We start from the raw sequence: 57671 nt of genomic DNA on the forward strand, positions 1-57671 counted from the left end.
CAGGTCACCCGCCCAATCAATGCCGTTGGCCTGTATATTCCGGGCGGGAGCGCGCCCCTACCCTCTACAGTTCTGATGCTGGGTGTACCGGCACAGATTGCAGGCTGCCGCCGCGTTGTTCTGTGCTCTCCGCCCCCGATTGCAGACGAGATTCTCTATGTCGCACAACTGTGTGGCATTACCGATGTGTATAACGTCGGGGGCGCGCAGGCCGTTGCAGCCATGGCTTTCGGCACAGAAAGTATTGCCAGAGTCGATAAGATTTTTGGCCCGGGCAATGCGTTTGTGACCGAAGCCAAACGACAGGTCAGCAACGACTTCAATGGCGCCGCCATTGACATGCCTGCCGGTCCGTCGGAAGTGATGGTGATTGCCGACAGTACGGCAGATCCGGATTTCATCGCGGCTGACCTGCTCAGTCAGGCTGAACACGGCCCGGATTCGCAGGTCGTGCTGGTCACACCGGATCCAAGCATGGCCGACCGCGTTGCAGATGCCATTGGCCGCCAGCTGCAAAGCCTGTCCCGGGCAGATATTGCACGGCAGGCACTGGGCGCCAGCCTGATGATCATTGCAGACAGCATCACACAGTGCATCTCGATTTCAAATCACTATGGTCCGGAGCACCTGATCGTTCAAACCCGTAACCCGCGTGAACTGGTCTCCCTACTGGACAATGCCGGATCGATTTTCCTGGGCCACTGGTCGCCGGAATCGGTCGGTGACTATGCGTCCGGTACCAACCATGTGCTGCCAACCTATGGCTACACCAAAACTTACTCCAGCCTGGGACTGGCCGATTTCACCAAGCGTATGACCGTTCAGGAGCTGAGTACAGACGGCTTGCTGGGTCTGGCTCCAACGGTTGAAACCATGGCAACCGCAGAAGGTCTGGATGCGCACCGCCGTGCGGTCAGCATCCGGGTCGAAAAAATCAAACAGTCTTCCACCAGCCCATCGACGATGAAAGAGGCTTAATATGAATCCTGAACTACTGGCTCGTAAAACCGTTCGCGACATGACGCCCTACCAGTCGGCACGCCGTCTGGGTGGCAGCGGTGATATCTGGCTGAATGCCAACGAGTCTCCTTTCGTCAATGAATATAACATTCAGTGCGATCGGCTGAACCGTTACAGTACCTGCCAGCCCGCAGCCCTGATTGAAGCTTATGCGAATTATGCCGGAGTGGATCCATCCCAGGTGCTGACCTCCCGGGGGGCCGATGAAGGCATTGAACTGCTGATTCGTACATTCTGCGAGACCAAACAAGACAGCATTCTTTACTGTCCGCCAACCTACGGCATGTACAGCATCAGCGCAGAAACCTTTGATGTCGGAGTCAAGCCAGTCCCGTTGACGCAGGACTGGCAGTTGGATCTGACCGCAATTGGCGACAATCTGGACGGCGTGAAGCTGGTTTTCGTCTGCAGCCCAAATAATCCGACCGGCAACCTGATCCGTCGTGAAGATATTATCGAGCTGCTGAATATTACGCAGGACAAAGCGCTCGTGGTGATGGATGAAGCCTATATTGACTTCTGTCCGGAAGCATCCACCGTCGATCTGCTGGCGGAATATTCCAATCTGGTGATTCTGCGTACCCTATCCAAAGCATTCGCGCTGGCCGGACTCCGCTGTGGCTTCACTCTGGCTAATCCGGCAGTTATTGAGCTGCTGCTCAAAGTGATTGCACCTTATCCGGTTCCCGTGCCTGTTGCAGATATTGCCATTCAGGCGCTGTCTCCCGCCGGACTGGCGAAAACCAAATTCCAGGTCCTGGATCTGAGCGCCAATCGCGCTTACCTTCAGGCTGGCTTGAGCATGCTGCCAGGCGTCACGGTTTATGATGGCTATGGCAACTACCTGCTGGTGCGTTTTCCGGACGGTGACGCTTTATTCCAGGCCCTGTGGGACAGCGGCATTATTCTGCGCCGTTCCCCGATTGAAAACTGCATTCGCATCAGTATCGGCAGCCGGGATGAGTGTGAAAAAACGCTGGCCTTCATTCGTGCCCAGATCGACAAGATTTCGTAATTTGGAAGGATCCTATTGTGAGCAAGGAAAAAATACTCTTTATCGACCGTGACGGCACGCTGATTGTCGAACCGCCAGTGGACTTTCAGGTCGATCGGCTGGATAAGCTGGCCCTTGAGCCTGCGGTCATTCCTGCCCTGCTGAAATTGCAGGAAGCCGGATACCGGCTGGTGATGGTCACCAATCAGGATGGTCTGGGAACAGACAGTTATCCGCAGGCTGACTTTGATGCGCCCCATCAGATGATGATGGATATTTTTGAATCGCAGGGTGTGCGGTTTGACGACGTCCTGATCTGCCCGCATTTTGACCACGACAATTGCAGCTGCCGCAAACCCAAGCTGGGGCTGGTGAAAGATTATCTGCAACAGGGCCGTGTCGACTTTGCAACCTCCGCCGTGATTGGCGATCGTCAGACAGACTTGCAGCTGGCCGACAACATGGCGATTCGTGGCATTCAGTACAATCGTGACACCATGGGCTGGGCACAGATTGTCACCGACCTCACCACACGGCCGCGTATTGCTGAAGTCGTCCGTAAAACCAAGGAAACCGATATCCGGGTTCGGGTCAATCTGGATCAGTCCGGTGGTAACGTCATCCAGACAGGTCTGGGCTTTTTTGACCACATGCTGGATCAGATTGCCACTCACGGCGGGTTCCAGCTCCAGTTGACTGTCGAAGGTGATTTACACATCGATGATCACCACAGCGTTGAAGATACCGCGCTGGCATTGGGACAGGCGCTGAAAGAAGCACTGGGCGATAAGCGCGGGATTGGCCGCTTTGGTTTCAGCTTGCCGATGGATGAATGTCTGGCACAGTGCGCGCTGGATCTGTCGGGCCGTCCTTACCTGAAGTTCGATGCAAGCTTCAGCCGTGAGAACGTCGGTGATCTGTCCACTGAAATGGTGCCACACTTCTTCCGTTCACTTACGGACACACTGGCCTGTACCCTGCATCTGTCTTCCGCCGGTAACAATGATCACCACATCGTGGAAAGTTTATTTAAAGCTTTTGGCCGCACCCTGCGTCAGGCCATTCGCGTCGATGGGAATGAACTGCCAAGCAGTAAAGGGGTCCTGTAATGACACAAACATCACAACAAGTCGTCATCATTGATACCGGCTGCGCGAATGTGTCCTCGGTCCGGTTTGCCATTGAACGACTGGGTTATGACGTGACCGTCAGCCGTGATCCTGAGATTGTGCTGGGGGCAGACAAACTTTTTCTGCCTGGTGTGGGCACCGCCAGCGAAGCCATGAAAAATCTGACTGAGCGCGATCTGATTCGCCTCGTCAGTCAGGTCGAACAACCCCTGCTTGGCATTTGCCTCGGCATGCAGTTGCTGGGCGAATACTCCGAAGAACAGGGCCTGAATGGGACAAAACAGGTTCCCTGCCTGAGTCTGTGTCCGGCACCCGTTGTAAAAATGGAGACCGGCGAATTGCCTCTTCCCCACATGGGCTGGAACACCATTACGCCGGAACCGGAACACCCGCTGTTCAAAGACATTCCTGAAGGCACTTACTTTTACTTTGTACACAGCTACGCCATGCCTGCCTTCAACACTGAACAAGGACGTACCATCGCCCATTGCGATTACGGCAAGCCCTTTACTGCCGCGGTTCAGAGCGGCAATTATTACGGCGTGCAATTTCACCCGGAACGTTCCGGTAAAGCGGGCGCACAGCTCATCAAAAACTTTCTCGAAATGTAGGATGACAAGGACTGTTTATGATTATTCCCGCACTCGATTTAATTGAAGGCCAGGTTGTCCGTCTCTTTCAAGGGGATTACGGTCAGGTCACTGAATATCAAGTGAACCCTGCAGAGCAGTTTGCACTGTACCATCAAGCTGGTGCCGACTGGCTCCACCTCGTGGATCTGACCGGTGCCAAAGACACTTCAGCAAGACAACTGGATTTGATTCGCACCCTGCTCGCCAGTACACCGGCAAAGATTCAGATTGGCGGCGGTGTGCGTACCGAGCAGGATGTCTCCGACCTGCTGAATGCCGGCGCACAACGTGTGGTCGTCGGCTCAACCGCCGTCAAGTCGCCGGACATGGTCAAAGGCTGGATGGAAAAATATGGCCCGGAGCACATCGTGCTGGCACTGGATGTCAATATTGATGCCGACGGCCAGCGAAAAGTTGCCGTTTCCGGCTGGCAGGAAGATTCCGGTGTCACCATTGAGGCACTGATCGACAATTTCCAAACCGTGGGCCTGAAACATGTACTGTGTACCGATATTTCCAGAGACGGCACGCTGGCGGGTTCCAACGTCGCCCTGTACCGGGATCTTTGCGCACAATACCCGGACATCCGGTTCCAGTCCTCTGGTGGCATTGGCTCATTAGATGATATTGCCGCCCTGAAAGAGACCGACGTTGCAGGCGTGATTGTTGGCCGCGCCCTGCTGGACGGGAAGTTTACTGCAGAACAGGCCTTTGCCTGCTGGAATGAATGACAAGGAGCCTGACATGTTAGCAAAACGTATTATTCCCTGCCTGGATGTTCGGGATGGCCAGGTGGTCAAAGGGGTTCAATTCAGGAACCATGAAATTATCGGAGACATTGTCCCACTGGCAAAACGCTATGCCGAAGAAGGGGCCGATGAATTAGTGTTTTATGATATTACCGCTTCCAGTGATGGCCGTGTGGTGGACAAAAGCTGGGTCGAACGTGTCGCAGAAGTAATCGACATACCTTTCTGTGTGGCAGGCGGGATTAAATCTGCAGAAGATGCCCAGCAAATTCTGCAATTTGGTGCCGATAAGATTTCCATTAACTCCCCTGCGCTGGCAGACCCGGATTTAATTACCCGGCTGGCAGATAAGTTTGGTGTGCAATGCATCGTGGTCGGCATCGATTCTTACTTTGATGCCGAGACCGGTCAATATCAGGTGTATCAGTTCACCGGCGATGAAACCCGAACTCAGGTCACGCAGTGGGAAACAGCCAACTGGATTCAGGAAGTCCAGCGCCTTGGCGCTGGTGAAATCGTGCTGAACATGATGAATCAGGATGGCGTGCGCCAGGGCTATGATCTCACTCAACTGAATCGGGTCCGCGATCTGTGCCATGTCCCGCTGATCGCATCTGGCGGTGCCGGTGAAATGGAGCACTTTGCAGATGCCTTCAAGATTGCACGCGTCGACGGCGCACTGGCGGCATCCGTCTTCCATAAGCAAGTCATCAATATCGGTGAACTCAAGCAGTACCTCAAACAACAACAGGTGGAGATCCGACTATGAACCTGAGCAGTGAAATTAATTGGGATAAGGTGAATGGTCTGGTGCCTGCCGTCGTCCAGGACAGCCGTAGCGGCCAGGTGCTGATGCTGGGCTATATGAATGATGAAGCGCTGAATCAAACACTGGAAACCCGTCAGGTAACGTTCTGGTCGCGCAGCAAACAACGCCTGTGGACCAAAGGTGAATCTTCAGGCAATGTGCTGCAGCTCAGACAAATCCAGCTCGACTGCGATCAGGACACCCTGCTGGTCAGTGCTGAACCTGTCGGGCCGACTTGCCATCTGGGAACGACCACCTGCTTCGATCAAGGCACCACCAGCGACGGTGAATCTGCCACGGTTCCTGATCTGGTGTTTCTTCACCGACTGGAGCAAGTGCTGGCAGCCCGTAAAGGCGCCGATCCCGAATCCTCCTATACCGCCAGCCTCTATGCCCGTGGCACCAAGCGGATTTCGCAGAAGGTGGGTGAAGAAGGCGTTGAAGTCGCGCTTGCGGCAACGTCGGGTGACAAAGCGGAGTTAATTTCGGAATCGGCCGATTTGATGTACCACCTGCTTGTCTTACTTCAGGACCAGGGGCTGAGTCTGTCGGATGTGATTGCAAAACTTCAGGAACGTCACACGGGGGCCTGAGCCGTCAGTGTGTTCTGAACTTCGGCAGATTTGAAACCCGCATCCGTGAAACAAGTTCATTAAAAAAGGAAGCCTTTCTCTGGCTTCCTTTAACGACAAATCAACACAACCGATCAGAGCGATGCGGCCGTCTCATTTGCTTCCTCAATCGCTTCTTTATAATGCTTGCGGCACACAGACACATATCTGTCATTGCCACCAATTTCAACCTGGGCGCCGTCCGCAATGGCTTTACCAGATGCATCATGCCGAATGACCATATTGGCTTTCCGGCCACAATGACACACGGTCTTCAGTTCCACCAATTTGTCTGACCAGGCCAGCAAATACTGACTTCCCTCAAACAACTCACCCCGGAAGTCTGTGCGTAAGCCATAGCAAAGCACGGGAATATCCAGTTTATCAACCACTTCGGTCAATTGATGGACCTGCGCTTTAGTCAGAAACTGGCACTCGTCGATCAGCACACAATCCACACGAGACACCTGATTCATCCGGGACAGTTTCTCCCACAAGTTATCCTCTGTGCCGTACAGCTCTGCATCCTCAGACAAGCCAATCCGGGAGCTGACTTTTCCTGTGCCAAAACGGTTATCAATTGCCGCGGTAAAAATCACAGGTGTCATCCCGCGTTCACGATAGTTAAACGACGACTGCAGCAGGGTCGTTGATTTCCCGGCATTCATGGCCGAGTAATAAAAATACATTTGTGCCATCAGGCTATCCGCTCAACTCTGAATACCGGCTGATGCTACCGAAGATGGATGTGCATTGGAAGCAGATCACAGCTGATCAGAGCATTCCGTAACAATTCGTGCAGGAAACAAACTTCCACCCCAAAAAAAAACCGGCTGAGCAGCGACTCAACCGGTTGAATTCTTCACGGTGCCGGACAATTACCGCACGGCTTCGCGAGTCCCTTTCAACGGCTGCTTCGCCAGCCAGCCAAGACCGACACACACCAGCAGGAAAGTGACAGTCGCTGCCATAAACGACACAGCCAGCGAGTCTGTCATTCCCAGAACCACGTAACCGACCGACGCGACCAGCGCGACAGCTAGCGCATAAGGGAGCTGGGTCGACACATGGTCCATATGATGACAACGAGCACCAGTCGAGGACAGAATCGTGGTATCCGAAATCGGGGAACAATGGTCGCCAAACACAGAACCGGCCAGAACCGCTGCCAGTACCGGCAACATTAAGCTAATTTCTGTCGCCGCGGCCAAATCACCTGCAATCGGCAACATGATGCCAAATGTGCCCCAGGAAGTTCCGGTTGAAAAAGCCATCAGGCCAGACAGCAAAAATAAAATCACAGGCAACCAAACCGGATCAATATTGCCCTGGACCAGGGTTGACAGGAATTGCCCGGTTGCCATATCACTGATCACACTGCCAATTGTCCAGGCAAAGAACAGAATCAAAATGGCACCGAACATAGATTTTGCACCAATCCACAGTGCATGCAGCACTTGTTTGGCCGGCATTTTCTGACGACCAACAGCAACCAGCGCAGACAACAATCCCAGCAGGCCACCATAACAAAGTGACGCACCCACATTGGTTGATTCAAATGCACCAAGAACAGAAAAAGGTTTTCCGTCAGCGGTTAAACTCTGGCTGCCGGTATAAATCATAAAGAATAAGGTGGCTGCAACCAGAACCAGAATCGGAATAATCAGATCGCCGACTTTCCCATTCTCACTTTCTTCGATTTCCAGCTCATCATTCAGATCTTTTGCTTCGGCATGTATTTCATCGCTGTCAAATCCGCGTGCATGGCTGGCATGCACTTCATGCTTTTTCATCAAGCCAACATCCAATTGGAACCAGGCCACAACAAAAACCATGAGCAGTGCGAATACCGCATAAAAGTTCATTGGTGCAAGCTGAATAAATGCACTCAGCGCAGAATATTCAGTCACACCATGTGAAACCAGAATACCGCCAACAACTGTAATGATATATGCCCCCCAACTGGAAGCAGGCATCAGAACACACATGGGGGCTGCAGTAGAATCGAGAATATAGGCCAGCTTCGAACGGGAAACATAAAAACGATCCGTCACCGGGCGTGAAATAGAGCCGACGGCAAGACTGTTAAAATAGTCGTCAACGAAAATAAAGACCCCAAGAAATGCGGCCAGTAGTTTGGCGCCGCGCTTGCTCTTGATTTTCGTTTGTGCCCACTGAGCAAACGCCCGGGTTCCGCCAGACAGCGTTAAGAGTGCTGTTGTCATCCCTAATAAGAGCAAGAAGGCAACAATGCTCATATTCCAGGTGTTCAGGCCGCCATCCTCAATAAAAAGGCCTTTCACCTTATGACTGAGATAGGTAATAGAATGACCAGCACTCAAGTCCGTGAGTAATAATGTTCCCATCAGGATACCAACACCTAATGAAAGCAGGACCCGCCGGGTCAAAATCGCCAGGCTTAATGCCACTAAAGGCGGCAATAATGAAATTGAAGATTGGGAAAAATCGATAAGGTTCATGATCTCTACTACAACCGATTCAGGTTGGAGATCTACTGCTGAACACAGTTTCCACCGTGTTGGGAAGCGACATAGGAAGGAAGCAAATTGCTTCTCCAGACCCCACAGTAGCGCTCCATAGTTAATTGTAAGTTACTATGGCAGTGTTGTCCCTGTTCGATGACAACCCCAGCAAGGCGAATTGACGGTTCAGCCTCACTTCGGCACTGGCTCCTTTCACTGACGCTCATTGGGATCACCTCCCGTCAGTTACTAATAGACAATGCACCTCTACCCTTAGTCAAGGAATCGCGTATTCTACGTTTTGTTATCTAATTTGCAACCATGAAAGCACAACTTTAACCAAGTGAGCTGAATCACGACTGACCACTCGTTTGAATTTACTTACATTTACATCTGATAATACAGGCAAAGAATATGAACTGATGAGCATTTAATTGGTTCAGAGAATTAGAGATGTCTCAAATTAATTACAAGCGAAAAAGTGAGCCCTTCCCTTTTTCTGAAGATTATTAAGCAGACACGTATAAAAAACACGCAATTTATTTTCCTGTTTTAGAGATTTCATTTGGCAGATGGCTTTAAAAAGTATTACTATTGCTGTTATAAAGTTTACCGCTAATTATTAGTATAACATCTACAGGAATCTTGAAATGTCTGATGCAATGAAAGCGCTATTAAATCTACGTAGTCTTCGTGCTCTTGCCCGCGAATATTCACTGGAGCAACTGAAAGAAGCACTGGAAAAACTTCAGACCGTTGTTGCTGAACGTGAAGAAGTAGAAGCTGAAGAAGTCGCAAAAGAAAAAGAGCGTGAAGAGAAACTGAAGCAATACCGTGACATGCTGATGGCTGATGGTATTGACCCGGAAGAGCTGATGGCAAACATTGGTAAAACAAAAACCAAGCGTGCTGCTCGTCCGCCAAAATACAAGTTCATCGACGAAAACGGTGAAGAGAAAACCTGGACTGGCCAAGGCCGTACGCCAAGTGCACTGAAAAAAGCACTGGACGAAGGTAAATCTCTGGACGATTTCAAAATTTAATCGTGCTGATTCAATAGAAAAGCCCGGCAAACATTGCCGGGCTTTTTCATTTCATCCTGAATGCACTTTGTGTATACCAGCCACGCTTCAGGATTTGCTTAACGAATACTGTCTGCAAGTGTGCTGACCGCCAGCGCAAAGTAATGTGAGCGGTTCCATTTCAGAAGTGTCTGGTAATTCCCATACACAAGATAAGCCCGCCCATGGTTATCATCAGGCTGAACCAGCCACGCCTGAATATCTACTTTCGGTAAAGCCGCACCATTCAGACGACGTACACCTAACGCCTGCCATTCAGATAAGGTTTTTCCTTTCTGCAACTCGACCCCTTTCAGACTGTCACTCAAGCTGTCTGGAATCGTGACTTGACGGCCCCAGGTATAAGTGTCATTCCAGCCTGACTTGCTCAGATAATTCGCGGCTGACGCAAAAACATCAGGCTCACTTTTCCAGATGTCCGCTTTCCCATCACCATTTCCATCGACGGCAAAAGTCAGATAGGACGTTGGCATAAACTGCGGTTGCCCCATCGCACCAGCCCAGGAACCTTTCATTTCTGCCGCATGGATGTGACCTTGCTGAAGAATCGTCAGCGCAGCCATGACCTGATCACGAAAAAAAGCTTCCCGCCGGCCTTCATAAGCCAGCGTACTGAGTGCTTCGATCACATTGTAAGAACCGGTCAGTTTACCGAAATTACTTTCAACCCCCCACAGTGCAACAATGAAGCGTGGCTGTACACCATACTGACGTCCGATACGCTCCAGCGCTTGTTTGTGTTGGCGGTAATATCGATTTGCCTGATCGATTTTCCATTGCGGCACAGCTTTGGGTAAATATTCATCCAGAGTCAGCTTTTTCTCTGGCTGATTTTTATCCGCTGTGACAGCACGCTCAATGAACTGAACACCGGCAAACGCCTCCTCCAGAATTGAGTCATCAATCCCTTTCGAGCGTGCTTCCTGTTTCAAACCAATAATATAGTCATCAAAACCTTCATCTGCCGACGCCATCGGCGATGAAATGCCAATTCCTAAGGCCACCAGACCTACGAGCCATTGCTTACGCATATCCATCCTTTCACCATCAGGTATTATTCCGTGATTTATTTGCTTTATATTCATCCAAAAGATTAGTCACTGGTGGCGGTAATTGCAGATAATAACCCTGCGATGTCAGTGATTCTCTGACCTTATTGATGTCCGCCAGCGCCAGTTTTCTCCCTTCAACCAGTTTCAGGACCATCACGAACTGAGGCTTGCCAAATGTGCTCAGTAAGGCTTCCGGAACCTCGGAGAAATCATCTTTTGTCTTGATATATAAGTAGGTATTTTCTTTTTTTGGGCTTTTATAAATTGAACACAACATAAACCAACCTGCAGGTTACCTTTCACCACTATCTGACCACGAGAAAAGGAAAACATTCCTTTGCAGAGGCCTTGGGGGCTTTTCTCTGCCCTCTCATGCTCATCATTTAATCTTTATGCAGAACTCTGACATGGAGAACTTGCTGAGACCTGCCGGGGAATATAACATGCTATAACCTATGTGATAACGTACCTGAGCGCGAAATTCTCCGCGCAGAAGAATTAAGCCATGACAAAAACGGCAGAACTGAAAGGGAGCAGCTATACGCTCTCATCATTACATTTGGCAGACGGCGGTTTGGATCAGGCAATCACCTTCCTGAAAGACAAAGTCGAGCAGGCACCCGCATTCTTTGCCCATGCTCCGCTGGTGATTGATGTGAGTCAGTCAAGTCATGAGGAGCTGGATTTTGAACAGCTTCGTCAAGGGATTCAGGATGCGGGCATGATCCCGGTTGGGATCAGTGGTTGTAAGCCGTCGCACCTGCAATCACAGGCAAAATCAGCTGGCTTTGCCATCATGAACGCGGCAAAGCAGGCCAAGGCGACCAGCCCTGTCATGCAACCGACAAAAGTCGTTCGTGCACCCGTTCGCTCAGGACAGCAGATTTATGCTAAAAATTGCGATCTCGTCGTATTGAATCATGTCAGTGCCGGTGCTGAAATCATTGCAGATGGATGCATTCATATTTATGGATGCCTGCGAGGCAGAGCGATTGCTGGCGCGAGCGGAGAAAACCATGCTCAGATTTTCTGCCATAATTTACAGTCGGAATTGATATCCATCGCCGGAAATTACTGGTTGAGCGATAAAATTCAGGACACCTTTTGGGGAAAGAGTGTCGTTATCTCACTGACAGACAACAATTTAAATATAGAGCATCTGGCTGTATAACTTTGAAAAGGAATAAACAGATGGCACGAATTATCGTGGTGACCTCAGGTAAAGGTGGCGTTGGAAAAACGACTTCCAGTGCGGCCATTGCGTCTGGCCTCGCACTAAAAGGCAAGAAGACCGCCGTCATCGACTTTGATATTGGCTTGCGAAACCTGGATCTGATCATGGGCTGTGAACGCCGGGTTGTCTTTGATTTCGTCAATGTCATTAACGGTGAAGCCAAACTGAATCAGGCACTGATTAAAGATAAACGCGTAGAAAACCTGTTCGTGCTTCCTGCTTCCCAAACCCGGGATAAAGACGCACTGAGCAAAGAAGGCGTTGAAAAAGTTCTGAATGAAATGGATGAAATGGGTTTCGATTTCATCATCTGTGACTCGCCGGCTGGGATTGAGACAGGCGCACTGATGGCCCTGTATTTTGCAGATGAAGCCATTGTCACCACCAACCCGGAAGTTGCTTCCGTTCGTGACTCAGACCGCATCCTGGGCATCCTGGATTCCAAATCGCGCCGAGCAGAGAACAGCGAATCTTCGGTGAAGCAACATTTGCTGCTGACCCGGTATAACCCATCTCGCGTAACTCTGGGTGACATGCTGAGTGTGGCCGATGTTGAAGAGATTCTGCACATTCCTCTGCTGGGTGTCATTCCGGAAAGCCAGTCTGTTCTGAATGCGTCGAACAAAGGTGAGCCCGTGATATTTGATTCAGAATCAGATGCAGGCCAAGCCTATGAGGATACGGTCGCACGTTTGCTGGGTGAAGAACGCCCGTTCAGATTCATTGAGGAAGAGAAGAAAGGCTTCCTGAAACGAATATTTGGAGGCTAATGACATATGGCTTTGCTAGAGTTCTTCCGCCCCAAAAAACAGTCGACCGCGAGTGTGGCGAAAGAAAGGCTGCAGATCATTGTTGCTGAACGTCGCTCAGGCTCTATGGGAGACCCAAGTTACCTGCCGCAACTCAAGCAGGATATCCTGGATGTCATCCGAAGGTATGTAGACGTGTCCCCTGAACACGTCACGGTACATCTTGACCAGAAAGAAGAAGATTTGTCGGTTCTGGAATTGAATGTGACCTTACCTGATGAGAAATAAAAAATCCCCGGCACATCTGGCCGGGGATTTTTTTTGAATGCTGAGGTGCATTTTATTGTTGAATCAAAGGTAAAATGCGGTGCGCAAAGAGTGCGTGCCGCCAGGTAGACAGCATTTCAGGCAATGCATCTTCAGGGCAGCCTTTTTTCCAGGCCCAGCTCAGAAACTGGTGTATTTGCTTTTTGGAAGCCAGGAATTCAGGCGCCAGACCGGTTTGTGCCGACACAGCATTCACTTCATCCTTAATGCGCTTCACCATTTGTTTATAGCCAGGATAGTCAACCAGCCGGGTCAGACGTGCGGGATAATCCAGCTCACTCATCTGCTCAACTTCCCGGACAAGTGCAATCAAACGGTTGCCATGACGCTGAATTTCACGCTCGTCAAAGCCTTCCTGCGCCATCGCAGCTTTCGAGGTCATTTCAAACCTTGCCACTTTCCAAAGGTTGAGCTCTTTGAAAACAAAGTTCAGGGCCAAATCGCGTTTTCTGGCTTCCTTCAAACGCCATGCCGCGAGCTTTTGTAAAATCGCCAGTTGCTTCGGGGAAAGCTGCCAGGCATTTTTGATGTCCAGATACACCTGTGTATCATCAATCACCCGACTACGCTTCACCAGCAAAGTATGACATTCCTGCTGCAACGCATCCATCCAACCGTTCGCTTCCACACCAGCCAGTAATTTGTCATACAGCGGGAGCAGATAAAACACATCCGCCGCCGCATAATCCAGCTGCTTTGCCGTTAACGGACGCGCCAGCCAATTGGTTCTCGCCTCACCTTTCTCAAGCTCAATGCCTAAGTATTCGTGAACCAGTGCGCCAAAGCCGGTTGAGAGACCATGCCCCAGGAAAGCCGCCATGATCTGTGTGTCAACCATGGGCGTTGGCATACAGCCCGCCGCGGACTGAAAGACTTCCAGATCTTCACCGCACGCGTGAAGCACCTTGATCACGTCCGGGTTTTGAAGCAAATCCCAAAGCGGAGACATGTCTGAGAGTGCCAACGGATCGATTAAAGATAACCGCTCCCCGTCATACAGCTGAATCAGACCAAGCTGAGCAAATAAGGTTCTTGTCCGGACAAATTCGGTATCCAGCATCACTGCCGGGTACTGACTGGCCAGCTGACATACTTCTGCGAGTCTGTCATTTGTTGTTATGATTTCAAAGTTCAAAACGCACCTTTACATCAGACCAAATCAGCCTGTTCAATTTATACCAATTAAAGTAAGTCAGTGATCAAAAATAGCGCAGGAAAAATGTTTGAGAACAAAGCAGATTTGTTTAGATAAGTAGTTATTCTACAATCAAAAAATCTAACGCAGATATCGAACATTTTAACAAGCTAGGATGACCAGTGATTGACTGCGATTGGTATTACGTGGCATGAAAATTAAAGTGCCGGCGAATCTGCCGGCACAAACTTGCTTCAGTGTATCGTATTTTACGAGATTATGCTTGTGCGGTCTCTTTCTGAGCCTGCTGATCCGACTCTTCACGCAAAGCACGACGCAAGATCTTACCGACGTTGGTTTTCGGCAACTCATCACGGAATTCAACCAATCGCGGTACTTTATAACCGGTGAGGTATTGTCGGCAATGGGCCAGCAGTTCATCTTTCGTCAGGCTTGGATCACGTTTGACCACACAGATTTTGACCACTTCACCCGAGGCTTCATGGGGCTGACCAATTGCCGCCACTTCCAGCACCTTACCGTGCAGCGCGACGACGTCTTCAATTTCATTCGGGTAGACGTTGAAGCCAGAGACCAGAATCATGTCTTTTTTCCGATCGACAATATGCAGGAAACCGTCTTCATCAAAACGCACCACATCACCAGTCGACAGCCAGCCGTCTTCGGTCAGCACATCCCGGGTCGCTTCAGGACGTTGCCAGTATCCTTTCATCACCTGAGGTCCGCGCACCTGTAGTTCACCGGTCTGGTCCATCGCCAGGACCTGGCCCTCATCATCGACAATCCGAATCTCGGTTGAAGAAACCGGTAAACCGATTGAGCCATTGTAAGCCGTCAGGTCATGCGGATACGCCGCAACCAGGGGCGAACATTCAGTCAGGCCATAGCCTTCCAGCAAATAGTTCTTGGTTGTCGCCAGCCATTTTTCCGCCACAGAGCGCTGAACCGCCATTCCGCCACCCACTGACAAACGCAGTTTGCTGAAGTCCAGTTCGTGAAAATCTTCATTGTTCAGCAGCGCATTAAACAGCGTATTTACGCCGGTCAGCGCCGTAAACGGATAACGCTTCAGCTCTTTGACAAAGGTCGGAATATCACGCGGATTGGTGATCAGCAAATTCTGTCCGCCCATTTCGATAAACAGCAGGCAGTTCACAGTCAGTGCGAAAACGTGATACAGCGGCAAAGCAGTGACCACAAATTCACGGCCTTCAAACAAGATCGGACCATAAGCAGCTTTCGCCTGCAGTACGTTCGCAATCATGTTTCTGTGGGTCAAAATCGCACCCTTCGCAACACCCGTCGTTCCTCCGGTGTACTGCAAAAATGCGGTATCTTCAGCCTCAATCAAAGGTTTCACATACTGCATGCGACGACCTTTTTTCAGCGCATGGTTCAGTGACGTGGCGTGCGGCAGGTGGTATTTCGGCACCATCTTTTTGATGTACTTCACCACAAAATTCACCAGCGTGCCTTTTGGACGGGACAGCTGATCGCCCAGGCTGGTCAGAATCACATGCTGAACTGCCGTGTTTCCAACAATTTTTTCCAGTGTATGTGCAAAGTTAGACACGATCACGATGGTTTTCGCGCCAGAGTCATTCAACTGATGCTCCAGTTCCCGTGGCGTGTAGAGCGGGTTGACGTTCACGACCACACAACCTGCGCGGAGAATACCGAACAGTGCAATTGGGTATTGAAGCAGGTTTGGCATCATGACTGCCACCCGATCACCCTTCTTCAGCTTCAGATCATTTTGCAGATAAGCAGCAAAAGCCCGGCTTCGTTCCTCCAGTTTCCTGAAAGTCATCACCTGACCCATATTGATAAATGCGGTCTGATCAGAATATTTCTGAATGGACTGTTCGAAAAGGTCAACCAGAGATGAGTAACTATCTGGGTTGATTTCAGCCGGTACATCTTCCGGATAGCGGTTAAGCCAAACCTTATCCACCATGCACTCTCCTTTTATTTTTTTGGGCTTCAAACGCCATAAAATTGCTGTAGCGGAATATTCAAACACTTGTTCTAAGTAAGCATTACAGCACAATTAACATTGAATTAACACAGCTGATTAGACCAGCTGTTTGAACTTTGAAGTCAGCAGCAAAATCTGATCACAAACCTTTTGGGGACTTTCCAGATGGCAATGATGCCCGCCCGGCACGACAATCTGATCTGCGCAGGCAAACCAGGACAAGCCTGACTCCGGCGCTCTCAAGTAAGCAAATCCCCTGTCGCCAACAATGGAAAGCACCGGGCATTCGATGCTGGCGACCAGTGCTTTCGACTGCGCTTCAGTCAGCCGGATTAATGAGTCACAGCGTAACTTGTCATCATGACGCCAGGACCAACCTTCACCATCCTGATAAATCGCGCGCTGCACCAAGGGCAACAATTGTTCCGAAGTCAGTCCGTTGACACGACAACGTACTGACAATGCGGCCTGAAATGAGTCCATCTTAAGCGCGGGCTTCTGTCGTTGCCTTCGTTTCATCCGGCTGTCGATCCCGCTGCGCAACCGATCCGCAGCCAAAGCTGCATTTTCATACAGCGGAACCAGTCCTTCGATGAGGATCAGGCCGGCCACAGCTTCCGGATAAGCACCGGCATAAGCTGCAGCCACCAGCGCACCTAATGAATGCCCCATGAGCATCACGGGCTCTCCGGAAATGGCCTGCATCACCTGAGCCAGCGTGTCGACGTAATCCATGAAGTAATAATAATTATCCGGATCGCGATGCGCCGACAGCCCATGTCCGGGCCAGTCTATCGCAACCAGATGAAATACCTGACTCAGTGGTTCAAACAAAGGTGTAAAACTGGCAGCGTTATCATGCCAGCCATGCAGGCAGAGCAAAATCGGCCGGTTTTCCGAATCTAACGCTTTCAGCCTTCCCGCCAGCAAGGCCTCCCGGCAAGGCTGGAAAGAAGTCAGTGCAGCCAGCTCAGATTCGGCCAGGCGCAATCTGCATTCATGCATCATGGAGAGATCTCTTTCGGTCTGCCCTTTACTGTTTTCTGTTTCAGCAGTCACAAAGGGAGTGGGCTACGGCGTCAATTGATAGTGGACTGTCGCATCACCCGGCCGGAAACCGTAGTGAATGTACTGGCAACGTATCCCGAGACAGCGGTAATAGGCGTCGATGTCATCCAGACGAATCCGTTCTTTCACCTGCCAAACCTGCTGGCCTTGTGCAAAAACAACCGGATAGGTGTAATCGAAATGACCAATCTGACCAATTTCGCTGCCGCGAAGCTGACCGGCAACGGCCACCAGTTTACCGGCAGCATATTCAATCGGATCGGCAAAACCGTCCAGATAAGCGATGAAGCGACCCTGCGGCTTTGCCTGGATATCCGGTCGTCCGGATTGATCGGTGGGCAAACTTGCGATCTCTAGCCGGGTACGATCGGCTTCATTCACGACGGATGCAATCACGCCACCAAGTCTGACATCTTTACCCTGCACACCTTGTGGATTTTCAATCACCATCGTCAGATCAGTGATGGGCTGCTCGGCAGCGGTTTGCAAACTTTCCGGCAGTTGGCTACAGCCGCTCAGTACCAGTAGGGTCACGCCAATAATTGACTTTTTCACCATAAGATCCTTTTCAAAGAAGCGTTCAAGAACAGCTCTGCAACACTTAAACGAACAAGTCGATACCAAGCAGCCGGGCGTATTCTTCCCGTTTGGCCTGATGCAATACGTCCATATAGGCTGACAATGCCTGCTTGTTTTTGCCCTGCGGGCTATCGTATTGCACCTGACTGCGCGCATTTTCTATCAGCGCCGGATCTTTAATCGTTTCCGCAACAACTTGAGCCACCACAGTCGGCTGAGGTGCAGACGAAGCAGAAATTTCAGATTTCTGCTTTCGGTTCGTCCGCCGGGTTCGCTGCGGCGCCTGAGTGGTTGTCGGTAAACGCGGTATGGTGACCATATAGGCGTCATGTCCTGATTCGTTTATTCTCTACCAGGCAATTTTTTCCACGTGACTTCATCACGCAGATAAACCGGGCTGGCATGCTCAGCATCGACCGTTTCGCCACGCTGCAAAGCAAACTGAGCCAGCCAGGCCATATCCTGCGCTTCAGGATAAAGGACTGTACTGACTTGCTTTTCGACCGCCAGCACAGCGAGTTGTTCCTCATAACTTTTCCAGCCGGTCCCTGCGGTCAACCAGCGGGCTTCAGGCACAGCAATCAAGCGGTCTGCGGCCAATTCAGGCGGGAACACGGCTTCATCGCCCAGAACCTTCCAGTCGCCATTGACCTGACGCTGATACTGACCCCAGTAGATTTCGCCCATTCGGGCATCAATAGCCGCCAGAACATGTTCAGCCTGATGATGGCGGTAAGTCCCCTGAGCCATGGCCGCCAGTGTAGACACCCCAATCATGGGCAGATCTGCACCGAAAGCCAGTCCCTGAGCGATTCCAATACCAATGCGAACCCCGGTAAAACTGCCCGGTCCCCGGCCAAAAGCCAGTGCGTCCAGTTCGCCCAGACGATATCCGGCTTCTGCCAGAACTTCATCAACCATAGGCAAAATTTTGGTGGTGTGCTCACGCGGGGCAAACGCACAACGTGCGATCACTTCGCTTCCTGATATAAGCGCGACGGAGCAATTCTCGGTCGCGGTATCTACAGCTAAAATCTTACTGCTCATTCAAGCCTCTGAATGCTGGCTGTCTGCAATGTCCTGCGCCTGATGCAGGCCAGACAGAAACTGCCCGACGCCGTTCACATCCCGGGTCCGGGGGATCGGCGGCAAGCTTCGTAAAAATACAGCGCCATAAGGGCGCGTGACCAAACGGTTATCGCAAATCACCAGCACGCCTTTATCCTGCTGGTCCCGGATCAAACGGCCGACCCCCTGCTTCAGGGTGATCACCGCATCCGGAATCTGAACTTGCGAGAAAGGATCCCCGCCACGCAGGCGGCAATCCTCAATCCGGGCCTTCAGCAATGGATCATCCGGCGCGGTAAAAGGAAGTTTGTCGATAATAACACAGCTGAGCGCCTGCCCTCTAACATCGATGCCTTCCCAGAACGCACCTGTTGCAATAAGCAGCGCATTTCCCAATTCCAGATATTCTGCCAGCAATTTTTGTTTGCTGGTTTCGCCCTGAACCAGCACCGGCAGCGACAGGCACTCTCGAAATCCTTCGGCCAGTTCCCGGACCATCTGATGCGACGTACACAGGAAAAAACACCGTCCCTGATTCGCTTCAATCACCGGGGCCATCATGCTCACCAGTTTCGCGGCCATGCCATGACTGTTTGGCTCCGGCAAGAATCGTGGAACACACAGCAACGCCTGCTGCTCGTAATCAAACGGACTGGGCAGCGACATCTGTGCCGCAGGCTGTAAACCCAGACGATGGCTGAAGTGGCCAAAGTCCTCGTCCACAGCCAGCGTGGCCGAGGTAAAAATCCATGCGCCTTTCTGCTGTTCAATCTGCTCATGAAACTTTTCTGCGACCGACAGCGGCGTAATATGCAGACTAAAGTGTCTTGGCGTGCATTCATACCAATAGGAATAGCCGGTGATCGATGTGTCACACAGTCGTTTGAGACGGGCTTTGAGTAACGTTGTCCGCTCGAATGCCGCATCAAGCAATTCGCTCCGCCCCAGAGCCAGTTTCAGCACATCATGCGCCAGTTCCAGCGCGTCATTCAACCGGGTGAGTTCCCGCTGAATCGCCGGGCTGCTGACGGCATCGCGCCAGTTGCCGCGATAGCCGGGTTCGCCCAGAACCATGCGCATGTCCGAGGCAGCCATACTGAGCCGGTCGGCCATCTTCTCCAGCTGACGCATATCGCGCGCTTCAGTGCGATAGCCAATGGTAATGTCTTTAGCCAGCTCCTGAAGCTGACGGCTGGACAGGCTTTGCCCGAAGTACTGGCTGGCAATATCCGGGATCTGGTGGGCTTCATCAAAAATAAAGACATCGGCTTCCGGGATCAGCTCACCGAACCCGGTTTCTTTGATGGCGAGATCGGCCATGAACAAGTGATGATTGACCACCACGACATCCGCGTCCATGGCTTTGCGACGGGCTTTGACAACAAAACAATCTTCATAAGACGGACACTCGCGCCCCAGACAATTGTCATTCGTTGAGGTGATCATGGGGATCACCGGGCTGTCTTCCGGAATGGCATCACATTCGCTGACATCGCCCGTTTTGGTTGCAGAAGACCAGCTTCGGATAGTGACCAGCTGGCTGAGCTGGGCCTGATCGACAAACCCACCGTGGCTCTCGGTGATCTGACGGCTCAAGCGATCCAGACACAGATAGTTCGACCGCCCTTTCAGTAATGCCACTTTGCCGGTAAATCCCAGCGCGCCGGTCATGAGAGGTAAATCACGGTTGAACAACTGCTCCTGAAGGTTTTTAGAACCGGTACTGATGATTGTTTTATGGCCTTTCATCAATGCAGGCACCAGATAAGCAAAGGTTTTTCCCGTCCCGGTGCCCGCCTCGACCACCAACTGATGCTGATGCTTGATTGCGCTCTCAACCGCTTCTGCCATGTCAATCTGGGGCTGGCGTGCCTGAAATCCGGGAATGGCTTTTTCCAGCGCACCGCCGGGTTGAAAAAATTTCGCAATCATTCGGGTCAGTCTATTGGTTATTTATCCAGTATCGGCCGATTATGCCAAGAAAGCAGAGTGACAGCCAGTCACGAGGCAGCCAAAAAATTATTGAGAGAGATCACAAAAGTTTTGACGCCGGGATCAATCCCATGTAAACAATGAGGTTCTGTCATCCATGCCCGACGGGGATGGCCTGACACTCAATATAATACCAATCGCAGTAGATAACTGGTCATCCTAGCTTGCTAAAATGTTCGATAACTGCGTTAGATTTTTTGATTTTAGAATCACTACTTATCTAAAAAATCCGCCTTGTTCTCAAACATTTTTCCGGCGCTACTTCTGATCATTTACTTACTTTGATTGGTATAACTCACAAAATATGCACGCAACGAAGGACACCATGGAAAAGAAAACCCTGCTGACCGACTGCCCGGATGCAATGGGACTGATTTCTAAAATCACCAACATCTGCTACAAACATCAGCTCAATATCGTCCACAATAAAGAATTTGTCGATCACGGCCACCGCCAGTTTTTTATGCGCACCGAACTGGAAGGCGTATTCAATGATGACACTTTCCTGTTCGATTTAGACCGCGCACTGCCGGAAGGCAGCCACCGTCGACTGGTCAGCTCAGAGCGAAAGAAAATCGTCATCATGGTGACCAAAGAAGCCCACTGTCTGGGTGATATTCTGGTCAAAGCCTATGACGGGACGCTGGATGTGGACATTGCTGCCGTGGTGGGTAATTACGACAAGCTGGCAAATCTGGTTGAAAAATTCGGGATTCCATTCCATCACGTCGACCATGAAGGCCTGAGCCGAGAAGAACACGAAGCCAAACTTCTGGACTGCATTGCTCAGTACACGCCAGATTACGTGGTACTTGCGAAATATATGCGCATTCTGACCCCGGATTTCGTGGCCCAATATCCGCACCGGATCATCAATATTCACCACAGTTTCCTTCCGGCGTTTATCGGGGCTAAGCCTTACCTGCAAGCTTACGAGCGCGGCGTCAAAATCATCGGGGCCACCGCTCACTTTGTCACCAATGATTTGGACGAAGGGCCGATCATCACCCAGAACGTCATTCCAGTGGATCACAATTACAGCGCTGAAGATATGGCCCGTTCAGGCCGGGATGTTGAGAAATCTGTCTTGAGCAAAGCGTTGAGTCTGGTACTGGACGACAAAGTTTTTGTTTACGGCAACCGTACCGTCGTGCTGTAAAGCCCGGAAAAACGAAGCCTCCGGGGAAGCCAGCTTCCCCGTTTTTAGTTCAGCCTTCGCTTTCTATCACAGCTCTCAGTGAGCAGGGATGCAGTTTGATACAAACGCCCCCTTTTTTGAATGCAAAGGTTGGATTTGCCAGCCGCTCTTTCTCACCGGAGGGTGTGCTTGCTTTCACCTGAATGCCAGCCTGTTCCACCGCCTGCCAGTCCAGCGCAGGAAAAACATTTTCCAGCTCGGTTTTTAACGCATCCGTTGTTGCAGCCTGACAAGGCACGACGAATTCCACATGCTCCCACCCTTGCTGCGGGTATTGCTTATCACCCGGATATGGCAGCTCAAGCGCTTCAATCTGCCAGTCACCGGCTTGCAGGGGCTGATGGAATCCAATCACGACTATCGGACGGCCATTGATTTCATTGGTTGACCATTCCTTACCATACTCAAGCCAGGCCTGATGCAATTGTGCGGCCAGGGTAGCATCATTCACCCGCAGTGCCAGGTGATCGGCCTGACAAGCAGATAAATCGAGCCCCAACTGTTCCGCCAGCGCTGAAATTTTCGCCATAAACTCAGGCAACTGGGCCAGCATTTGTTCCGGATGAAGGTTTGCCTGCCTTAAATCCTGCATATGAATTCTCCTCGCTCATTCAGGGCGCCCATTATCCACAGATTCCTTTTCAGCAAAAGCCTTGCCGGGAAAGCAGGCTGCGGACATTCAGCCGGAAAAAAATCGGCGATGTTCGCCTTTTCACCTTGCCAAATACCCTGTATTTATGGGTATTATTACGGCTAACTGATTTTTGTATTCATACAGCCGTTTTCAGGCAGCCATCAAGCTCTCGTCAGTGTAATCCGAATCACCTTTTTTAATGTCATCAGAGCGGTCAATGCTCCCTTCTGATGCCATTGCTGACCACGCTAAGCATCGGTAATCGCACTGGGCTGTAACGAATACAACTTTGAATACCCAAGAGTTTTGCCTGTGCGGCAGGCGACAGACCCGATTTAAAGGAAAGACGTGTGAACATTCAAGCACTCATTAACGACAAAGTATCTCAGGCGCTGGAAGCAGCGGGCGCACCTGCAGGCAGCCCTGCAGCCGTTCGCCAGTCCGCCAAAGTTCAGTTTGGTGACTATCAGGCCAATGGTGTGATGGGCGTTGCGAAAAAGCTGGGAACCAACCCGCGCGAGTTTGCACAAAAAGTCATTGATGTGCTGGATCTGGGCGACATGGCTGAAAAAGTCGAGATTGCCGGTCCGGGCTTTATCAATATTTTCCTGAATAAAGCATGGCTGGCTGAGCGTGCCGAAGAAGCACTGGCGGACAGTCGTCTGGGGGTTGCAACCCAGCCAAAACAAAACATTGTGGTCGACTACTCTGCCCCGAACGTTGCGAAAGAGATGCATGTGGGTCACCTGCGCTCAACCATCATCGGTGATGCCGTGGTCCGGACCCTGGCGTTTTTGGGTCATCACGTCATCCGCGCCAATCACATTGGTGACTGGGGAACTCAGTTCGGCATGCTGATTGCCAATCTGGAACGTGTTCAGCAGGCATCCGGCGAAATTTCCATGGAACTGGCTGACCTGGAAGCTTTCTACCGTGAATCGAAAAAACTTTACGACGAAGATGAAGCCTTCGCGGAGCGTGCACGAAACTATGTCGTGAAACTGCAAAGCGGCGACCAGTACTGCGCGGACATGTGGAAGAAGCTGGTCGACATCACCATGGAGCAGAATCAGCACAACTATGACCGCATGAATGTGTCACTGTCGCGTGACGATGTCATGGGTGAATCCATGTACAACCCGATGCTGCCTGGCATTGTGGCAGACCTGAAAGCCAAAGGTCTGGCCGTTGAAGATGATGGCGCACAGGTTGTCTTTCTGGATGAATACAAAAACAAAGACGGCGAGCCGATGGGTGTGATCATCCAGAAGCGCGACGGCGGTTTCCTGTACACCACCACAGACATTGCCTGTGCGAAATACCGTCATGAGCAGTTCAATGCCGACCGGGTGCTGTACTTCATTGATTCCCGCCAGCACCAGCACCTGATGCAGGCCTGGACCATCGTTCGTAAAGCAGGCTACATCCCTGAAACCATGTCTCTGGAACATCACGCTTTCGGCATGATGCTGGGCAAAGACGGCCGTCCGTTCAAGACCCGCGCCGGAGGGACTGTTCGCCTGACCGATCTGCTGGACGAAGCTGAATCCCGTGCGACGGCGCTGATCGAAAGCAAGAACCCGGAACTGGATGCAGAAGAGAAAGCGAAGATCGCTTCCACTGTTGCCATGGCAGCAGTGAAATACGCCGATCTGTCGAAGCACCGGACTACAGACTACGTTTTTGACTGGGACAATATGCTGGCTTTTGAAGGCAACACAGCCCCTTACATGCAGTATGCATACACCCGTGTGATGTCTGTATTCAAACGTGCGGTTCTGAATGAAAGCGAGCTGACTCATCCTGTCGTCATCAATGACGAAAAAGAGCAAGTGCTGCTGTCGAAACTGCTTCAGTTTGAAGAAGCAGTCGAGACCGTGGCCCGTGAAGGTCATCCGCATGTGATGTGCAGCTATCTGTTTGAACTGGCCGGAAACTTCTCCAGCTTCTACGAAGCCTGCCCGATTCTGAATGCAGATGAGCCAGTCAAACAAAGCCGCCTGAAACTGGCGCTGCTGACCGCAAAAACAATCCGTCAGGGTTTGGATCTGCTGGGTATCGAAACGTTAGAACGTATGTAATCTGACTGAACATCACAGTTCTCTCATCGCGCAACGCTAAACTTAAAAAGCCTTCTGGGTTATCCTAAGAAGGCTTTTTTATGCCGTAAATCAGGATCATCTGACGCTTAATTTTACATGGAATGTTGTAATGAGCCTTGACGACTCGAACGTGACCCACAACGGTGTAACTGACGATTTTCTCGCATCGACCCAAACGTTGCGTAAAACAATTCCGTTGATGATAAAGCATAAAGTGCCGACAACACCGGTCAATTATGCATTGTGGTACAGCTATACCACCAATCAGATCCCCATGCTCAATCAGGCCATGGATCAGTGTCTGGAACAGTACGGTCATTGTCCGCCCAGCCTGAGTGATTCCCTCTACCGCACCCACTTAGTTCAGCGGCCGGACAGTACACAGGGGCAGATTACACACAGCCTGCAGGCAATTATGGATGAGCTTTGCCATACGATGGCAGGCTCCAGAAATGATACTCACACATTTCAGCAGTCATTATCCAGAACCTGTCAGCGGCTGAGCCAGAAAGCTGCACAGGGGGTGAATGTGCATGAAGCAAATGGGCTGGTCCAGGAACTGCTGGATGAATCCAAAACCATGCATCAGTCCAGTGCTCTGCTCCATCAGCAGCTGGAACATGCCCAGCTGGAAATCGAGAATCTTAAAAAAGCGCTCAAGGACAGTCTGAAGCATGCCAATGAAGATCCACTGACGCTGCTACTCAATCGCCGGGCCTTTCAGCAGGATCTGAACAGTTGTATCCAATACCAGACCCCGTTTAGCCTGATCTTACTGGATATCGATCATTTCAAGATCTTTAACGACGATTTTGGCCACCTGATGGGTGACAAGGTCCTGTGTTCGGTTGCACGTCACCTGCAAGCCTGGTGCGAACAAGGCATGCAGGCTTATCGCTATGGCGGTGAAGAATTTGTGGTGATTCTGCCCGGCGCCGATTTGCAGCTGGCAAGACAGAAAGGAGAGCAACTGCGCCAGCTGATTTCCAGTATTGCCGTGCAGGACAAACAGTCCGGTAAAACGGTCCGCTCTATTACCGCTTCGATGGGCGTTGCTGAACAGGCCGGGAAAGAAAACGGCCTGGCAGTCCTTGCCCGGGCGGACAAATATTTACTCCAGGCCAAAAATCTGGGACGAAACCGGGTGCTGCCTGTGAGCTGAACAATTATTGTCCGTACCGGGATGCCGTTTGGAGGAAAGTGATTTCATCCCGCGTGGACAAGCGGCCGCAAGCTGCATTCCGATGCGGGAAACGCCCGAATTCTTTGATCACCTGATAATGGCTCACCGCATACTGATAAAAATCATCAAACATCGCTTTATGTTCAGGTGACACCGACTGTCGTAACTGATCGAAACGAAACAGGCTCTCTTCCTGATCTTCCAGCGCCTCTGAATGCTCCAGCGGCATATAAAAGAATACCCGTTCGATGGGGGCTAAAGCACGGTCAAAGTTTTTTGTCAGCCCGCGCCGGCAAAGTGCCTGAGCCAGCAAATCATAACGAAAAGCTGCCGCCAGCCCGCGGTAGATATTCCGGCTGAACTGATCCAGTAAAATCAGTAATGCCAGAGTGCCCCGGGGGGTTTCCGTCCAGCCATTCAGTTCCCCCCGTCCCGCCTGACTGACAAGAATCCGAAATTTATCCGTGATTTCCTGATCAATGGCTTCGCTTCCCTGAAACCAGAGACGTTGTTTATCCACTTCTGTAATATCGCCGTTTAATGTTCCAAACCAGTAATCTAACACCTTTTCATCTTCAGCCATGAATTTCCCCCTGCCTTCGTCTCTTGTCGCTTGGGATACGCTTGGCGCACCGCTTCCGCCGTTCCAATATGTAGTTTATCCTAGGGCGAGCTGAACGGGTGGGAATGGATTTTGTTTCTATCCGATAACCGACTTGTGAAGCACTTAATAAAAAGAAGGAATATTGCAATGAGTTTCAACCTTCATCCGCGACTGAACGCGGATACTCTGGTCATTGGTGATTTACCCTTATGTCGGGTTCTGCTATCCAGAGAAGCCATTGGCCCCTGGCTAATCCTGGTGCCAAGGCACGAAAACCTGCGCGAAATTCATCATCTGTCCGTTGAAGACCAGCAGCAACTGATGACTGAATCCTGTGCCACCGCACAACTGCTCGAGACACATTTTCATCCCGATAAGATCAATATCGGTGCTCTGGGCAATCTGGTGCCACAGCTGCATATCCATCATATTGCCCGGTTCACCACTGACGTTGCCTGGCCCGGCCCGGTCTGGGGAAATACAGACGGAGTCAAACGCAGCAACCATGACGAGCAAGCCCTGGTTGTGCAATTGAAAACTTTCTTTGGTGCTTTGCCGGAGTTCGTACCGGCCTAAACACCAAACAAACAGGGAGAGCCTCGCCCTCCCTGATGCATTATTCGCGAATCACCGTCACCGGTAATTCATCCGGTTTGAGCAGCCGGTACCAGACTTCACCGAAGGGCTGACAGCAATCAACCGAGCGACAACCAACACGCTCCTGCCCAATCACCCCTTTTCTCTGCCACAGAGCCATCATGGCATCCACCCCATCTTCAGTGAGGCCAAACTGCCGGGCCAATTGACGGCGACTCACCCGCCCGGACTGTTCAACCTGTGCCCTTAACTGATGCAGGATCATAACAGCACCCGCGTCAGCCCCTGCCCGCCCTGACGCTGGCCATAGCACTTCAAGGCAAGGACAACGAGGCCATTCAGTACCACTACTACCGCAATCCAGGTGGCACTGCTGCCGCTGCCCAGCTGTGCCACCTGATAACACAGGGTCGACAGACTGAAAGCCAGCCACATGGTCCACGCTGCGACCAACATTGCGAACCGGCGGCCAAACTCACGAGCATACGCCCCCATCGCCGCAACACAGGGGGTATAGAGCAAAATGAAAATCAGATAAGACAGCGCTGCCGCCTCACTGCTGAATCCGGTTCTGAGACTGTCATAGACCGAAACACTGACTCCCTGCTCGGATGCGGCTAAGGCAGAGTCATCTACATCACCCACGCTCATCCCCAGTGGATCACTGTAATTCAGTGCGGCCAGATTTTCAGGAACCGACAGTACAGCCGCCTGTAATCCGCCCCACAAATCATAGGGCGCATCGCTGCTGTCCTGCTTGGCATAAAGACTGTTGAGCGTTCCCACAACGGCTTCTTTGGCAAACAAACCCGTCATAATCCCGACCGTTGCCGGCCAGTTCTCTTGCTGAATCCCAAGGGGAGATAACAATGGCGTTGCAAGCTGTGCAGTTTTCGCCAGTACTGAATCCGGACTGTCTTCATGACCAAACGTCCCGTCCGTCCCGATTGAATTCAGGAAACTCAGTAAAGTCACCACCAGCACAATGGTTTTCCCGGCCCCCAGTACAAAGCGTTTGAGCTTGTGCCAGGTGAGCATCAGCACAGCACTCGTCTGGGGCCATTCATATCTTGGAATTTCCATGATCAACACTTCACTGGAGCCGGGCCAAAGCGTGTGCCTTAACAACAAGCCGGTCAGCACAGCGGCCAGAATCCCCGCCAGATAGAGTGCAAACACCAGATGCTGACCATGATGAGGAAAGAAAGCCGCCGCGAACAAAGCATAGACAGGTAAACGGGCACCGCAGGACATAAACGGAGCCATCGCAGCAGCCAACTGCCGCTCGCGCTCCTGCTCTAATGTCCGGGTTGCCATAATCGCGGGCACATTACAGCCAAAACCCAGCACCAGCGGGACAAAAGCTTTGCCGGGCAAACCGATTTTTTGCATCAGTTTGTCGAGTACGAATGCTGCCCGGGCCATATATCCCGAGCTTTCCAGCAAAGTGAGCATCAAATACAAACATGCAATGACCGGAATAAAGGTCGCCACGGTCTGAATGCCGCCTCCCATCCCGTCACATAAAATGGTCACCAGCCACGCAGGCAGGCGACCATCCAGCACATGATGTCCGCCATCGACCAGCACAATGCCCACACCGATATCGAAGAAATCAATCAAAGCGCTGCCAACATTGATCGAGACCAGAAACATCAGATACATCACCAGCATCAGAATTGGCAGCCCCAGCCAGGGGTGCAGCACCCAGCGATCAATCGTATCACTGGCCGCCAGACTGCACTGACCTTGCTGGCGTCGGACCTGAGTGCAGAGCTGATGCAGGAAACTGTATCGGGTTTCTGCAAAACTGATTTCAGGGTCTATCTGTGATGCGAGGTTCAACCGGCTTTGGTGCACTGCCTGCTGGAAGCCCTGGGTCTGTACGTCGAGTAGTAGATCATCCCCTTCCAGCATTCTGAGTGCTATCCCCCGCGCGGCAAGAAAGCGGTCACTTCCCGTTATGGTGGCCAGCCCGCTTTTCAGTAAAACCGCCACTTCCGCTTCAATCGCAGCCTCAAAGCGAGGGGGCGTTCGTCGCCCTTTGCTGACCTGCCAGTCAGGCGCAGCAAGCACCTGAGCCAGCTCACGCTTAAACGCGGCTACGGATTCAGCCTGATTCGCTGCAACGGTGAATACAGGGCAGCCTAAACACACAGCCAGTTGCTCTGTGTTTATCTGCTCACGATTCGCCTGCAATACATCCATTTTGTTCAGGACCACCACCACAGGCAAACCTAACTCCAGCAGTTGCAGGGTCAGATACAGTCCACGCTCAAGGCATGTGGCATCCACGACATTCAGCACAACATCGGCCGGTTCCGTCATCACCACCTGAGACGCAATCGCTTCATCCAGACCAGCCCCTGCGGCGTTGCTGTTCAATTGATAAAGCCCCGGCAGATCCGTCATCACATACTGACAGTCTTGCATTGTATATCGGCCTGTTTTCTTATCGACCGTGACCCCGGGCCAATTCCCGACTTTCTGGCGGGCACCGGTCAGGCCGTTAAACAAGGTCGTTTTACCACTGTTTGGGTTGCCAATGGTCAGCATGATATGAGAGGTCATTTCAGACAGACCTCGACGCAGTTGGCGATCCTTTTCTGAATGGCCAGATCGCCCCCTCTGAGACGGATCTGAATCGGATCACCCAATGGCGCACGGCGGATGAGCTGTACCGGGGTGTTTGGCAATAACCCCAGCGCGACAAGACGCTTTCGCTGTTCAGGTGGCAAGCCTGTAATATCCGAGATCACTCCATGATCTCCAACGGACAATTCAGATAAACGCATAAGAGACACTCAACAATAATCATTCTTATTATTAAGTGTCCATGAAGGACTTCAACGAGAACTTGATCGGTATCAAGATAGGCAGTGGATCAACTGAACACTATGTTTTCAATATTGAAAACATTCAGACAGATCTCTGAACGTTCTGAGGGACCAAAGATACGGGGCTTTTCACTGGGCCTGAAAAGAAAAACGCATCCTAGTTGGATGCGTTTTTGAGAGATTAGCCTGGCATGACAGCCAGCAGGTTCTGCCTTTCCCGGCTCGCCAGGTTGCGGTAACCGGAGCGGGCTTTGTTAGGTACAGGTTCCGCCTGAGGTAAAGGCACTTTCATTGCATTCACGGCCCGGTTGTATTTCAGCAATTCATAATGCAAATGCGGCCCGGTTGAACGACCGGTATTCCCGCTCAGCGCGATTCTGTCGCCCATCCGCACTTTCTGACCCTTTTTCACCAAAATTTTACTCAGGTGCAAATAACGGGTGGAATACTCACGGCCATGTTTGATCATGATGAAATTCCCGGCCAGCGGGTGCTTCTGTGCCTTCACAACCACACCATCCCCGGTTGCCAAAACCGGTGTGCCGATTGGCGTGGCAAAATCTGTCCCATTATGCGGTGACACCCGGTGAGTAATCGGATGCTTTCGGTGCGGATCAAATGAAGAACTGATCCGGAAGCGCTTCTGTGTTGGATAGCGATTCAGCGCCCGGTTCAGACTACGTCCGTCTTCATCGTAAAACTCACCATCGTCATAACGCATCGCAAACACTTCGTTCGAACCGTTCAGGTAATACAGTGCTTTCACTTCGCCCTGTCCGACAGCTTTGCCATCAATAAACTCACGTTCCAGCGTGATGGCAAAACGGTCGCCTTTCCGGGCATCTTTACCCAAATCAAAACGCCATTGCAGGGCTTTTACCAGTGTCTGAATCTGTGTTGGAGATAAACCGGCAGCGCGAGCCGACTGATAAAAACTTCCGGAAACACGGCCGGTGAGACGCACGGGTTTAAATTCACCCGTTCGTTCTACTTCCTGATGAGTATAACCGGTCGGCGACAGTACATAGGTGTCGGTGAGTTTCGGGCTGCGCTCAATGGAGAGTTCATTGATTCGCCCATCTTCATCCAGAGACCATTCGATGGCCTGGCCGACACGCAAAAACTGAATGGACTTATCCACTTCAATCAGGCGATACATATCGGCAAGTGGCAAGGCATACTGTGTAAAAATTTCACCCAGCGTTTCCCCGGAAGCCACCCGGTGTACATGGGCGATATCCGTTGCCTGATCCAGCTGCTGTTCCAGCTCATCTTTCGGGATCTGGAAATCCGGATCTTCCGGATCAAGGACCACGCCCAGCGGTTCACTGTTCTGTTCAGACAGCGAGATCACATCGTCAGTGACAATCTGTACTTCACGACGTGAATCCGAGTCGGCCCGAGAACCGTGAGACGGCGAGTGAATATTAGGCTGCCATACAAGGGCAGCCGCGACTAAAAGTGATGTTGAAGCAAGCGCAATTCGGTGTTGACGGGGAAGCTGTGAAAACCGTCTGGCTGCAACCGTTAATATTTTCATTGTTATTTAAGACATTCAGTAAAACTGCGTCCAAGCTCTTGCAGAAACAGGACATATCCTCCCTGTTCCATCGCAATATCCGTTGCCATCGGATCCAGGGTGCCAATCGTTATATCACTACCATGAATAACACTGTTAATGACCGCAGGTGAGAACTGCGGTTCCCTGAAAATGCATTGAACCTGAGATTCCTTTAACGTTTTGCGAATTTGAATCAAAGTTTTCGCACCCGGACGACGATCTGGTGACACAGTAAAATGCCCCAGATTATTTAAACCGAACGTTTCTTCAAAGTAACCATACGCATCATGAAATACGAAATAGCCTTTGTGCTGCAAAGGTTGTAATTGTTGCTTCAGGTTCAGTACAGTTTCATGGACACTGGTAGTGAACCGAGACAGGTTAGCCTCATATTGCGCGCGATTCAACGGGTCGGCATCAATCAATGCAGTGGTGATCACTTTTGCGGCCTGAATTGCCTGCTCCGGACCCAGCCACAGGTGCGGATCTGCGCCGTGATGATGGTGACCATGTGCATCATGATCCCCATGTTCAGCATGAGCTTCTTCATACTCTCGCAGTGTAATCCCGGGTTGCGCCGTCAATGCAATCGCATTCTTTTTGTCTCCGAGCAGCTTGGTCAGAAATGATTCCAGCTCCGGACCAACCCAGATCACCAGATCTGCGTTGTTCACCTTTTCAACATCCGAAGGACGCAATGCATAATCATGGGGAGAGCTGCCAGCAGGTAATAAAGTTTCGCTGGTCCCCCCATCTGCCACCAATTCCTGTACAATCAGGCTCAACGGATGCACTGTGGTCACAACATGCATTTCTTTGGCTGAAACGGTAAACGTCATCAAACATGCGATGGCACAACACCAGTTCCTTAAACGTGACATGATACAACCTTAAAAATATTCAATGAAAAGACAATTGAGAATGTTATAATATAACACCTCAAGATAGCAATGAGATTCAATCCTTTTATGGCCACTGCAACGCCCGCCAAGCCCTTGGTAGAACTTCAAAAGGTTACCGTGAATGCCGCCGGACGCCACATTTTGGATCAGGTTTCGCTTCAGTTAGAGCGAGGCCAGATCACGACATTGATTGGTCCGAATGGTGCTGGTAAGTCCACATTGGTGAAAGTGATCACCGGATTGCGCAAACCCACTTCAGGCCGTGTCCTGCGCGCCAAAGGGGTTCGGATCGGCTATGTGCCGCAAAAACTCCAGCTTAATAATGCGCTGCCGATGACCGTCGACCGCTTTATGGCTCTGGCTGGCCGCTACAGTGCTGAGCAGCGGCTGGATGCACTGACGCTTGCCGGAAGCGCTCATCTGGTTCACAGCGACATGCACAGCCTCTCCGGCGGCGAAATGCAGCGCGTGCTGCTTTCCCGTGCGCTGCTGCAGAATCCGGATCTGCTGGTTCTGGATGAACCGGTTCAGGGTGTTGATGTGAACGGACAACTTGAGTTGTACAGCCTGATTCAGTCCCTGCGGGACACACTGGACTGCGCAATTTTGATGGTGTCGCACGATTTACACCTGGTGATGGCGAAAACCGATCATGTCATTTGCCTGCAGCACCATGTGTGTTGCTCCGGAGAACCGGAGTCCATCACCAGCCACCCGTCCTATGTTGCCCTGTTTGGCCGCCAGCAGAGTGAACAACTGGCACTGTATCACCATCATCACAACCACGAACACGATCTGGGTGGCAGCCCGGTTGGTCCATGTCAACACGGAAACCACGATGCTTGAATTTATGTTACCTGCCTTTGCCGCAGGGATTGGCATTTCGATGCTGGCCGGACCTTTAGGCTCTTTTGTGGTGTGGCGAAAAATGGCCTATTTTGGCGATACACTTTCCCATGCCTCACTGCTTGGGATCGCGCTTGGCTTTTTGTTCAACATCAACCTGAATCTGGCCCTGATGATTTGCTGCCTGACTTTAGCGGTGATTCTGGTCAGCTTGCAAAAACAACGCGTGATCGCCACTGATACTTTATTGGGTATCCTTGCGCACAGCGCTTTATCCCTGGGTCTGGTCGCCATCAGCTTTATGGATCATATTCGCATTGATCTGATGGCGTACCTGTTCGGAGATCTGCTGGCTGTATCAACAGAAGATCTGATTTGGATTTACGGGGGTGGCGCTCTGGTACTGGGTCTGCTCATTGTACTGTGGCGTCCACTGCTGTCGATGACCATCAACGAAGACCTGGCGCAGGTCGAAGGCGTGAATGTTGAACTGATGCGATTATTGCTGATGCTGATGGTCGGCATGGTGATTGCCGTCGCGATGAAATTTGTCGGTGCAATTATTATCACGTCATTGCTGATCATACCGCCGGCAACGGCACGACGCTTTTCCAGAAGCCCAGAGAGCATGGCTGTCCTTGCCACTGTGATTGGCTGTATTTCTGTATTTCTCGGGTTGTCAATGTCCTGGCATTATGACACCCCGGCAGGTCCCTCTGTTGTGGTTTCAGCAGCGTTCTTATTCCTGCTGAGCCAAATGAAACGCTCGGAAGCCTAACGTAAAAAAGAGCGGTGTTTATCCTGACAGGCCTGCTTAATACTCAGCGTGGCCTCAAGCCTGCTTGACTGAGACATAAAGTCAAGCAGGCACTGGTAATACGCTTTATCTTTATCCGTCAGCAAAATGTTATCCAGATACAATTCCCGACAGGCATTCAGCAGCCAGGTAATGGCTGCCGGTTCTTCAGCCGGAGACACATATTGCAGGACACAGTCATTGTATTGCTGCCGCTCATCTTCAAAGCTCACAGCCATAGCCTGCATCTGGATCAAACCGACACAAAGCCATCCAACCCCTGCGAGAAACTTCATCATACATTCCCGAACGTCCCCTTCAACTAAGCATAGCTGAAGGGGATCCCTGTTTGGCATGCATGAAAAAACCGGGCGCAACAAGCACCCGGTTTTTTCGGTTTCAGTGTCTGAGACTGCAATGTTTAATACATGCTTTCACTGGCCCGCGCTTCAGATTCCGACTGGAATGAAAAGAACGGTTTTCTTTGCTCTAACTGCAGGAGCAGTTCTTCTTTCAGAGAAGGATCCAGCAGTGTCCAGTGACAACCTTCAACTGCACCTGCAAACATCCACAATAACTTCTGATCGACATTTTTGCCCTGCGTTTGTTTCACCATCAGGTACGACTCTACCGCACCCATCTGATAGAAACTGTCCACATCGGCAATACCCGCTTTCTTCATCATTCGCTCAAGCGTCAGCCTGAGGTTGGGTAAATCACGTAACCGGCGGTTACGCGCAGCACCCTTCATCACCTTTTCTTTCAATGCAATCGCAATAGAGCTTTGCACCAAATCCGCACAAAGCGCAGGCTGTGAAGCATAAACAGACGTAATGTCGTAATAATTCACGATTGCCACGGTACTTCGTTTTACGTGCTTAAATTTTCGGCATCCTAATTCAAGCAGCTGATGATCTAATTTTTCACCACCACGAATATAGAACTTGCCATTTGACAACAGAGCGTACATCGCTCCCTGAACGAAGATACCAGTTCCGCCAAACATAGAACGTTGTTCATTTGGTACAAAGGTATCCAGGTAATCAATGAATGTTTCTTTAATGAGTGACACAGCATTATTCCCAAAATTATTCTTCGTTATCGATTTAAAACCAACGCCAACTATCATATGCAACCATGGCACAGGGAAATTATAAATTCCACATATGAAACAATGCACAAATAAAAGTGTGATATTTCACATGTTATCTTGCAACAAGGAGTGTAATCTCGGCCTTGCTGTAGAATTTATCAACAAGCATTACGAGGGTGGAACCCGTCATTTTACGCGACACAAGATCGTGCTCTCCGGTCAAAGCGACTAAGGTTAAGGAAGAACAAGGGGGAAAATATGCCTGAAATTGCTTTACTTCCATCCGTAAATCATGTCTTACCCGATGGAAAGCTCGAAATCACCATTGCCGAACAGCGGTATCAGCGAATGTTGAAGGAATCCATAGAAGGATTACGTGATTTCGCATTGTGCATGCGAAGCGATGAAGAGGATGGTGACGAGAACATCACCCGCATTCCTGCCATTGCAACTCAGGTCAGTGTGGTAGATTTTAATGCATTAGAGAATGGCCTGCTGAGCATCATTGTAGAAGGGAAAAGAAAAATCAGAATCTTATCGGTCAAACGCGAAACAGACGATCTACTCACGGCGGATTATCTTCCTTTTCGGGCATGGCCACCTATCCCATTAGCCACCAAACACGAGTGTCTGGTTGAAAAGCTCAAACTATTTTTCGCCAGCATGCCTGAAATTGGTGCGCACTATCAGCACGGGGAATTTGATAACCTCAGTTGGGTCTGCCAACGCTGGATTGAATGTCTGCCACTGGAAGTTCATTATAAACAATTGCTTATTGCTCAGGATTCGCCATCGCTGACTGCTCGATTCTTGCTCAAGTTATTAGATAATCAACAATTATTTGACGATGATATCAACTAATCCTTACTTTGTTCTCAAAAATCACCTCACTTAGTGTACTCAACTCATCTGACCAAGATAAAATCATTACAAATCTCTTATGTTATATATCCCTCATGTCGCATGTATCTTTTTTCTGGTTAAAACCCGAAAACGACAAATTTTTGACAGGCTTGCAGTCGGAATTTCACGCTCTTGTGAAAAATGCCATCAAGACCAACCGTCTGAAGCTCCCGCCGATCCCCGATGTTCTGGTTGAACTTCAGGCACTGTGTAACCGGGAAGATTCGACGATCCGTGATGCAGCCAATGTCTTACTCAATGATCCAGGAATGGCCGCCACGGTGATCAAAACATCCAATACCATGATGTTTAACCGCAGAAATATTGTTTGTCATGATATTCAAACCGCCGTGAGCAGGCTGGGTATTCTCCGCGTCAGAGATATCATCACAGCCAAAGCGGTTCTGGATATCAAGCTCAACAGTAGCTTCGACTATGAATGCAAAACGCTGCTGTTAAAAAGCGCAGCGCAATCCCGACGATTGGCTGGCTCAATGGCACTGATCACGCAACATTTGCTGAGCCACCGGCCTGAATTAAAAATCGAGCCGGAAAAAGCACTCCTTTCCGGTTTGTTTGCCGACATTGGCCTTTTTAGTCTGATTCATGAATATCAGCATTACTTAGATCACGGGAATTTCCTCGATATCACATTTGCTAAATATGTTTTCGAACATTGCTGTAATAAAGCCAGTTTAGATATTCTCAAGCATTGGGGATTTGATCAGGATTATCTGGAAGTCGCCAGTAACAAACGTATTTTCCCGGATTATAAAAGAGAAGATGACATCACTTATTTAGATGTCGCCCGCATGGCGAATCACTTGCTGCTATTTAAAGAAGATGATGACGCCATTGAAGAACATGACGTTGAACTGGATCTGACTGGTGCTGAAGTCATGTATGACCTGACAAATCTGCCGGACGCAGAATTTAACCAACAAATCAATCATGTGCTGCTAGCCAGTGGATTTTAATCTGCAACACTGAATCTCCAGCGACAATCTCTGCCTGTCTGCGCTGTGTACAAACAGCGCTCTATTGACCATTCATTAAACAGCCTGATAAGCTTCCGGATGCATGAACAGCCGTGTATACCACTGCGCCATCAAACGGACTCTTATCGGCCGTATTGCACCCTTTTCCATGCAACCCGCACACCCACATCTTTGTAAGGATACTCATGTTTTCAGGAATGCTATTTATTTTCCTTCCTCTTATTATCGGCTATCTGATTCCAGTCAAAAAAGAGTCCGTACTTGCTTTTATCAATGCGCAAACCTCCCGGCTGGTTCTGGTTATACTGGCCCTGATGGGACTCAGCCTGGCCGGACTGGACAATCTGGGAGAAAACCTCAGCCAGATTTTGCTGTATACACTCACCTTTTTTCTCTGTATCAGTGTGTGTAACCTGCTGGTGCTTCCCTTACTGGACAAGCGCTTTCCCATGACAACTCAGCACGGTCATCAGCAGCTTCCCAAGGCTAAAATGCTGCTCGAATCGGTCAAGCTGATTCTGGTTGTGGCAGCCGGGCTTCTGGCTGGCCTGCTGCTGAACATGGACCTGAGCTGGGTTGACCAGGCCAGTGAAATCATTTTATTGGTTCTGCTGTTTTTAATTGGCATCCAGTTGAGAAACAGCGGCATGACTCTCAAGCAAATCCTGCTCAATCGTCAGGGCATGATGATTGCGTTGGTGATGATCACAACTTCCCTGATCGGTGGACTGATTGCTGCCTGGATGCTGAATATCCCTGTCACGCACGGATTGGCGATGGCGTCCGGGTTTGGCTGGTACTCTCTGGCGGGGATTTTAATGGGAGACGGGCTAGGGCCGGTCTATGGCGGCGCTGCTTTTCTCAATGAACTCATGCGTGAACTCATTGCATTAACTATGATTCCTGCACTCATTTCCCGCTACCCGAATACGGCAATTGGGTATGCCGGTGCAACAGCCATGGACTTTACCTTACCTGTCATTCAAAACTGTGGCGGAATCCGCTGCGTTCCGATTGCCATCGTCAGTGGATTTATTCTGAGTTTACTGGTGCCCGTGCTGATGCTGTTCTTTCTGTCGCTTTAATGTTCCAGATGCCAAATTCCCTGCAATGAAAAAAGCCTGGCAAGAGCCAGGCTTTCAACAGATTAGATTTCAGTATCGGATTACGCGTTGTTGCGAATCCACTCATCCATTTCTGTGCGCAGGTTATCCGATTTCGTTCCGAAAATCGCCTGTACGCCGCCCGAGACAACCACCACACCGGCTGCACCCAAGCGCTTGAGTTTGTCCTGATCAACAATGGCCGTGTCTGCAACACTCACACGCAAACGTGTAATACATGCATCGAGGTTTGTGATATTGGCTTTGCCACCAAAGGCTTCCACCAGTTCACCGGCCAGCTCAGACCCACCGACTGTCGCAGCTTCGGCTGATTCTTCTTCACGGCCAGGGGTTTTCAGATCCAGCGCACGAATAACGAAGGTGAAAACCACGTAGTACAGCACTGCGTAACCCAGACCCAACACCACCAGCAGCCACACATTATCAGCACGAGGCATCTGGACAATGAAGTCGATAAAACCATTCGAGAACGTATGACCATGCACCACACCCAGCGCATTGGTCAGCACATAAGCCAGACCCGCCAGCAGCGCGTGAATACCATACAGGACCGGGGCGATGAACAGGAAAGAGAACTCAATCGGTTCGGTTATCCCGGTCAGGAAAGAGGTCAGGGCTGCAGAGGCCATGATGCCCATGACTTTGGCACGGTTTTCCGGCTTCGCACAATGCGCAATGGCAAAGGCTGCTGCTGGCAGACCAAACATTTTGAACAGGTAACCCCCTGCAAGCTGGCCAAAACCATTTCCAGCTGCACGTGATGCGTCATCAGCGGTCAGGAAACAAGTCATGATGCCGCGTACTGCTTCGCCGTCTCCATTCACACAACTACCCGCTTCATAGAAGAAGGGAACATTCCAGATATGGTGCAGACCAAAAGGAATCAGAGAACGTTCAACCACACCGTAAATACCGAATGCCATCACTGGGTTTTGGTTTGCAGCCCAGTCAGAGAAAGTCGCAATGGCTTGTCCGATCGGTGGCCAGATAAATGACAGAACGACACCCAATACAATCGATAGGAAACCGGTAATAATTGGCACGGCGCGTTTGCCGGCAAAGAAACCAAGATATTCAGGCAACTGAATTTTGAAGAAACGATTAAAGGCCCAGGCAGCAACACCACCCGCCAGAATACCGCCCAGAACACCGGTGTCGATTTTATCAACACCCATCACGTCAGCCATCACTTTTAGCGTGGCAACCATGATGCCGTAACCCACGATGGCCGACAGACCTGCCACACCATCATTTTTCGTAAAGCCCAGCGCAACACCCACAGCAAACAGCAGTGCCATCTGGCTGAAAACTGAACCACCCGCCTGTTCCATCAGGTGAGAAACGACTTCTGGCAACCAGCTGAAATTAGCCGCCCCTACACCTAACAGAATACCTGCTACCGGCAGAACCGATACAGGCAGCATCAGCGCCTTACCGACTTTCTGCAGGTTAGCAAAAAAGTTCTTAAACATATTGTGCTCCTGAGTGAGATGTTTACTACGTATTCAGCGGTTACCAGCGACCTACCCCCGTAGTCATAATGCTAGCACCACTCGTTTTTATTGTTCGGCATAAGTATAAAATGCGGCGCCAAATATAACGTGACAATTATCAAGAATACCAACGGATCGTGAAAGTTAATTTCACTTTGACGGGTGGATCACAGTCAGGAAAAAGTAAGAAATACGCCAAAATACAAGGACTTTAACTTTAAAATCAGTCTGTTACGAAAACACCAACTCACAATAAATGAATGTAATTATATTTCACTTTTGTAACCCATGTTTCTTCATGTAACGAAACAACATTTGCAGTATTTAGCGCTTTCCTGCTTTAAAAAAGAGGAGCAACGTAATGAAGATCAAATATAAAAGCAATACATAAACGAAAGGTGTAAAAAAAGGAGCTTTCGCTCCTTTTCTCTGAGGTTCATTGTTTTGCGTGCGAAAAAAGTCTGAAGAAGTTTTCGGTTGAAACTCTGGCAACCTCCTCTCCGGAAACGCCTTTCAGCAAACCAATATAGTCCGCCACTTCTTTCACATAAGCGGGCTGATTTTCTTTGCCACGATAGGGTACTGGCGCCAGATACGGTGAATCCGTTTCCACCAGTAGGCGTTCCAGCGGTAAGCGGCTCACTACATCTTTCAGCTCAGCCGCTTTATTGAAGGTCACAATCCCAGAAATGGAGATGTAAAAGCCCAGTTCCATGGCAGCTTCAGCCATCTCCAGACTTTCGGTAAAGCAGTGCAGTACACCACCGCAACGCGCTGCCCCTTCTTCTTTCAGAATCTGAATCGTATCTTCCCGTGCCATCCGGGTATGAATAATCAGCGGCTTATTTAATTCAACGGCCAGACGAATATGCTGACGGAAAATTTCCTGCTGCTGTTCAGCCAGTTCCGGCTGATAATGATAATCCAGACCGGTTTCACCAATCGCAACCACTTTGTCGTTGCTGGCGTATTCCTTCAGCTTGTCGTAATCAAAACCAGCCTCAATATCTAACGGATGCACACCACAAGACGCAAACACATGATTGAATGGTGCAATCATGTCCATCATGGTCGGAAAGCTTTTCAGTGTGACACCAACGGACAGAAAATGAGTGACGCCGCGTGCTTCCGCTTTCGCCAGTACATCCGCGACATCCGTATGCAACTCGTTATAATTGAGTTTGTCGAGGTGGCAATGTGAATCTACTAACACCTGAATATCCTCTCAATGTTTCGGTGTATTGACATCCACCACCGAGTGGCACTGCAGACTCTGGCAGACAGGCCCTCGGAGGGATGAATTATGGTGCCGGGATAAACCCCGACAGCCAGTCCGTAATCAGCAGCTCATGATTCAGACCTGAATGCGATTCCAGTTCTCGGATTAACGCATTCAACGCCTGGATCTGCTGCAATAAAGTTTGCTGATTCACTTGCGTGGCAACCTGCTGAACCAACACAGCAGATTCAGCATGAATCAGATAATTGACAGCGCCCTGATGGACTTTCAGACAGTCAACCAAAAAGTAGCTCAACCATCGCAGACTCAGCAGCCCATCCTTCATACAGGCTTCAGTCACGCTGAACAAGCCCGTATGCGGCGGCGTCAGAAACTGGTGCAACCCTTCCAGCAAATGCTGATGCCGGATGTTTTGTCCCTGCTCAATAAAGTGTAAAACAGCCAGGGGCGCACAACCGTTCAGCCGGACATCTTCCCACTTGATTGATTGCATGAGCTGGCTTTCCACCCAGCGTTTCACGTTTTGCTCAGATGGAATTTGTAACCGCCACTTATTACAGCGACTGTTGATGGTGGGTAACAACCGATCCAACTCAGACGTGGTGAGAATAAACTGGCAGTTTGCCGGCGGCTCTTCCAGAGTTTTGAGCAATGCATTGGCTGCAGCCTCACCCATGGATTCAGCCTGCTCAATCACCACCACACGCTTCCCACCTAACTGCGATGTTTCCCACGCCCAGTGATTACATTGCCGGATGGCATCAATGCTAATTGCTTTCCCCTCCAGAGGGCGGATAACATGACAATCCGGATGGGTTTCTGCAGTAAACAACTGGCAACTGTGGCATAAACCGCAAGATTCAGTCACGCCATTCTGACATAACACCGTCTGCGCCAGTTGCCGAACCAGCGCTTCACGGCCAAAGCCCGCCGGTGACACAAGTAACATGGCATGATGCATCCGCTCCTGAGACAACAATTGTTGCCATTGCTGCCAAAGCGTTGTCAGCCAGGGATAACTCATACGATCTCCTGCTGCGCCAGCCAGTGTTTCAGCTGTTGCTGGATCTCGGCGGTCACCGCTTCAAGGCTTTGCGATGCATCCACGATGATCACTTTTGGCTGATGTTGCGACAAGGCCAGAAAGCGCGCTCGGGTCCGTTCAAAAAAGGAGAGGTCCATTTTCTCTATCCGGTCCAGCGCACCGCGGCCACGGGCCCGCTGCAGCCCAAGAGCCGGGTCGATATCCATATAAATGGTCAGATCCGGTTCGAAATCCCCCAGCACCATGGTTTTGATATCGGCCATGAGCTGCGTATCAAAACCACGACCGCCCCCCTGATATGCCTGAGAAGACATGTCATGCCGATCGCCGACAACCCACTTTCCCGCCTTGAGTGCAGGTTGAATAACATGCTCCACCAACTGGCTGCGCGCGGCATATAGCAGCAACAATTCAGCCATATCCGTGAGCGGTTCATCCGGATGGCCTTCTTTCACCAGCGTACGCATCTGCTCCGCCAGCGGCGTACCGCCCGGCTCACGCGTCGATTCAATGTCTTGGATCCCTTGTTCCGTCAGAATCTTAATAACCGTTGCAATGGCAGTGCTCTTCCCGGCACCTTCCAGGCCTTCAATGACGATAAATTTTCCGTTCATTATTGTTTGAGTATCTTTAAATATTGACGAACAGCGCGATTGTGTTCGCTCAGAGTTTTCGAAAAAGTATGACCGCCTTTACCGTCAGCCACGAAATAGTAATAGTTGGTTTGCGCCGGTTTTACCGCTGCCAGAACAGAAGCAGCACTTGGCATCGCAATCGGTGTCGGCGGCAGACCAAAAATAGTGTACGTGTTATATGGCGTCGGCGTCCGCAAGTCCTTCCGGCGTATATTGCCGTCAAACTTATCTCCCATACCATAAATCACCGTTGGATCCGTTTGCAGGCGCATCCCTTTATGCAGGCGATTCATAAAAACAGAAGACACTTTGGCACGTTCTTCATCGACGGCCGTTTCTTTCTCGATGATCGATGCCATGATCAATACTTCATACGGGTTTTTCAGCGGGATCGACGCATCCCGGTCTTCCCAGGCAGAGCCCAGTAATTGTGTCATATGGCCATAAGCGCGCTTCAGCAACGCCAGATCTGAGGTGCCGGCAGTGTAATGGTAAGTCTCGGGCAGCAGGTAGCCTTCCAGCTTTTCTACATCCGCGCCAATGGCTTTGGCAATGTCGGCTTCCGTCATTTGCGCCGTCTCATGTTTCAGCATCGGCGCATTTTCCAGCTCATTCAGCCAGTCGGTAAACCGATCACCTTCAAGCAGTGTGATCGAGAATTGATATTCCTTACCAGATGCAACGGTAACCAAAACATCCTTTAGCGTCCGGGCCCGTTCGATAGAATAAGTGCCCGCTTTGATTCGCGCCAGAGTCGGGTCAATCCGGCCAACCCAACGTGTCCAGGGCGATTCAGCAATCACCCCCATTTGAGTCAACTGGTAGATCAGCCCCCGAAACGTTGTTCCCGGTCTGACCGTCAGGTACGGTTCTTCTAACTGAGCAACGGGCTGATCAATACTGGCTTTTACCTGAAGATATGCCCAGCCCACACCACCTGCCAGAATTGCTCCCAGCAGAACGAACACCAATGCCAACTTTTTTAGCACGAGTACAACCTCTTCGTTATCGCTTCTAACGCACGCCGTTCTTGGTACGTTTTATGTTGAATTTTCGTCACGGGCACCAAAGCCATGAGCGCATTAGTAATAAAGACTTCATCTGCGCAAAGCAAGTCATCCAGTGTGCTTTTCACATACTCCAGACAAAACCCCAGTGCAGCGGCCAGTTCACAGACATGTGCCCGCATCAAGCCATGAACACCAGCCAGGCTGAGCTCGGGGGTATACAGCGTATTTCCTTTTCGCCAGAAAATGTTCGAAGCGCAGGTTTCCGCGACATCACCATTCGCATCCAGCACCACGGCATCCAGCCAGCCATTTGCATCAATTTCCTGCTTGAGCAGCACCTGCTCAAGCCGATTCGCATGCTTCAGGCCAGCCAGCATCGGAGACAAACCAAGCCGCTGACGGCAAACACCCAACTCGATGCCTTCTTGCTGCCACTGGGCATAATGCGCAGGCCAGGGAAAATCGGACACCACGACCTGAGTGTTCTGGCATCCGGCCGGACTATAGCCCCGGCCACCAGCCCCGCGACTGACGAATACCTTAATCACACCTTTGTGCGGATATCCTTGCGCCAAAGACATGACTGTCTCTGTTATGTGCGACCACTCGGGCGCAGCAATGTTCAGCTTTTGCAGCGACAGCTTCAGCCGGGTTAAATGTTGTGACCAAAGCCTCGGGGCACCCTGCTCGACCAGAATCGTAGTAAAACAGCCATCCCCATATTGGAAAGCCCGATCAGCGACGCTCATTTTGTCGGTTTCAACACCGTTGATCCACACCATCGGATACCCCATAAAAAAACGGCCCGGTCATTCAACCGGGCCGTTCAGCATAACAGATTTGGCTTAGATTTTCTTGAACAGAAGCGAGCCGTTTGTACCGCCAAAGCCGAAGGAGTTACACAATGCATACTCCATCTTCACTTGGCGTGCTTCGCCTGGTACGTAGTCCAGATCACAACCTTCGTCTGGGTTTTCCAGGTTGATCGTTGGCGGTACCGCCTGATCAACCAGAGACATCACCGTAATAATTGATTCAACAGAACCCGCAGCACCCAACAGGTGGCCTGTCATCGATTTCGTCGATGAAACCAGTACGTGATTGACTGCATTACCCAGCGCACGCTTAATGCCCAGGGTTTCAGCGACATCACCAGCAGGGGTTGAAGTACCGTGAGCATTCACGTAACCCACTTGATCAGGACGGATACCAGCATCGCGAATCGCAGCTTCCATCGCCAGAGCACCACCTGAACCATCCGCGCTTGGAGACGTCATGTGGTAAGCATCGCCACTCATACCAAAGCCGACCAGTTCTGCATAGATTTTCGCACCGCGCGCTTTGGCGTGCTCATACTCTTCCAGAACCATCATACCGGCGCCATCGCCCAGTACGAAACCGTCACGCTCTTTGTCCCAAGGACGAGATGCGCCCTGAGGATCATCGTTACGGGTAGACAGTGCCTTCGCTGCAGCGAAACCACCCATACCCAGTGGCGTTGATGCTTTCTCTGCACCACCGGCCAGCATCATCTCTGCATCGCCGTATGCAATCATACGTGCAGCATGACCAATGTTATGCAAGCCAGTCGTACAGGCTGTAGAAATTGCAATATTCGGACCGCGAAGACCGTACATAATCGACAGGTGACCTGCGATCATATTCACGATCGTTGACGGCACGAAGAATGGGCTAATTTTGCGCGGGCCTTTTTCCAGCATTGCCTGGTGATTCTGCTCAATCAGACCCAGACCACCGATACCTGAACCAATCGCCACACCAAAACGGCTAGCGTTATCTTCGCTGACTTCAATACCAGAGTCTTTCAGCGCCTGAATACCAGCGGCCACGCCGTACTGGATGAACAGGTCCATTTTACGGGCATCTTTTTTGGACATGTAGTCTTCACAGTTGAAGTCTTTGACCATACCTGCAAAACGGGTTGCAAAATCAGTCGTATCGAAGTGCTCAATATTGCTGATACCACTCTGGCCAGCCAGTAAGGCTTTCCATGAAGATTCGACAGTATTGCCAACTGGTGACAGCATACCCATACCAGTTACAACTACGCGACGCTTTGACACGATTTATATCTCCGGGAATGAAGGATTAACTTGAATGCTTAAATGAAATCAGGCGGTCATGGAGACCGCCTGGAAGTGTTCGTGAGAATTACTCAGCAGAAGCGCTCAGAACGTAGTTGATCGCTGCCTGAACTGTTGTGATTTTCTCAGCTTCTTCGTCTGGAATTTCTGTGTCGAATTCTTCTTCCAGAGCCATTACCAGCTCAACAGTATCCAGAGAGTCAGCACCCAGATCGTCAACGAAAGAAGCTTCGTTCTTTACTTCAGACTCATCTACGCCCAGCTGCTCAACGATGATTTTTTTTACGCGTTCTTCGATGTTGCTCATACTAATCTATTTCCTTAAACAAGAGTTCGCTTTTGCGATTTGCTGTAGTTTATTCATTACTGTAAAAGTTGCAACACTAAGGGTGCTGGTCAAACCACGATTCTGCGTGAAATCTACCTGAGTTTGACTTGCATCCAAAAAGATTTCAACTTTTTTGCTTAAATCATGTACATGCCGCCGTTCACATGCAGCGTTTCGCCGGTTACGTAACCAGCATCGTCAGAAGCTAAAAATGCAACTGCTGCTGCAATTTCACGCGGCTCACCCAAACGACCTGCCGGAACAGCAGACAGCGTGGAGGCACGTTGATCATCATTCAGCGCTTTGGTCATATCGGTTTCGATGAAACCAGGCGCTACTGCATTTACAGTAATTCCGCGCGAAGCCACTTCGCGTGCCATCGATTTGGTAAAACCAATCAGGCCAGCTTTGGCTGCAGAATAGTTGGTCTGTCCTGCATTCCCCATGGTACCCACCACAGAGCCAATGCTGATAATACGGCCATAACGTTTTTTCATCATTGACCGTAGCACAGCTTTCGACAGACGGAAAATTGAGGTCAGGTTGGTGTCAATAATGTCCTGCCACTCGTCATCTTTCATCCGCATCAGCAGATTGTCACGTGTGATACCAGCGTTGTTCACCAGAATATCAACTTCACCGAATTCGTCTTTGATCTGCTTCAGGACGGCTTCAATTGACTCAGGAGAAGTCACATTCAGTGCCAAACCTTTACCGTGCTCACCCAGATAAGCGCTGATCGCTTCTGCGCCGCTTTCTGAAGTTGCTGTACCAATCACAGTCGCACCGCGTTCAACCAGAATTTCGGCAATTGCGCGACCAATACCACGGCTTGCACCTGTTACCAGAGCAACTTTACCTTGCAGGCTCATGTTTATTCCTCTTTATATAGCACTGTCTTTGTTCGACAGGCTGATGAAAAATTTCCCCATAGCGTGATTCTTGTTCTGTGCCACGGAAAAATGTGAATTACTTCGCGGCCGCCAAACTTGCTGAATCGTTCACAGCAGCGCCATTCAGTGACTTATCAATCCGCTTGGTCAGACCCGTCAGGACTTTACCCGGGCCGACCTCCAGCAACAGCGCAACACCTTCCGCAGCCATACGCTCAACAGTTTCAGTCCAGCGAACCGGGCCATACAACTGCTTCACCAGCGCCAGCTTCATCGCAGCCGGATCGGTTTCAGTCGCGACATCTGCATTGTTGATCACTGGAATGGCCGGTGTGTTGAACGCAATGGATTCCAATGCTTGCGCCAGTTTCTCGGCCGCAGGTTTCATTAGTTCACAGTGGGAAGGCACAGAAACAGGCAGCGGCAGTGCACGCTTGGCGCCAGCGGCCTTACACAACTCATTGGCACGCTCAACCGCAGCTTTGTGGCCCGCAATCACCACCTGACCCGGTGAGTTGAAGTTCACCGGAGCAACCACTTCGCCCTGCGCCGCTTCTTCACAAGCTTTTGCGATGGCGTCGTTGTCCAGACCAATAATGGCTGACATGGCACCCACACCTGCGGGTACAGCTTCCTGCATCAGTTGACCACGCAGCTCAACCAGCTTCACGGCATCTTTAAAATCCAGCACACCAGCACACACCAGCGCAGAATATTCACCCAGGCTGTGACCGGCCAGAACGGCAGGCTGTGCACCGCCTTCAGCCTGCCACACACGCCAGATCGCAACAGATGCAGTCAGCAATGCAGGCTGGGTACGATGTGTTTCATTGAGTGCTTCAGCAGGTCCGTTCTGAACCAGTGCCCACAGGTCGTAACCCAGAACTTCAGATGCTTCGGCAAACGTTTGTTGGACGCTTTCATATTGTTCAGCCAGCTCTGCCAGCATACCGACAGCCTGAGAACCCTGCCCAGGAAAAACAATCGCGAACTTAGACATTCAGAAATCCTTCTACAAAGAGAAATGGCATCAAAGATGCCATCATTGTTGCGGCTGCGGGTCGGACATGGAAACATGCGTCCCGTGCCACAGTATTAAAATTATGCATTTCAATCAGAATTTGACTAATGCCGAGCCCCAGGTGAAACCACCACCAAAGGCTTCCAGCAATAGCATCTGTCCTCGCTGAATCCGGCCATCACGCACAGCTTCATCCAGTGCAGCAGGGACAGTCGCGGCTGAGGTATTGCCTTGTTTATCCAGCGTCACCACAACCTGATCCATCGACATCGACAGCTTTTTGGCCGTCGCTGTAATGATTCTTAAATTCGCCTGATGTGGTACCAGCCAGTCCAGCTCAGACTTATCCATGTTGTTGGCTACTAAGGTATCTTTCACCAGGTTAGACAGCTGTGTCACCGCCACCTTAAAGACTTCGTTGCCTGCCATATAGAGCCACTTGTCACAGTCAAAGCTTTCACCATGCTCAGGCACGGCAAGGCTCAGCAAGCCACCAAAATGGCCGTCGGCATGCAGGTGGGTCGAAATGATACCGGCTTCTTCGCTGGCCCCCAGGACCACGGCACCAGCACCATCACCAAACAAAATGATCGTTGAACGATCATCCGGGTCACACTTGTGTGACAGGGCATCTGCGCCAATCACCAGCACATGTTTCGCCATACCGGTTTTAATATGCTGATCAGCCACGCTCAAGGCATAAACGAATCCAGAGCATGCTGCTGCCAGATCAAACGCCGGACAACCTTTCACACCCAGCATGCCCTGCACCTGACAGGCGGCAGAAGGAAACGCATGGCTGGCGGAAGTTGTCGCCACAATAATCAGATCAATGTCTTCAGCCGAGACACCGGCCATTTCCATAGCACGGGTGGAGGCATGGTAGCCCATGACTGCGACCGTCTCTTCTTCAGAGGCAATTCGGCGTTCACGGATACCCGTACGGGCAACAATCCACTCGTCACTGGTATCCACCATTTTTTCCAGATCCGCATTGGTGCGAACCTGTTGTGGCAGGTAGCTGCCTGTACCTAAAATTCTGCTATACATGAAGACTAATAATGCCTCTCAAGTAGTACGTGTTCCAAACGGTCACTAATTCTTGTCGGTATCTTCCGCTTGATTTCATGTACTGCTTCACCAATCGCATTGGTAAAGGCAGCAATATCAGCACTTCCATGGCTTTTCACGACAATACCGCGCAATCCTAACAGACTTGCGCCATTGTACTGGTCGGGGTTCAGGCTTTGCAGCTCTCGGAACAGGTCACGAAACAGCCACTTAGCCAAAATACGTTTCAGCGGATGCTGGCTGACCGCACGTTTAAAGCTGTCTATAAAGAGATTAGCAACCCCTTCGCTGGTTTTCAGGCTCACATTGCCGACAAACCCATCACAGACAATCACATCAGCCTTGCCATCATAAAGCTCATTGCCCTCAACGTATCCAATATAATGGACATCTTGGGAGCGACTTAGCATAGAGGCACAGCGTTTGACGAGATCATTGCCTTTAATTTCTTCTGAACCAATATTGAGCAAAGCAACTCTGGGCGGACGCCCGGTCATTTCCTGTTCAGCCAACACAGAGCCCATCACCGCAAACTGAAATAAGGTATCAGCGTCACAAGACACATTTGCGCCCAGATCAAGCAGCCAGGTTTTTCCGCCTGTGCGGCTAGGAATGGCAGAAACCAGTGCCGGACGCTCTACGCCAGGGAGTTGTTTCAGAGAATAACGGGCCAGCGCCATTAAGGCACCGGTATTGCCAGCACTCACGCAGGCATCGGCTTCGCCTTCAGCGACAGCGTCTAAAGCACGGCGCATTGAGGAGCCCTGACTCTGACGCAAAGCTTGCGACGGACGCGTATGATCCGCAATCGCATGATCGCAGTGAACAATAGTTAAACGGGGATGATGAAGATGGTTCAGAGACGAGAGTTGTGTGGTGATTGCACTCTGATCACCATAGAGCAGCAGATTTAGCGACGGGTATTGTAACAGTGCCTGCACGGCGGCAGGCACTGTTACCTGAGGACCGAAATCCCCACCCATTGCATCAAGTGCAACGGTTAGACCAGTCAAGGCTCAACCTTATTTGTTGATAACCTTGCGGCCACGGTAGAAACCGTCAGCAGTCACGTGGTGACGCAGATGGGTTTCACCGCTGTTCTGATCAACAGATACAGCCGCGGTAGTCAGGGCATCGTGTGAACGACGCATACCACGTGCTGAACGTGATTTTTTGCTCTTTTGTACGGCCATTAACCCTACTCCTTATTACTTTTACTCAAGTTTTTTAATACTGCAAACGGATTCGGACGCTCATCAGCAACAGGGATCTCACCGAAGCTCATGCCTGATGCGGAGACTGGACAGTCCGCCTCATCATGCATTGGGACTTGCGGTAACTCCAGAATCAACTCATCTTCGATGATCTGAAGTAAATTGATCTCACCATTTTCGTCGACTTCAGCCGGCTCATAAGCTTCCGGAAACTCATCTGCTTCCTCGGGTTTGAGGAGCGGACTGTAACAGAAATCCACACGGTAATGGTGTTGGAATTCTTCCTGACATCGCTGGCAGGTTAGCATCACATCGACGTCTGCATGCCCACGCATGTACGCCATATGGCGCTGGTCAAAGTCAAATGATAAGGTGACGTTTGCATCACTTAAAACGCTGTAAGCTGATTCAGCCAGACGCTCTAAAAGCTCGGCTTTGATGATGCCATCATAGTCGAGCTTTTTTTGAGCGGCGCGGACCGGATCGACCGTCAGCGGCAATTTTACCTTTTGCATAGGGCGCGAATATTAGCCTTCTAATTGGTTTGAGTCAAAGGAAATGTGTCCGAAATCCCAGCTTTTGACCATTTCCCGTACAAGGTTTTGGCGTGTCCGTTCAGGGTCGTGTCACGGCGGGTATAATAAGGTTGGTTCAAGGTTAAAACTAGCGTAAATTTCAACGTCTCGCTCTTTCGTTTCACACTGAATCAAACCGGACAACATCCAAACATGAATCATGCTTTAATTTTGGCCTCCACCTCCCCGTTCCGGCGCAGCCTGCTTGAAAAACTGGGGCTGCCCTTCGACTGTGCCGCACCCAATACCGACGAAACGCCTTTACCGGGAGAAACCGCAGAAATGCTAGTCAAGCGTCTTGCCGAAGCTAAGGCCAAAGCGTGCTGTGATGACTATCCCACGCATTTGATTATCGGTTCGGATCAAGTCTGCGTCATCAACGGATCCATCGTCGGCAAACCACACACGCCAGAGAATGCCTGCGCGCAACTGAAAGCCGCCAGTGGTCAGACCGTCACTTTCTACACCGGACTCTGTGTTTATAACGCTGTCGACGACACCAGTGACGTGCTCTGCGAACCCTTTCATGTTCACTTCCGGACCCTCAGTGAACATGAAATTCGCAATTATGTCGCACGGGAACAACCCCTTCAGTGCGCAGGCAGCTTTAAAAGTGAAGGATTGGGCATCGCACTCTTCGATCGGCTCGATGGACGCGACCCGAATACACTCGTCGGTTTACCGCTGATTGCACTGCGTGAACTGCTTGCAAAACACGGCGTCAGTGTCCTTTAAGGGCAATCCTTTCATCTCTTTTACATGCTCAGGCGTATGTGTCTGGGCATCTCCCTGTCCGAAGGTCGCATTGTGTTACATCAGGCCGTGCTATGAAGAGCATTATTGAATCAAGCACCAATCGATATCAGCAGAACACACCCCTTGAAGGTAGTTTCATGGAAAAACGCCGGTTAGTCAGCCCGTCGCAACGCGTCGATCGCCCGGTTGAGCATGGCATCCATCGGTGCATTGATTTCCATACGCTCCCCCGTACCCGGATGCTCAAACTGAATGTTCGCCGCATGCAGGAACAAACGATTCAACCCCATTTTTTTAGTGTATGCATCGAATCTGGGATCGCCGTACCTGTCATCCCAGGCAATCGGATGGCCCGTATACTGGCAGTGCACCCGAATCTGATGCGTTCGCCCGGTCACCGGACTTGCCTGGACCAAAGTTGCTTCTTTGAAGCGCTCCAGAATTTTATAGCGAGTATCCGACGGCTTCCCGTTCGGGTTCACACGGACAATGCTATTCACTTCATTTTTCAGCAAAGGTGCAGTCACTTTCCGGCAATCTTTTGGCCATTGCCCCATCACCAGCGCGAAATAATATTTTTGAACCGTCTTCTGCCTGAACTGCTCCTGGAGTTTTCGCAGTGCTGAACGTTTCTTCGCAACCAGCAGAATCCCTGAGGTATCCCGGTCGATCCGGTGGACCAGCTCAAGGAAACGCGCATCCGGACGTAAAGCCCGCAAGGCCTCAATCGCCCCGAACTTCAGACCACTGCCGCCATGGACAGCCGTTCCGGAAGGCTTGTTGAGAATGAGCATCTGCTCATCTTCGAAAATAATGCAGTCTTCCAGTTCAGCGACTTTATCCAGCTTCGTACTGACCGGTGCCGTGCCTTCCTTTTCAGGGACAACAACTGGCGGCACACGGACCAGATCGCCTTCCTGCAGCTTGTACTCAGGCTTGATCCGCTTCTTATTGACCCGTACTTCACCTTTCCGCAAAATGCGGTAAATCATACTTTTGGGCACATTTTTTAATCGGGCTCGCAAAAAGTTATCAATTCGCTGCCCGGCAAAATCATCTTCGATGGCGATGAATTGCACTTTTGGTTTGTCTTCATTCATGACCCAAGATTTTATACCCAAGTCACTATAAGATGCTAGTTACCGTATCATCCACATCACAAACAGTTGAAACCACCCATGCGCTGACCTGTAATCAACACACAAAGTGCGACTTCTGAGAGCAAGTTCATCGATTCATAACAACAATGCAGATTGCCGCAAAAAAGTCACCCTGCTATGATTGCAGTCTGGAATCAGGGAAAATCCCAATTTCCATGCCATGGCGGTCATATTTGCGCCATGATGAATGTTTTTTATCCTGCTCTGCCTGGCGTCGCAGCAAAAGGCGTAAGACGACAAGTCATGCAGAGTCAATCTTAGTGTTCCGATTGCAGATTTTTTATCGGTGTTAGAGATACGACCGCGACAACGCGGTGTTACCGGCTGTATATCCCGGATCTAGCCATCTTCAGTACAGTTGGCAGATATGTGTAGCCAAAGAGCACTCCTGAAACTTCCAACCGTGAGGTTGCAACCGTAAATCAGACTTGGAGTCAGGCAGCATCGGTAAAGGATCCAACGTTGGCTCACTATTACAACGACAATAAATGAGTACACAGAATGAAAAGAATGTTGATTAACGCAACTCAAAAGGAAGAGTTGCGCGTCGCATTAGTGGACGGTCAGAAGCTGTTCGATTTAGATATCGAAAGCCCAGGCCACGAATCTAAGAAAGCAAATATCTACAAAGGACGCATCACCCGCATCGAACCAAGTCTTGAAGCAGCATTTGTAGACTATGGTTCCGAGCGACACGGTTTCCTCCCTCTGAAAGAGATTGCCCGCGATTACTTCCCAGCAAACTACACCTACCAAGGCCGCCCGAACATTAAGGAAGTGCTGAAAGAAGGTCAGGAAGTTATCGTTCAGGTTGATAAAGAAGAACGAGGCAACAAAGGAGCAGCCCTAACCACCTTTATCTCTCTGGCCGGAAGTTTTCTGGTTCTGATGCCGAACAACCCGCGTGCGGGCGGTATTTCACGCCGCATTGAAGGCGAAGAGCGCACCCAGTTGAAATCTGCGTTAAGCACCCTGCAACTACCGGATGGCATGGGCCTGATTGTGCGGACGGCTGGCGTCGGCAAATCTGCAGAAGAACTGGAATGGGATCTGAACGTCCTGCTGAATCACTGGAGCGCGGTGAAGGAAGCTGCGGATGCTCAGCCTGCGCCCTTCCTGATCCATCAGGAAAGTAACGTGATTGCCCGTGCGATCCGTGACTACCTGCGCCGCGATATCGGTGAAATCCTGATCGATAGCCCGAAAATCTACGATCGTGCCCGCGCGCATATCCAACTGGTTCGCCCTGACTTTGAACCGAAAGTGAAACCCTATGACGGCGAAGTTCCGCTGTTCAGCAAGTTCCAGATTGAGAGCCAGATCGAGTCTGCCTTTTTGCGTGTCGTTGATCTGCCTTCCGGTGGCTCGATTGTTATCGACCCGACTGAAGCCCTGACTTCCATTGATATCAACTCCGCCCGAGCAACCAAAGGTGGCGATATCGAAGAAACAGCACTGCAGACCAACCTGGAAGCGGCCGATGAAATCGCCCGTCAGCTCCGGTTGCGCGATCTCGGTGGTCTGGTGGTGATCGACTTTATTGATATGACGCCTGTTCGTCACCAGCGTGAGGTTGAAAACCGACTGCGTGAAGCCGTGCGTATGGATCGTGCCCGTGTGCAAATCGGCCGAATTTCTCGCTTCGGTCTGCTGGAGATGTCTCGTCAGCGTTTGAGCCCGTCTCTGGCAGAAGCCAGCCATCACGTGTGCCCGCGTTGCTCCGGTACCGGGGTGATCCGAGATAACGAATCGCTGTCTCTGTCAATTCTGCGATTGATTGAAGACGAAGCGATGAAAGACAACAGTGCTCAGATTCAGGCGATTGTGCCCGTCGCTGTCGCCTCATATCTGTTGAACGAAAAACGTCGTTCCGTACAGCACATCGAGAAATATCATGATGTGAAAGTCGTGATCGTTCCGAATGCTGAAATGGAAACACCGCACTACAAAGTGCACCGTGTGCGTACCGGCGATGAAAAAGACACACTGTCTTACCACCTGCCAAAATATCTGGAAGATATCAGCGAGAGCGAGGCACCCAGCCAGGCTACTGAACGTGCAACCAAGAAACGTGAAGAGCCGGTTCTGCAAGGGTTCACCGCACCAAAAGCGCCAGCACCTGTTGCGAAACCTGCTGCAACGCCTGCGCCGGCTGAGAAAGCTGAAAAGAAACCTGGCTTATTCCAGCGTCTGTTCAACGTACTGGCAGGCCTGTTTGGCGGCAGTCAAGCAGAAGAGAAGCCTGCTGAGAAAGAAGAAAAACCAGCAGCACGCCGCGAGCGTGAAGGTCAGGGCCGTCGCGACAACCGCCGTGATAACCGACGCAGTAAAGACGGAAACCGTCAGGGACAGCGTCAGGGTCAGAACCGTAACCGCCAGGATGAAGAGCGTGATTCCCGCGAGCAGAAATCCGCTGAGAGTGGTCAGCGCCAGCAGCGTCGCCGTGGTGACCGTCAGAAGCAAGATCGTCAGGCTCAGGCTGAGAAGCCCGTCAAAGCGGCAGCAGCTCCTCGTGCAAACGCTGAAGACGACATTAAAGAGCAGAAACGTCAGCGTCGCGACGAAGTACAGAAGCAGCGCCGAAAAGAGAAACAGCAGCAGGCTGAAACCACTGAAACGTCAAGCACTCCGGAAAACGCTGAGAAGCCAAAAACGGAAAAATTGAAGCAACGTCGCCAGCGTCGTCAGCTTCAGAAAAAAGTCCGTCTTGAGAATCCTGAGCTGCAAGCGGTTGATGCGGAAGAACAGCAATCTGCAGAAACAGTGCAGAGCCCACTGCAGTCACTCGGTACAGCGATGGCAAAAGAAGCGGCCAGCCAGGAAACTCAGGCAACAGCTGTGAAGTCATCAAAGCAGGCCGCTGCGGTGGAGAACGTGCCTTCTGCAGAGGGTGATCAGCAAGCTGACAACGAAAATGGTGCACAAGAAGGCCAGCGCCGGAACCGTCGTTCGCCACGTCACCTGCGTGCCAGCGGACAACGTCGTCGCCGCATTCGTGATACCCGCCCGAATCAGGATGAAGAGGTTGATCAGGTGGTCTCCGAAGCCGTGACCCATGCTGTTGAAGCAGCCACAGATAACCTGAGCGAGATGGAAAACGTTGTGTCTATTGTTGAGCGGCCGAAGCGTCGTCCGACAACAGGGGTAGCGTCTCCGGAAATGGCAATGGGTAAAGTCTGGCCGCGTAGCGACAAACCAGCAATCCACGCTGATGCTGAACCTGTCGCTGAAGTGGCAATTTCTCCGGAGCCTGTGGCAGAAACCCAGCCCCTGAGCGGTGTTGCCATGCCAGAAATGGCCATGGGTAAAGTGATGCCACTCCGCCAGGATAAGCCTCAGGTGGATACGCCAGTTGCTGAAATGACGACGCAAGAACAACCGGTCGCGCCTGTCGCAGAGCCTGTTGGTCAGGCTGCAGAAGTTGCGCCTGTTACTGTTACGCACGTAACCGCAGCAAAACAGCCTGCACCAGCAGCGTTCAAACTGGCTCAGGTGACGGCAAGCTCACCACGCGGTTTCCACAGTGTGGCACCGATGGCGAAAGCCCCGGCACCGGAAGCTGTTCTGAACAGCACGCCTGTTGCCGTTGCACCAGCCCGTGAGCTACGGGTGCAAACCCGCCAGGCTGGCAGCCAGACAGCGACCAGCGTGGCAACTGCGCCAATGACCAAAGCCGTGTTTGAATAACACAGCCGCTGGCCATGATGCCTCCTTAAAAGCCATGCAATTGCATGGCTTTTTGTTGGATTCAATGCGGTGTTTCACTGCTGATAACTTGATTAAAAGTTGAACTGAATCACGCTTATCGGTAGCATTTGCCCGCCTAACCTAATCCATTCCAAATAAGACTGAATCAACAATGTTTGAATTTCCCAAGTTTACACACCAGTCTGTCAAGAATGACATGCTATCAGGGCTGACTGTTGCCCTGGCACTGGTGCCGGAAGCCGTTGCTTTCGCTTTTGTTGCTGGCGTTGACCCGATGGTTGGTCTGTACGCCGCATTTATCGTTGGTCTCATCACTGCCACACTCGGCGGACGTCCCGGAATGATTTCCGGTGCGACAGGCGCAATGGCGGTTGTCATGGTCAGCCTGGTTGCAGTACACGGCATTCAATACCTTTTTGCTGCCATTTTACTGGCCGGTGTCCTGCAAATCCTCGCGGGTGTATTCAAACTGGGTAAATTTATCCGGATTGTTCCGCATCCGGTCATGATCGGTTTCGTAAATGGCCTCGCGATCGTGATTTTCCTGGCTCAGCTGGGTCAGTTCAAAGTGCCGGATGCATCCGGTGTGCTGACATGGATGCAAGGCACACAACTTTATCTCATGGGTGGCCTGGTGCTGCTGACCATGGCGATCATTCACTTCCTGCCAAAGTTGACGACTGCCGTACCTTCTTCACTGGTTGCCATTGTGGTTGTGACCGGTCTGGTTCATGGCCTGGATTTAGACACCCGTACTGTCATCGATTTTGTGCGCAGCATGAGCGGTAACGCAGAAGCTACACTGGCTGGTTCACTGCCAACCTTCTCGATTCCGATGGTGCCGCTGACACTGGAGACCCTGTATATCATTCTGCCTTATGCCGTTGTACTGGCTGCTGTCGGTCTGATTGAGTCCCTGCTGACGCTGACCGTACTGGATGAAATGACTGGCACCCGTGGTCAGAGCAACCGTGAGTGCGTTGGCCAGGGCGTTGCCAACGTGACCTGTTCAGTCTTTGGCGCCATGGGCGGCTGTGCCATGATTGGTCAGTCCATGATTAACATCAACTCCGGTGGCCGGGGTCGCCTTTCCGGCGTAACCGCTGCGGTTGGCCTGCTGCTCTTTATTCTTTTCGGATCCAACCTGATCGAGATGATCCCGCTGGCTGCTCTGGTGGGTGTGATGTTCATGGTGGTGATTGGCACGTTCGAATGGGCAAGCTTCAAAATGGCGCGCAAAGTGCCGAAGCATGACTTCTTCACGATTATTCTGGTGACCTGTGTGACAGTCGCTGCCGATCTGGCCATTGCTGTCTTTGTGGGTGTG

At 50.9% G+C, this 57671-nt stretch carries 58 protein-coding genes and 1 riboswitch (2 of these 59 running past the window's edge); of the genes, 23 read left to right on the forward strand and 35 right to left on the reverse strand.

Annotated elements, in window-relative coordinates:
• The 7 genes in view from hisD to hisIE are tightly spaced (at most 17 nt apart) and all read left to right on the forward strand, a layout consistent with a single transcriptional unit that may run on beyond the window.
• A protein-coding gene (gene hisD / locus Q4579_RS05725; RefSeq protein WP_303562388.1) for a histidinol dehydrogenase crosses the window boundary here: on the forward strand, positions 1 to 978 show its 3' portion. Its footprint begins 345 nt before the window's first position; only the last 978 of its 1323 coding nucleotides appear in the window; the start codon falls outside the window, past its left edge; the stop codon is at positions 976 to 978.
• Between the two features lies 1 nt (position 979).
• Positions 980 to 2035: a histidinol-phosphate transaminase gene (gene hisC / locus Q4579_RS05730; RefSeq protein ID WP_303562390.1), complete on the forward strand. Its 1056-nt coding sequence runs from the start codon at positions 980 to 982 to the stop codon at positions 2033 to 2035.
• A gap of 14 nt (positions 2036 to 2049) precedes the next feature.
• Complete coding sequence (hisB, locus tag Q4579_RS05735) at positions 2050 to 3123, forward strand: bifunctional histidinol-phosphatase/imidazoleglycerol-phosphate dehydratase HisB (protein ID WP_303562548.1); 1074 nt, start codon at positions 2050 to 2052, stop codon at positions 3121 to 3123.
• Positions 3123 to 3755 (forward strand): imidazole glycerol phosphate synthase subunit HisH, encoded by a 633-nt coding sequence (hisH, locus tag Q4579_RS05740; protein WP_303562391.1) that lies wholly within the window; start codon positions 3123 to 3125, stop codon positions 3753 to 3755. Before hisB ends, hisH begins: the two co-directional genes overlap by 1 nt.
• A gap of 17 nt (positions 3756 to 3772) precedes the next feature.
• Positions 3773 to 4507 (forward strand): 1-(5-phosphoribosyl)-5-[(5-phosphoribosylamino)methylideneamino]imidazole-4-carboxamide isomerase, encoded by a 735-nt coding sequence (gene hisA / locus Q4579_RS05745; protein WP_303562393.1) that lies wholly within the window; start codon positions 3773 to 3775, stop codon positions 4505 to 4507.
• 13 nt (positions 4508 to 4520) lie between these two features.
• On the forward strand, positions 4521 to 5294 hold the full coding sequence (hisF, locus tag Q4579_RS05750; RefSeq protein WP_303562394.1) for an imidazole glycerol phosphate synthase subunit HisF: 774 nt from the start codon (positions 4521 to 4523) through the stop codon (positions 5292 to 5294).
• Positions 5291 to 5926 carry a bifunctional phosphoribosyl-AMP cyclohydrolase/phosphoribosyl-ATP diphosphatase HisIE gene (gene hisIE / locus Q4579_RS05755; protein ID WP_303562396.1) on the forward strand — a complete coding sequence of 212 codons (636 nt, stop codon included), beginning with the start codon at positions 5291 to 5293 and terminating at the stop codon, positions 5924 to 5926. Before hisF ends, hisIE begins: the two co-directional genes overlap by 4 nt.
• 113 nt (positions 5927 to 6039) lie before the next feature.
• Here the strand turns inward: hisIE and Q4579_RS05760 are convergent, their stop codons facing one another.
• Both Q4579_RS05760 and Q4579_RS05765 read right to left on the reverse strand, forming a co-directional pair.
• Entirely contained in the window at positions 6040 to 6642 is a 603-nt protein-coding gene (locus Q4579_RS05760; RefSeq protein WP_303562398.1) for a thymidine kinase, read from the reverse strand.
• Positions 6643 to 6822: 180 nt separating this feature from the next.
• The gene (locus Q4579_RS05765; RefSeq protein WP_303562399.1) at positions 6823 to 8424 is read right to left on the reverse strand and encodes a Na+/H+ antiporter NhaC family protein; all 1602 of its coding nucleotides are present in this window, start codon (positions 8422 to 8424) and stop codon (positions 6823 to 6825) included.
• Between the two features lie 100 nt (positions 8425 to 8524).
• A riboswitch (Lysine riboswitch) is annotated at positions 8525 to 8705 on the reverse strand.
• A 372-nt stretch (positions 8706 to 9077) separates the two neighbouring features.
• Here Q4579_RS05765 and Q4579_RS05770 point away from each other — a divergent pair.
• A complete protein-coding gene (locus Q4579_RS05770) occupies positions 9078 to 9470 on the forward strand; it encodes an H-NS family nucleoid-associated regulatory protein (protein WP_303562401.1) in 393 nt (130 codons plus the stop codon).
• 98 nt (positions 9471 to 9568) lie between these two features.
• Here the strand turns inward: Q4579_RS05770 and Q4579_RS05775 are convergent, their stop codons facing one another.
• Positions 9569 to 10540, reverse strand: coding sequence for a lytic transglycosylase domain-containing protein (locus Q4579_RS05775; protein WP_303562402.1), 972 nt, complete (start codon positions 10538 to 10540; stop codon positions 9569 to 9571).
• 16 nt (positions 10541 to 10556) lie between these two features.
• The gene (locus Q4579_RS05780) at positions 10557 to 10838 is read right to left on the reverse strand and encodes a YcgL domain-containing protein (protein WP_303562404.1); all 282 of its coding nucleotides are present in this window, start codon (positions 10836 to 10838) and stop codon (positions 10557 to 10559) included.
• A 228-nt stretch (positions 10839 to 11066) separates the two neighbouring features.
• On the opposite strand from Q4579_RS05780, the gene minC reads away from it, so the two are divergent.
• Genes minC through minE form a run of 3 tightly spaced genes read left to right on the forward strand, consistent with a single transcriptional unit; the run spans position 11067 to position 12832 of the window.
• Positions 11067 to 11732, forward strand: a complete 666-nt coding sequence (gene minC, locus Q4579_RS05785) for a septum site-determining protein MinC (protein WP_303562405.1) — start codon at positions 11067 to 11069, stop codon at positions 11730 to 11732.
• 20 nt (positions 11733 to 11752) lie between these two features.
• Entirely contained in the window at positions 11753 to 12565 is an 813-nt protein-coding gene (minD, locus tag Q4579_RS05790) for a septum site-determining protein MinD (protein WP_303562407.1), read from the forward strand.
• Positions 12566 to 12571: 6 nt separating this feature from the next.
• Positions 12572 to 12832 carry a cell division topological specificity factor MinE gene (gene minE / locus Q4579_RS05795; RefSeq protein WP_211647589.1) on the forward strand — a complete coding sequence of 87 codons (261 nt, stop codon included), beginning with the start codon at positions 12572 to 12574 and terminating at the stop codon, positions 12830 to 12832.
• 52 nt (positions 12833 to 12884) lie between these two features.
• On the opposite strand, the gene rnd is transcribed toward minE, so the two are convergent.
• The 7 genes from rnd to Q4579_RS05830 all read right to left on the reverse strand — a co-directional run bounded on the left by rnd (position 12885) and on the right by Q4579_RS05830 (position 20652).
• Positions 12885 to 14006: a ribonuclease D gene (gene rnd, locus Q4579_RS05800; RefSeq protein WP_303562409.1), complete on the reverse strand. Its 1122-nt coding sequence runs from the start codon at positions 14004 to 14006 to the stop codon at positions 12885 to 12887.
• A gap of 277 nt (positions 14007 to 14283) precedes the next feature.
• Positions 14284 to 15981 carry a long-chain-fatty-acid--CoA ligase FadD gene (gene fadD, locus Q4579_RS05805; protein WP_303562550.1) on the reverse strand — a complete coding sequence of 566 codons (1698 nt, stop codon included), beginning with the start codon at positions 15979 to 15981 and terminating at the stop codon, positions 14284 to 14286.
• Between the two features lie 120 nt (positions 15982 to 16101).
• Positions 16102 to 17013, reverse strand: a complete 912-nt coding sequence (locus Q4579_RS05810) for an alpha/beta fold hydrolase (protein ID WP_303562411.1) — start codon at positions 17011 to 17013, stop codon at positions 16102 to 16104.
• A gap of 63 nt (positions 17014 to 17076) precedes the next feature.
• Complete coding sequence (locus Q4579_RS05815) at positions 17077 to 17631, reverse strand: Slp family lipoprotein (protein ID WP_303562413.1); 555 nt, start codon at positions 17629 to 17631, stop codon at positions 17077 to 17079.
• A gap of 43 nt (positions 17632 to 17674) precedes the next feature.
• Positions 17675 to 17971, reverse strand: coding sequence for a chromosome segregation ATPase (locus Q4579_RS05820; protein ID WP_303562414.1), 297 nt, complete (start codon positions 17969 to 17971; stop codon positions 17675 to 17677).
• A 23-nt stretch (positions 17972 to 17994) separates the two neighbouring features.
• Positions 17995 to 18699 carry a tRNA (adenosine(37)-N6)-threonylcarbamoyltransferase complex dimerization subunit type 1 TsaB gene (tsaB, locus tag Q4579_RS05825; RefSeq protein WP_303562415.1) on the reverse strand — a complete coding sequence of 235 codons (705 nt, stop codon included), beginning with the start codon at positions 18697 to 18699 and terminating at the stop codon, positions 17995 to 17997.
• Positions 18700 to 20652 carry an ATP-dependent DNA helicase gene (locus Q4579_RS05830; protein WP_303562417.1) on the reverse strand — a complete coding sequence of 651 codons (1953 nt, stop codon included), beginning with the start codon at positions 20650 to 20652 and terminating at the stop codon, positions 18700 to 18702.
• A gap of 385 nt (positions 20653 to 21037) precedes the next feature.
• On the opposite strand from Q4579_RS05830, the gene purU reads away from it, so the two are divergent.
• Positions 21038 to 21871, forward strand: a complete 834-nt coding sequence (gene purU, locus Q4579_RS05835; protein ID WP_303562418.1) for a formyltetrahydrofolate deformylase — start codon at positions 21038 to 21040, stop codon at positions 21869 to 21871.
• 49 nt (positions 21872 to 21920) lie between these two features.
• On the opposite strand, the gene Q4579_RS05840 is transcribed toward purU, so the two are convergent.
• Positions 21921 to 22502, reverse strand: coding sequence for a VOC family protein (locus tag Q4579_RS05840; protein WP_303562420.1), 582 nt, complete (start codon positions 22500 to 22502; stop codon positions 21921 to 21923).
• A gap of 392 nt (positions 22503 to 22894) precedes the next feature.
• Between Q4579_RS05840 and argS the strand changes: the two genes are divergently transcribed.
• On the forward strand, positions 22895 to 24625 hold the full coding sequence (gene argS / locus Q4579_RS05845; protein WP_303562421.1) for an arginine--tRNA ligase: 1731 nt from the start codon (positions 22895 to 22897) through the stop codon (positions 24623 to 24625).
• Positions 24626 to 24755: 130 nt separating this feature from the next.
• Positions 24756 to 25808: a GGDEF domain-containing protein gene (locus tag Q4579_RS05850; protein ID WP_303562422.1), complete on the forward strand. Its 1053-nt coding sequence runs from the start codon at positions 24756 to 24758 to the stop codon at positions 25806 to 25808.
• Positions 25809 to 25812: 4 nt separating this feature from the next.
• Here Q4579_RS05850 and Q4579_RS05855 read toward each other — a convergent pair whose 3' ends face one another.
• Positions 25813 to 26412 (reverse strand): DUF924 family protein, encoded by a 600-nt coding sequence (locus Q4579_RS05855; protein WP_303562423.1) that lies wholly within the window; start codon positions 26410 to 26412, stop codon positions 25813 to 25815.
• 168 nt (positions 26413 to 26580) lie between these two features.
• Between Q4579_RS05855 and Q4579_RS05860 the strand changes: the two genes are divergently transcribed.
• Positions 26581 to 27009 carry an HIT domain-containing protein gene (locus Q4579_RS05860; RefSeq protein ID WP_303562424.1) on the forward strand — a complete coding sequence of 143 codons (429 nt, stop codon included), beginning with the start codon at positions 26581 to 26583 and terminating at the stop codon, positions 27007 to 27009.
• Positions 27010 to 27049: 40 nt separating this feature from the next.
• Here the strand turns inward: Q4579_RS05860 and Q4579_RS05865 are convergent, their stop codons facing one another.
• The 5 genes from Q4579_RS05865 to znuA form a co-directional block, all read right to left on the reverse strand.
• Positions 27050 to 27295, reverse strand: a complete 246-nt coding sequence (locus tag Q4579_RS05865) for a FeoC-like transcriptional regulator (protein ID WP_303562426.1) — start codon at positions 27293 to 27295, stop codon at positions 27050 to 27052.
• Positions 27292 to 29601 (reverse strand): Fe(2+) transporter permease subunit FeoB, encoded by a 2310-nt coding sequence (gene feoB, locus Q4579_RS05870; RefSeq protein ID WP_303562428.1) that lies wholly within the window; start codon positions 29599 to 29601, stop codon positions 27292 to 27294. Before feoB ends, Q4579_RS05865 begins: the two co-directional genes overlap by 4 nt.
• Positions 29598 to 29825, reverse strand: a complete 228-nt coding sequence (locus Q4579_RS05875; protein ID WP_303562429.1) for a FeoA family protein — start codon at positions 29823 to 29825, stop codon at positions 29598 to 29600. The genes feoB and Q4579_RS05875 overlap by 4 nt, the downstream gene beginning before the upstream one ends.
• A gap of 223 nt (positions 29826 to 30048) precedes the next feature.
• Positions 30049 to 31407 (reverse strand): murein DD-endopeptidase MepM, encoded by a 1359-nt coding sequence (gene mepM / locus Q4579_RS05880; protein ID WP_303562430.1) that lies wholly within the window; start codon positions 31405 to 31407, stop codon positions 30049 to 30051.
• A 2-nt stretch (positions 31408 to 31409) separates the two neighbouring features.
• Positions 31410 to 32309: a zinc ABC transporter substrate-binding protein ZnuA gene (gene znuA, locus Q4579_RS05885; RefSeq protein WP_303562432.1), complete on the reverse strand. Its 900-nt coding sequence runs from the start codon at positions 32307 to 32309 to the stop codon at positions 31410 to 31412.
• Between the two features lie 87 nt (positions 32310 to 32396).
• On the opposite strand from znuA, the gene znuC reads away from it, so the two are divergent.
• Positions 32397 to 33176, forward strand: a complete 780-nt coding sequence (gene znuC / locus Q4579_RS05890) for a zinc ABC transporter ATP-binding protein ZnuC (RefSeq protein WP_303562434.1) — start codon at positions 32397 to 32399, stop codon at positions 33174 to 33176.
• Positions 33169 to 33954 (forward strand): zinc ABC transporter permease subunit ZnuB, encoded by a 786-nt coding sequence (znuB, locus tag Q4579_RS05895; protein WP_303562435.1) that lies wholly within the window; start codon positions 33169 to 33171, stop codon positions 33952 to 33954. The genes znuC and znuB overlap by 8 nt, the downstream gene beginning before the upstream one ends.
• On the opposite strand, the gene Q4579_RS05900 is transcribed toward znuB, so the two are convergent.
• Complete coding sequence (locus Q4579_RS05900) at positions 33951 to 34268, reverse strand: VF_A0006 family four-cysteine protein (RefSeq protein ID WP_303562437.1); 318 nt, start codon at positions 34266 to 34268, stop codon at positions 33951 to 33953. The genes znuB and Q4579_RS05900 overlap by 4 nt on opposite strands.
• 125 nt (positions 34269 to 34393) lie before the next feature.
• Positions 34394 to 35044, reverse strand: coding sequence for a TfoX/Sxy family DNA transformation protein (locus Q4579_RS05905; protein WP_303562438.1), 651 nt, complete (start codon positions 35042 to 35044; stop codon positions 34394 to 34396).
• Between the two features lie 279 nt (positions 35045 to 35323).
• On the opposite strand from Q4579_RS05905, the gene Q4579_RS05910 reads away from it, so the two are divergent.
• The 3 genes from Q4579_RS05910 (at position 35324) to Q4579_RS05920 (ending at position 38051) form a co-directional block, all read left to right on the forward strand.
• Positions 35324 to 35926, forward strand: a complete 603-nt coding sequence (locus tag Q4579_RS05910) for an LON peptidase substrate-binding domain-containing protein (protein ID WP_303562440.1) — start codon at positions 35324 to 35326, stop codon at positions 35924 to 35926.
• A 95-nt stretch (positions 35927 to 36021) separates the two neighbouring features.
• Complete coding sequence (locus Q4579_RS05915; RefSeq protein WP_303562441.1) at positions 36022 to 36945, forward strand: HDOD domain-containing protein; 924 nt, start codon at positions 36022 to 36024, stop codon at positions 36943 to 36945.
• 206 nt (positions 36946 to 37151) lie between these two features.
• On the forward strand, positions 37152 to 38051 hold the full coding sequence (locus Q4579_RS05920; protein ID WP_303562443.1) for a lysine exporter LysO family protein: 900 nt from the start codon (positions 37152 to 37154) through the stop codon (positions 38049 to 38051).
• Between the two features lie 80 nt (positions 38052 to 38131).
• Here the strand turns inward: Q4579_RS05920 and ptsG are convergent, their stop codons facing one another.
• From ptsG to yceD, 14 genes are all read right to left on the reverse strand, one after another.
• Positions 38132 to 39562 (reverse strand): PTS glucose transporter subunit IIBC, encoded by a 1431-nt coding sequence (ptsG, locus tag Q4579_RS05925; RefSeq protein ID WP_303562444.1) that lies wholly within the window; start codon positions 39560 to 39562, stop codon positions 38132 to 38134.
• Between the two features lie 457 nt (positions 39563 to 40019).
• Entirely contained in the window at positions 40020 to 40796 is a 777-nt protein-coding gene (locus Q4579_RS05930; protein WP_303562445.1) for a TatD family hydrolase, read from the reverse strand.
• An 88-nt stretch (positions 40797 to 40884) separates the two neighbouring features.
• Positions 40885 to 41847 (reverse strand): DNA polymerase III subunit delta', encoded by a 963-nt coding sequence (gene holB / locus Q4579_RS05935; RefSeq protein ID WP_303562447.1) that lies wholly within the window; start codon positions 41845 to 41847, stop codon positions 40885 to 40887.
• Positions 41844 to 42482: a dTMP kinase gene (gene tmk, locus Q4579_RS05940; protein ID WP_303562448.1), complete on the reverse strand. Its 639-nt coding sequence runs from the start codon at positions 42480 to 42482 to the stop codon at positions 41844 to 41846. The genes holB and tmk overlap by 4 nt, the downstream gene beginning before the upstream one ends.
• Positions 42482 to 43492, reverse strand: a complete 1011-nt coding sequence (gene mltG / locus Q4579_RS05945) for an endolytic transglycosylase MltG (protein ID WP_303562450.1) — start codon at positions 43490 to 43492, stop codon at positions 42482 to 42484. Before mltG ends, tmk begins: the two co-directional genes overlap by 1 nt.
• Positions 43486 to 44295 carry an aminodeoxychorismate lyase gene (pabC, locus tag Q4579_RS05950; protein WP_303562452.1) on the reverse strand — a complete coding sequence of 270 codons (810 nt, stop codon included), beginning with the start codon at positions 44293 to 44295 and terminating at the stop codon, positions 43486 to 43488. Before pabC ends, mltG begins: the two co-directional genes overlap by 7 nt.
• A 63-nt stretch (positions 44296 to 44358) precedes the next feature.
• On the reverse strand, positions 44359 to 45597 hold the full coding sequence (gene fabF, locus Q4579_RS05955; protein ID WP_303562454.1) for a beta-ketoacyl-ACP synthase II: 1239 nt from the start codon (positions 45595 to 45597) through the stop codon (positions 44359 to 44361).
• Between the two features lie 88 nt (positions 45598 to 45685).
• Entirely contained in the window at positions 45686 to 45925 is a 240-nt protein-coding gene (gene acpP, locus Q4579_RS05960; RefSeq protein WP_211647559.1) for an acyl carrier protein, read from the reverse strand.
• A gap of 158 nt (positions 45926 to 46083) precedes the next feature.
• Positions 46084 to 46818 (reverse strand): 3-oxoacyl-ACP reductase FabG, encoded by a 735-nt coding sequence (gene fabG / locus Q4579_RS05965; RefSeq protein WP_211647558.1) that lies wholly within the window; start codon positions 46816 to 46818, stop codon positions 46084 to 46086.
• A gap of 97 nt (positions 46819 to 46915) precedes the next feature.
• On the reverse strand, positions 46916 to 47839 hold the full coding sequence (fabD, locus tag Q4579_RS05970) for an ACP S-malonyltransferase (RefSeq protein ID WP_303562457.1): 924 nt from the start codon (positions 47837 to 47839) through the stop codon (positions 46916 to 46918).
• A gap of 114 nt (positions 47840 to 47953) precedes the next feature.
• Entirely contained in the window at positions 47954 to 48910 is a 957-nt protein-coding gene (locus Q4579_RS05975) for a beta-ketoacyl-ACP synthase III (RefSeq protein WP_303562459.1), read from the reverse strand.
• Between the two features lie 5 nt (positions 48911 to 48915).
• Positions 48916 to 49944 (reverse strand): phosphate acyltransferase PlsX, encoded by a 1029-nt coding sequence (plsX, locus tag Q4579_RS05980; protein WP_211647555.1) that lies wholly within the window; start codon positions 49942 to 49944, stop codon positions 48916 to 48918.
• Positions 49945 to 49953: 9 nt separating this feature from the next.
• Positions 49954 to 50124: a 50S ribosomal protein L32 gene (gene rpmF, locus Q4579_RS05985; RefSeq protein ID WP_211647554.1), complete on the reverse strand. Its 171-nt coding sequence runs from the start codon at positions 50122 to 50124 to the stop codon at positions 49954 to 49956.
• 5 nt (positions 50125 to 50129) lie between these two features.
• Entirely contained in the window at positions 50130 to 50660 is a 531-nt protein-coding gene (gene yceD / locus Q4579_RS05990) for a 23S rRNA accumulation protein YceD (RefSeq protein WP_211647553.1), read from the reverse strand.
• Positions 50661 to 50873: 213 nt separating this feature from the next.
• On the opposite strand from yceD, the gene Q4579_RS05995 reads away from it, so the two are divergent.
• The gene (locus Q4579_RS05995) at positions 50874 to 51455 is read left to right on the forward strand and encodes a nucleoside triphosphate pyrophosphatase (RefSeq protein ID WP_303562460.1); all 582 of its coding nucleotides are present in this window, start codon (positions 50874 to 50876) and stop codon (positions 51453 to 51455) included.
• A gap of 173 nt (positions 51456 to 51628) precedes the next feature.
• Here the strand turns inward: Q4579_RS05995 and rluC are convergent, their stop codons facing one another.
• Positions 51629 to 52576: a 23S rRNA pseudouridine(955/2504/2580) synthase RluC gene (gene rluC, locus Q4579_RS06000; protein ID WP_303562461.1), complete on the reverse strand. Its 948-nt coding sequence runs from the start codon at positions 52574 to 52576 to the stop codon at positions 51629 to 51631.
• A 561-nt stretch (positions 52577 to 53137) separates the two neighbouring features.
• Here rluC and rne point away from each other — a divergent pair.
• Positions 53138 to 56323 carry a ribonuclease E gene (rne, locus tag Q4579_RS06005; RefSeq protein WP_303562462.1) on the forward strand — a complete coding sequence of 1062 codons (3186 nt, stop codon included), beginning with the start codon at positions 53138 to 53140 and terminating at the stop codon, positions 56321 to 56323.
• Positions 56324 to 56495: 172 nt separating this feature from the next.
• Positions 56496 to 57671 carry the 5' portion of a SulP family inorganic anion transporter gene (locus Q4579_RS06010; RefSeq protein WP_303562464.1) on the forward strand. The gene runs 381 nt beyond the window's last position, so 1176 of the gene's 1557 nt are visible here — the first part of the coding sequence; the start codon lies at positions 56496 to 56498; its stop codon lies off the right edge, out of view.

This window comes from Photobacterium sp. 1_MG-2023, assembly GCF_030547945.1.
Classification (GTDB): domain Bacteria; phylum Pseudomonadota; class Gammaproteobacteria; order Enterobacterales; family Vibrionaceae; genus Photobacterium.

What these genes read in the sequence shown, in the direction of transcription:
- Q4579_RS05995 (WP_303562460.1), top strand. Translation starts at nt 50,874, where the DNA reads ATGAATCATGCTTTAATTTTGGCCTCCACCTCCCCGTTCCGGCGCAGC.
- yceD (WP_211647553.1), bottom strand. Translation starts at nt 50,660, where the DNA reads ATGCAAAAGGTAAAATTGCCGCTGACGGTCGATCCGGTCCGCGCCGCT.
- ptsG (WP_303562444.1), bottom strand. Translation starts at nt 39,562, where the DNA reads ATGTTTAAGAACTTTTTTGCTAACCTGCAGAAAGTCGGTAAGGCGCTG.
- hisC (WP_303562390.1), top strand. Translation starts at nt 980, where the DNA reads ATGAATCCTGAACTACTGGCTCGTAAAACCGTTCGCGACATGACGCCC.
- hisF (WP_303562394.1), top strand. Translation starts at nt 4,521, where the DNA reads ATGTTAGCAAAACGTATTATTCCCTGCCTGGATGTTCGGGATGGCCAG.
- Q4579_RS05865 (WP_303562426.1), bottom strand. Translation starts at nt 27,295, where the DNA reads ATGATCCTGCATCAGTTAAGGGCACAGGTTGAACAGTCCGGGCGGGTG.
- hisA (WP_303562393.1), top strand. Translation starts at nt 3,773, where the DNA reads ATGATTATTCCCGCACTCGATTTAATTGAAGGCCAGGTTGTCCGTCTC.
- znuA (WP_303562432.1), bottom strand. Translation starts at nt 32,309, where the DNA reads ATGTCACGTTTAAGGAACTGGTGTTGTGCCATCGCATGTTTGATGACG.
- Q4579_RS05770 (WP_303562401.1), top strand. Translation starts at nt 9,078, where the DNA reads ATGTCTGATGCAATGAAAGCGCTATTAAATCTACGTAGTCTTCGTGCT.
- rluC (WP_303562461.1), bottom strand. Translation starts at nt 52,576, where the DNA reads ATGAATGAAGACAAACCAAAAGTGCAATTCATCGCCATCGAAGATGAT.
- feoB (WP_303562428.1), bottom strand. Translation starts at nt 29,601, where the DNA reads ATGACCTCTCATATCATGCTGACCATTGGCAACCCAAACAGTGGTAAA.
- Q4579_RS05855 (WP_303562423.1), bottom strand. Translation starts at nt 26,412, where the DNA reads ATGGCTGAAGATGAAAAGGTGTTAGATTACTGGTTTGGAACATTAAAC.
- purU (WP_303562418.1), top strand. Translation starts at nt 21,038, where the DNA reads ATGGAAAAGAAAACCCTGCTGACCGACTGCCCGGATGCAATGGGACTG.
- znuC (WP_303562434.1), top strand. Translation starts at nt 32,397, where the DNA reads ATGGCCACTGCAACGCCCGCCAAGCCCTTGGTAGAACTTCAAAAGGTT.
- Q4579_RS05850 (WP_303562422.1), top strand. Translation starts at nt 24,756, where the DNA reads ATGAGCCTTGACGACTCGAACGTGACCCACAACGGTGTAACTGACGAT.
- hisH (WP_303562391.1), top strand. Translation starts at nt 3,123, where the DNA reads ATGACACAAACATCACAACAAGTCGTCATCATTGATACCGGCTGCGCG.
- Q4579_RS05820 (WP_303562414.1), bottom strand. Translation starts at nt 17,971, where the DNA reads ATGGTCACCATACCGCGTTTACCGACAACCACTCAGGCGCCGCAGCGA.
- rne (WP_303562462.1), top strand. Translation starts at nt 53,138, where the DNA reads ATGAAAAGAATGTTGATTAACGCAACTCAAAAGGAAGAGTTGCGCGTC.
- pabC (WP_303562452.1), bottom strand. Translation starts at nt 44,295, where the DNA reads ATGGTGTGGATCAACGGTGTTGAAACCGACAAAATGAGCGTCGCTGAT.
- tsaB (WP_303562415.1), bottom strand. Translation starts at nt 18,699, where the DNA reads ATGAGCAGTAAGATTTTAGCTGTAGATACCGCGACCGAGAATTGCTCC.
- Q4579_RS05840 (WP_303562420.1), bottom strand. Translation starts at nt 22,502, where the DNA reads ATGCAGGATTTAAGGCAGGCAAACCTTCATCCGGAACAAATGCTGGCC.
- Q4579_RS05760 (WP_303562398.1), bottom strand. Translation starts at nt 6,642, where the DNA reads ATGGCACAAATGTATTTTTATTACTCGGCCATGAATGCCGGGAAATCA.
- fabG (WP_211647558.1), bottom strand. Translation starts at nt 46,818, where the DNA reads ATGAGCCTGCAAGGTAAAGTTGCTCTGGTAACAGGTGCAAGCCGTGGT.
- minC (WP_303562405.1), top strand. Translation starts at nt 11,067, where the DNA reads ATGACAAAAACGGCAGAACTGAAAGGGAGCAGCTATACGCTCTCATCA.
- hisIE (WP_303562396.1), top strand. Translation starts at nt 5,291, where the DNA reads ATGAACCTGAGCAGTGAAATTAATTGGGATAAGGTGAATGGTCTGGTG.
- Q4579_RS05900 (WP_303562437.1), bottom strand. Translation starts at nt 34,268, where the DNA reads ATGAAGTTTCTCGCAGGGGTTGGATGGCTTTGTGTCGGTTTGATCCAG.
- Q4579_RS05810 (WP_303562411.1), bottom strand. Translation starts at nt 17,013, where the DNA reads ATGATGCATGAATGCAGATTGCGCCTGGCCGAATCTGAGCTGGCTGCA.
- znuB (WP_303562435.1), top strand. Translation starts at nt 33,169, where the DNA reads ATGCTTGAATTTATGTTACCTGCCTTTGCCGCAGGGATTGGCATTTCG.
- Q4579_RS05920 (WP_303562443.1), top strand. Translation starts at nt 37,152, where the DNA reads ATGTTTTCAGGAATGCTATTTATTTTCCTTCCTCTTATTATCGGCTAT.
- holB (WP_303562447.1), bottom strand. Translation starts at nt 41,847, where the DNA reads ATGAGTTATCCCTGGCTGACAACGCTTTGGCAGCAATGGCAACAATTG.
- Q4579_RS05815 (WP_303562413.1), bottom strand. Translation starts at nt 17,631, where the DNA reads ATGGTGAAAAAGTCAATTATTGGCGTGACCCTACTGGTACTGAGCGGC.
- Q4579_RS05915 (WP_303562441.1), top strand. Translation starts at nt 36,022, where the DNA reads ATGTCGCATGTATCTTTTTTCTGGTTAAAACCCGAAAACGACAAATTT.
- Q4579_RS05830 (WP_303562417.1), bottom strand. Translation starts at nt 20,652, where the DNA reads ATGATTGCGAAATTTTTTCAACCCGGCGGTGCGCTGGAAAAAGCCATT.
- Q4579_RS05775 (WP_303562402.1), bottom strand. Translation starts at nt 10,540, where the DNA reads ATGCGTAAGCAATGGCTCGTAGGTCTGGTGGCCTTAGGAATTGGCATT.
- fabD (WP_303562457.1), bottom strand. Translation starts at nt 47,839, where the DNA reads ATGTCTAAGTTCGCGATTGTTTTTCCTGGGCAGGGTTCTCAGGCTGTC.
- rpmF (WP_211647554.1), bottom strand. Translation starts at nt 50,124, where the DNA reads ATGGCCGTACAAAAGAGCAAAAAATCACGTTCAGCACGTGGTATGCGT.
- Q4579_RS05910 (WP_303562440.1), top strand. Translation starts at nt 35,324, where the DNA reads ATGCCTGAAATTGCTTTACTTCCATCCGTAAATCATGTCTTACCCGAT.
- Q4579_RS05875 (WP_303562429.1), bottom strand. Translation starts at nt 29,825, where the DNA reads ATGCGTTTATCTGAATTGTCCGTTGGAGATCATGGAGTGATCTCGGAT.
- Q4579_RS05975 (WP_303562459.1), bottom strand. Translation starts at nt 48,910, where the DNA reads ATGTATAGCAGAATTTTAGGTACAGGCAGCTACCTGCCACAACAGGTT.
- Q4579_RS05860 (WP_303562424.1), top strand. Translation starts at nt 26,581, where the DNA reads ATGAGTTTCAACCTTCATCCGCGACTGAACGCGGATACTCTGGTCATT.
- minE (WP_211647589.1), top strand. Translation starts at nt 12,572, where the DNA reads ATGGCTTTGCTAGAGTTCTTCCGCCCCAAAAAACAGTCGACCGCGAGT.
- acpP (WP_211647559.1), bottom strand. Translation starts at nt 45,925, where the DNA reads ATGAGCAACATCGAAGAACGCGTAAAAAAAATCATCGTTGAGCAGCTG.
- tmk (WP_303562448.1), bottom strand. Translation starts at nt 42,482, where the DNA reads ATGAACGGAAAATTTATCGTCATTGAAGGCCTGGAAGGTGCCGGGAAG.
- Q4579_RS05780 (WP_303562404.1), bottom strand. Translation starts at nt 10,838, where the DNA reads ATGTTGTGTTCAATTTATAAAAGCCCAAAAAAAGAAAATACCTACTTA.
- minD (WP_303562407.1), top strand. Translation starts at nt 11,753, where the DNA reads ATGGCACGAATTATCGTGGTGACCTCAGGTAAAGGTGGCGTTGGAAAA.
- Q4579_RS05765 (WP_303562399.1), bottom strand. Translation starts at nt 8,424, where the DNA reads ATGAACCTTATCGATTTTTCCCAATCTTCAATTTCATTATTGCCGCCT.
- mepM (WP_303562430.1), bottom strand. Translation starts at nt 31,407, where the DNA reads ATGAAAATATTAACGGTTGCAGCCAGACGGTTTTCACAGCTTCCCCGT.